This window comes from Shewanella sairae (genome assembly GCF_023283535.1).
GTDB lineage: Bacteria > Pseudomonadota > Gammaproteobacteria > Enterobacterales > Shewanellaceae > Shewanella > Shewanella sairae.
The window spans coordinates 1-57,671 of the sequence record NZ_JAKILT010000023.1 but is presented as its reverse complement, the minus strand read 5'-3'; the positions used below and the strand labels follow the sequence as shown (position 1 = coordinate 57,671).

Genomic DNA, 57,671 nt, shown 5'->3' with positions numbered 1-57,671 from the left:
TAGGCGTTTGTACTTGAGTCATCTTTTGCTTCCAATCTATCCCAGAGTAAACGGGTATCTATAACTTTTGCAGCAAGCTGCGTGAGTAAAATTACTAAAGCGAATGCGGTCGCTGCAGGGGCGGGTTTTGCATCTAATAACTGCCCCATATTGACCACGGCAACGGTGAGAGAAATAACAAACAGATCGAGCATGGACCAACGCCCAATCCATTCAATAATATGAAACCCACTCATTAGCTTCTTTTTCGAAATAGGCAGTTTAAAGCTAATGGCTGATAGGTATATGGTTAATCCTACAATCTTTAGAATTGGCACTAATATACTTGCAGTAAACAAAATGATCGCAATAGGGATCATGTCCGTTTTTACCAAGTGGGCGATGCCAGAAAAAATGGTATCTTGGGTAACGCGCCCTTGATTGGTGAGCGTTGTTATGGGGTAAATATTGGCAGGGATAAGCAGGATCGCGGCCGTTATCAACAGCGCCCAACTTTTTTGAATACTGGCGTAATCTCGAATTTTTAATGGCGAGTCGCAGCGGCTACAATTACTCGATTTACCGCAAGTTACTTTGTGGCAAGTGGGACAAGACGTCAGTCCAATATCCTTACCTAAAGTCGCGTTATCATTGGTGCTCATCAAGAAAGCTCCACATATGTTCTAAGTCGTACTCACGCATTAAAAATAATGTCATGATAAATAGCATGGTGAAACAAAATGTGCCGAACCCAAACGAGACTGTCGCAAAGTCGGCCAAATTAAAGGCTGCCACTAAAAAGCTAATAACGTATATTTCAAGCATCGTAAGCTGAGTTAACAGACCTTGCATTTTCAATAATTGTTTAAGCGTTTTTTTTAGCTTACGCGAGTGCAAACCAAATTTGATTATTAATATTTGAGCCAATACTGAAACCAGCAGCAGCCCAGGTGCGAGTACCGCCGATACCAGCACGGCGACTCCTACCAACCAATAGCCTTGCTGATAAACCGCTAAAGCGCCTTCTAACACCGTGGTAGTACGTATGCTTCCGAGAAACTCAAGTTCAAGAACGGGATATAAATTTGCTGGAGCAAAAAAGAATACAGCCGTTAAACAAAGGGCTAGCATACCATTTATTGAACAATACGGCGTATCATATAAAGGTGTATGGCATCGAGGACAAAGAGCGCGCACACCTGTCGGCAGCGCACGTTTCCTGATGACTAAGTCGCAGGACTGGCACAAAGTAATACTATTATCTGCTGCTTCCATTTTCACCCAGTTTTAATCTACAAACATTTGCCATATCTTGGATAGCTTAGTTGTTATCGCTTTCCGTCACGTATGCAATTGAAAATATTGAGTCATTAACGTGATAAGTTTATCAGATATCTAAGAAAACTTGCATAAGAAGTTAAATCTATGAGATTCTCCACTGTATATAAAAACAGTGTGGGGTTGAATATGGCCGTTGTAACTCAATTTGTAGTGGTTAGAGAAGGGGTTGAAAAGATGACTTTTACATCTAAAAAGGAGGCTGACGCCTACGATAAGATGCTAGATATCGCTGACAACTTGATTCCTTTTTTAAGTAAGAGTGAATTAGATTTAGAAGAGAGTGATATTGAGAAATTAGGATTTTTCCTCGCTCAACATAAAGATGATTTGCAAGTTTTACTTAAAGGCGGTTCTCTAGAGAAGAAACCCGTTGCCAAAAAGGCCGCCAAAAAAACAGAAATTAAAGAAGCAAAATAAAGCGCTTGAACAAATGTCTCCTTTTGTTGTTAGAATGCTGCAATTATATTTTGGGATTCAACAAAACTGTTAGGGAACATAATAGTGGATGCTTTTTACGATACGCTTAACCGTCAAGTGCAAGCACTGTTTGCGGGTGAAGACGACATTATTGCAGCGCTGGCTAACTTTTCTGCATTGCTTAACGATAACTTAACCGATATTAATTGGGTTGGCTTTTATCTATTGAAAAATGATCAATTGGTACTCGGACCATTCCAAGGTAAAGTAGCGTGCACACGTATTCCTGTAGGAAAGGGGGTATGTGGCACAGCTGTCGCCAATGATGCAACGCAACGTATAGCGGATGTTCATCAGTTTGAGGGGCATATAGCCTGTGACAGCGCAAGTAATTCAGAACTCGTTGTGCCTTTAAAGCATAATGGAACTGTTATTGGTGTACTCGATATTGATAGCCCATCGTTATCAAGATTCAGTGAAATTGATCAACAAGGCATAGAAACTTTGGTTAAAAGTCTCGAAATTTGCCTATTTGGTTAATCTACGACCAATTATCGCTAATTGTAGGTCGCAATCATTTGAAGCCTCTCTATAATAAGCGGTTTGAGTAATCTAAAAACTAAACACGGGCGATTCAATAATTGAATCCTTGGAGTTTGGTGTTTTATATTGCTAAGGTAGGTTTGGTTTTTGGGTGTAAAAATAAATGTTAACGATTTTTCATTTGTACTTTACGGCCTGATCAGACAAATATAAACGACACATAGACTAATATAAGCAATGGCGCTTATTGGTGGTGTCCCTTTTTTAAACTGTGGAAGTAAAGATGGAATCAACAGAAAAGTTGACCGATACCAACGCTATTCTTGCGTATTTGTACGAAACATTTCCTTTATGCTTTATAGCTGAAGGTGAAACTAAGCCATTAAAAATTGGTTTGTTTCAAGATTTAGCGGAAAGGTTAGCTGATGATTCTAAAGTCAGTAAAACTCAGCTCAGAATCGCATTAAGAAGATACACAAGCAGCTGGCGTTACCTAAAGTGCGTTAAAGCTGGCGCACAGCGTATCGATTTAGATGGCAACGAATGTGGTGAGCTTGAACAAGAGCATATTGACCACGCAGCGGCTACACTAAAAGAAAGCCAAGATAAAGCAAAGGCTAAAAGGGTTGCGCAGGCAAAGAATGCTAATCCAGCTAAAGTGGCTAAAAAGCCAGTTAAGAAGCCTGTAGCAAAACGTCCAAAACCAGCAGCAAGCAGCAAACCAGCTAAAGAAGCGGTTGTGGCTGAAAACTTAACGCCAGCGGTTTTAGCAGAATTAAAAGCTAACCAACGTGTTAATGTTAAATTAGGTAAAGCACCTGTTGCAGGTACAATTTTGGACATCAAGAAAGAAGATGTTCAAGTTCAACTAGACTCAGGTCTGACTATTAAAGTTAAAGTTGAGCACATCTTGCTGTAATGGCTTAAAAGCACCTTGAAGGAGTAACTTGTTGATGCGAAAACTTTCCCTGGCTGTTTCTATTGCCGGTATATTTGTCGGATTCTCGGCTTGGGCCGTAAGCCCTACTATTCAATTCAGCGAGTTGCCCGCTCTTAAGCAGGAACCGCAACACAAAGTCGCCAGTAAACGTGTTACTGGACTCTTCACTCGTTCGCATTATCATCGTTTTGATATGGATGATGCGTTCTCTGAACAAGTCTTTAATCGCTTCTTGAAGCAACTTGATTTTCGGAAGAATGTATTGCTGCAATCTGATATTGATAGCTTTAAAGGCTATTCGACTCAGTTTGACGATATGTTGAAAAGTGGCGACTTGAATCAAGCTTATGCCATGTATGAGCTTGTTCAAAAACGTCGTTACGAGCGATTTGTTTATGCCTTATCTTTACTTGATGAAGAGATGGCATTTGACGTTGCTGGTGACGAATATGAGTACGATCGTGAAGAGGCTAGTTGGCCTAAAACTGAAGCCGAATTAAATGAGCTTTGGCGCCAGCGAGTAAAATACGACGCCTTAAACCTTTCTCTTACTGGTAAAAACTGGGATGAGATAGTCGAAGTACTCGAGAAACGTTATAACAATGCAATTAAACGTTTAAGCCAGACACACAGTGAAGATGTTTTCCAAGGCGTAATGAATGCGTTTGCCCGCACCGTTGAGCCCCATACCAGTTATTTGTCACCAAGAAATGCAGAACGTTTCCAAATGGAAATGAACCTTAGCCTGGAAGGCATAGGGGCTGTTTTACAGGTTGATGATGACTATACGGTAATTAAGAGCCTTGTTGCTGGCGGCCCTGCTGCTTCAAGTGAAAAATTATCGCCAGAAGATAGAATTATTGGTGTTGGTCAAGAAGGCAAAGAAATTGTCGACGTGATTGGCTGGCGTCTTGATGACGTTGTTGAACTCATTAAAGGCCCTAAAGGCAGTAAAGTTGTATTACAAATTTTGCCTAAAAAGGGCGGTTCAAGTGCTAAGACATTTGAACTGACAATTGTGCGCGACAAAATTCGTCTAGAAGACCGCGCGGCGACATCTAAAGTGATTGAGCCTACTGAAGGCCCATATGCGAACCGTAAAGTCGGCGTGATTCAAATCCCTGGCTTTTACATGGATTTGTCAAAAGACGTCTCTAAAGAATTAGCTGAATTAAAAGAAGCCAAAGTTGAGGGGATTATTATTGATCTTCGAGGCAATGGCGGTGGCGCGTTAACCGAGGCGACACTACTGACAGGTTTGTTCATTGAGCAAGGTCCTGTGGTTCAAATTCGTGATGCAAATGGCCGTGTAAGCCAAAATCGTGATAACGATGGACGGGTGACTTATGATGGTCCATTAACTGTTATGGTTGATCGTTATAGCGCATCTGCATCTGAAATCTTCGCTGCGGCATTACAAGATTATGATCGCGCGTTAATTGTGGGTGAATCGACCTTTGGTAAAGGTACGGTACAGCAGCATAAGAGCTTAGGCCGTATTTACGATATGTATGAAAAGCCTATTGGTCATGTGCAATATACCATTGCTAAGTTCTACCGTATTAACGGTGGCAGTACTCAGCTTAAAGGTGTGACCCCAGATATTCCTTTCCCAAGTGCATTAGAACCGGGTGAGTATGGCGAAGCCGAAGAAGAAAATGCATTGCCGTGGGATAAAGTACCGGTTGCACAATATGGAACCCTGGGTGAAATTTATCCCCAGTTGATTGCTAACTTAGATGGTAAGCATAAAGAGCGTATTAAGTCTGACGTTGAGTTCGGTTATATTTTCCAAGATATCGCTGAATACAAAGAAAACCATGACGATAAGACGGTCTCATTAGTCAAAACTGAACGCTTAGCAGAGCGTGATGAAAACGATAAGAAGCAACTCGACCGCGCAAACGATAGACTTGTTCGCGAGGGCGAAGATAAAGTGAAGTCATTAGATGACATTCCTGATGATGTTGAAGTTGCAGATGCGTTTTTAGATGAAACTGCATTTATTACTCTGGATTTAGCTGATATCGAGAAGTTAGCTAAAAACCAAAAGCAGTAAGATGAACTCAATAAAAAAACGCGCTTAATGCGCGTTTTTTTTAATTAAAAAAATTAATAACAAGAGGTTTATTCATGTCCCAGCCACAAGCCAAATTCCTCAAAGATTACCAAACACCATCCTTTCAAATTAGCCATATTGATCTTAATTTTTCATTAGCAGAAAAACAAACAGAGCTTATCGCAACAAGTAAAGTGATCCGTCAAGGGGAGCATAATCAAGCGCTAGTCTTAGTGGGTGATGAGATAGAGCTTGTTAGCGTAACTGTCGCGGGTGAAGCGGTGAGTTATGAGCAGCGTGATGGTGAACTTGTTATTGAAACCAGCTTGGATGAATTTGAATTACAAATTACCACCAAGTTAGACCCTGAAGCTAATACTAGTCTTGAAGGGCTCTATATGTCAGACGGCGCTTACTGCACTCAGTGTGAAGCGGAAGGGTTTAGACGTATTACCTATTTTCTCGATCGCCCAGACGTATTAGCAATATACACAGTACGTATTGAAGCTGACAAGCAAGCGTTTCCATATCTACTTAGTAATGGCAATCTCGTCGATAGTGGCGATACAGACAATGGACTGCATTTCGCTAAATGGCATGATCCATTCCCTAAGCCTGCTTATTTGTTTGCGTTAGTTGCAGGCGATTTTGATTTACTGGAAGACAGTTTTACCACTTGTAGCCAACGCAATATTAAATTGCAGGTCTTTGTTGATAAAGGTAATTTGAATAAAGCCCACCATGCAATGGCATCATTGAAAAAGTCAATGAAATGGGATGAAAGTCGCTTTAATTTAGAATACGACTTAGATATTTATATGATCGTAGCGGTTGATTTTTTCAACATGGGCGCGATGGAAAATAAGGGCCTCAACGTATTTAACACCAAATTTGTGTTAGCCGACAAGGACTCTGCAACAGATGACGATTATCATGGTATTGAGTCAGTTGTTGGACATGAATACTTTCATAACTGGACAGGTAATCGAGTGACTTGTCGAGATTGGTTCCAGCTAAGTTTGAAAGAAGGGTTAACTGTATTTAGAGATCAAGAGTTTAGCTCTGATTTAGGCTCTCGTGCTGTAAACCGTATTCATGCGATTAAAGTAATAAAAAATCAACAGTTTGCTGAAGATTCTGGACCGATGGCACACCCAATCAGACCTGAGTCAGTTATTGAAATGAATAACTTTTATACCGTTACTGTATATAACAAAGGTGCTGAAGTTATTCGCATGATGCATACGTTATTGGGAGAGATTGGCTTTCAAAAAGGCATGGCCTTGTATTTTGAGCGTCATGACGGTCAAGCGGTAACCTGTGATGATTTTGTCGCGGCAATGCAAGACGCAAGTGGCGTTGATCTAAGCCAGTTTAAACGTTGGTATAGCCAGGCAGGCACACCACAAGTCAATGTAAAAGAAGAATTTGACGAAGAGAATCAACGTTATACATTAACCTTAGAACAGTCAACGCCAGCAACACCGGATGGTTCAGCAAAATTACCGCTGCATATTCCATTTGATATCGAACTGCTCGATGTAGCTGGCTCACAACTTATTAATAAGGTACTTGATTTTACCGAAGCGAAACAAGAGTTTACTTTTGAAGGGCTACTGCAAAAACCCGTTCCATCATTACTGCAGAACTTTTCGGCTCCAGTAAAATTAGACTTTGATTATTCGGTTGAACAGTTAGTCCACATTATGCGTTTTGCAACTAGCGAAGTGGCTAAATGGGAAGCGTCAGTAGCTTTGTTCAGCCAGTCGGTTTGGCAAAATGTGGCTCGTCTGCAGACTCCACAAGCTATGTTTATCGACCCACGAATTGTAGATGCTTTTAAAGGAGTCATCTTAGCTCAGGATCTTGATAAAGCGCTAATGGCGGAGATCTTAACCTTGGCTAGTGCGGGTTCATTGATAGAACAGAAAGCCTGTGTTGATCTCGATTGCTTGGCATTGGCGAGAGAGTTTGTTGTACTTGAAATTGCAGCAAATTGTGAAGATGAGCTTCTAGTTAAGGTGCGTGAACAGGCTAATATTGATGACGCGTCAGCGCGTGCTTTAAAAAATGTTTGCTTGAGCCTATTACTTAAAGTTGATAGTAACTATGCTGCACTGGCTAAACAGCAATTTGAGTCAGCTGAAAATATGACTGATAGCTTAGGGGCATTAAGCGCGCTAAATGGCGAGCCTTCAACGGTTCGTGATCAGCTAATGACCGAGTTTGAGCAAAAATGGCTAACAACACCATTGGTTATGGATAAATGGTTCGGGCTACACGCCACACTAAATAGCGACAATTGCATAGACAAGTTAACCTCACTGTTTGAACATCAAGCATTTAGCTTTAATAACCCAAACCGTGTGCGTTCGTTAATCGGTATTTTCGCCGCAGCGAATACGTTTGAATTTCATCGAATCGATGGGCTAGGCTACCAATTTTTAACGGATGCTATCATTAAATTGAATACGCTGAATCCACAAGTTGCTGCACGCATAATTACACCACTAATACAGTTCAAGAAGTTTGATAAAGTGCGCCAACAATTGATGGCGAATGAACTAAATCGCATTCTTGCGGTTGATAATTTATCAAAAGATTTATACGAAAAAGTGACTAAAGCGTTAGTGTAAAATAGTCAATTATCCCCCAAGTTTCGAGGTTTCACTTTTGCTGAGGAGACCTCGAAACTCGTTTATTTTAACAATATAACAGTGACGAGATAGCAAGTGTCAGCCCAGTATCACCAGTTTACATTTCCGTTAAATATCACCTACCAAGAATTTCTTCCTTACTATCGAGGTGAGGTGAATAAGGTTGAAGTGGTTGATGTTAGTGGCAGAACCTTATGGATTAATGCCAGACATTTTCGACCATTTTTAACAAGTACAGGGATTCGATGTTATTTCTCGATGACTTTAGATGCTCAAGGTAACCTTATTAAGCTTGCTAAGGTTTAGAGTAATTACTTCAAACGGTCGATTGCTTTAAACGTTGTATATAGTGTAACGATTGAACTTATAACTGATTGTTATTTATCTATATATGGGGTCTATGTTGCATTCTCCTTACTTTATCTAAACCTGATTTAAATACATTCCTCAAAAGTCATATTAAATTTCCTGTTAAGTAGCGAAATCTTTTAAATATTTTCTATGTTTCGTCCTTGCTCACTTTGTGTAAATGCTGTAACAATGGTGTTATCTGGAGGCTGACAGATTGTTGGCTATTAATTCCTATAACAATAGAATCCAGCAGGTTACGGAGAGAAGCTAAATGAAAAAGGTTAAAAACGGCTTTAATAAGTCGACGCTCGCTTTGGGGATCGTTGCAGCGCTCAGTTTTGGCACGAGTAATCATGCTAATGCTGTGTCGTTTAATTGGGGAGAAGTAGAAGGTACGTTCGACTCGACTTGGACTGCAGGTGCGAGCTGGCGAACAGAAGGTCGAGACTGGGATAATCAAATTGGTAAGGTGAATCACCCTCGTTTCGATTGGTCTGGTTATTCTGCTTTTGGTAACACTAAATACAGTTCAGCAGAGATCTGGGCACAACCAGGTTCATACTCAAGTAATGGTGATTTGAGTAATTTACTGTACGCGCAAGGCGATACAACATCTGAAATATTCAAAGGTTTACACGAGTTATCATTGAAATACCAAAACTTCGGTTTATTTGCCCGCGGAATGTATTTCTATGATAGAAAAATGAATGATGGTGACTTTGGTTTCAATGACCCATTAACAGGCAAGGAGTTCGATCCTTGTGAAGATAGCCAAGCATCTGAAGTTCAGTGTAAAGATATCCGCTTACTCGATGCGTTTGTTTATGCTGACTTCGATTTTAATGACGGTGCTAATCCACTTTCTATCCGTGTCGGTAATCAAGTTGTCTCTTGGGGAGAAAGCACACTGATTGCCCACGGTATTGGTGTGATTAACCCAGTCGATTTAAATATTCTCAATGCACCTGGCGCAGAGCTGAAAGAAGCCTTTAGACCTCAAGGCATGGTTTGGGCGTCTTTCGGGGTAACGGATAACCTGTCAGTTGAAGGTTTCTATCAGTATGACTGGGAGCCAGTATGGGTGCCTACGCCGGGTTCATTCTTCTCAACCAATGACTTTGCCGGTTATGGCGGTTATGGCCAAAATGCACAGCTAGGCTTTAACGCTAACCCTGACATGAATTTAGATTTCCTAATGGCTGAATACAACGCACTTGTTGGTATGGTGGGGGCAGGCCAAGTCGATGCTGCAACATTAGCCTCACTCGCATTAGCGTATCCAACAAAAGCCACACTAGTAGAAGACCCTGCTGAAGCAAGTGATGACGGTCAATGGGGTGTCAAGCTAGGTTACTATTCGCCTGAGCTGGGTGAAACGGAGTTTGGTCTTTATTACATGAATTACCACAGTCGTCGTCCGCTGATCAGCGGTACAACGGCTAACTTTACCCAAGAGGCGATTGGTCGCGACCTGCAACGTCTTGGTGGTAAAGCACAATCTGGCGAGGCGATGACGCGTGAAGATTTGCTCGCTCTGGAGACCTTCTCTAAAGCACAAATTGTATACCCTGAAGATATTCAATTAATGGGTGTCAGTTTTAACACCTTATTAGGTGATACATCGGTCGCGGGTGAAATTGCTCACCGTCTAGATGAACCTCTGCAGATTGACGATGTTGAATTGCTATTTGCAGCTATGCCACAACAGCTGGCTAATGCCGGCTTACGACCGGATCTTGATGGTGTTTCACAGGTACAAAATTATGGTCCAGGTGAATATGCTGAAGGGTTTATTCGTTTAGATACCACACAAGCCCAGACAACATTCACTCATCTATTCGGACCAACTTTAGGTACCGATAATCTTGTTATGCTGGCAGAGATTGGTGGTGTATGGATCCATGATATGCCAAGTCATGATGAGTTGCGTTTGAATGGTCCAGGTACTGGGCGTTCAGGTGGTAACCCAGATATGCCTGGGATTATCGAAGCGTTACATAACGGCCCTGAAACTAACCCATTCCCAACTGACTTTGCATGGGGTTACCGCCTCGTGGCTAAAGCGGATTACAACAACGTTTGGGGCGGTGTAAATATTGCGCCTAGAGTTATTTTCTCCCATGACGTAGACGGTATTACCCCGGACCCTATGTTCCTATTTACAGAAGGTAAAAAGTCTGTGGCGGTTGGGGTGAACTTTGATTACCAAAGTCGCTGGGGGGCTGACATCTCTTACAACACCTTCTTTGGTGGTGTAGGGACGACAAACACTATGGCTGATCGAGACTATGTATCGTTCAACATTAAGTATTCAATTTAAATCACAAGGACAATAATAATGAATAAACTTGCGATATTACCGATAGCTGTGATGGTTTCGCTGAGTGCACCGTGTGCAATGGCAAAAGTATCAGAGGCTGATGCGGCTAAGTTAGGTACAGAGTTAACACCGCTTGGCGGTGAAAAGGCAGCAAATGCTGATGGCTCTATTCCAGCATGGGATGGTGGTATTACTAAACCTGTAGCGGGTTACAGTAAAGGCATGCATCACCCAGATCCTTTTCCAGGCGACAAGATTGAATTTACTATTACCAATGCTAATAAAGATAAATACAAAGAGTACTTATCTGACGGCCAGATAAAACTATTTGAACTATACCCTGAAACATTCAAGATGAATGTTTATCAGACTCGTCGTACCGCCTCTGTGCCGCAGTTTGTTTACGATGCGACTAAAGAAAATGCCACGCGTGCTGAGCTTATAGACGGTGGTAATGGCATTAAAGGTGCATCGATTGGTATTCCTTTCCCTATGCCAGACAATGGGCTAGAAGCTATTTGGAACCATGTATTACGTTTCAGAGGGGTTGATTTAAAAACCTCTCGTAGTCAGGCCGCACCGACAGCAGGTGGCAGCTATACCTTGGTTGAAACCGCAGAAGAGCTGCGCTTCCAATATTCTCGCCCTGAGATGACATTAGATAAGTTGTCTAATGACAATACCTTGTTTTACTTTAAACAGGTTGTGACTCAGCCTGCACGCTTGGCTGGTACGGCGTTATTAGTTAAAGAAACCATGGATCAAGAAAAGCTGCCTCGTCAAGCATGGACTTATAACACGGGACAGCGACGTGTACGTAAAGCGCCAAATGTCGCTTTCGATACGCCTGGTACAGTATCTGACGGCTTAAGAACCACTGATGATTTTGACATGTTTAATGGTTCGCCAGTTCGCTATAACTGGGAATTGGTTGGTAAACAAGAGCTGTATATTCCTTATAACGACTATAAGTTACATTCAGACAAGCTTGAATATGAGCAGATCATTACTCCTGGCCACATTAACCCAGACTATGTCCGTTATGAAAAGCATCGCGTTTGGGTGGTAAAAGCCACATTGAAAGAGGGGATGCGTCATATTTATAAAGCACGTACCTTCTATATTGATGAAGACTCTTGGCAGGTATCTGTAGCAGATCTTTATGACAATCGTGACGAGCTTTATCGCGTTGCAATGGCTCATGGTTTGAACTACTACGAAGTGCCTACGCAATGGAGTACTTTGGAAGTGTTCCATGATCTGCAATCACGTCGCTATATCGCGATGGGGTTAGATAACGAAGGTCGTATGTACGACTTTGATGCCAAACTCAGTGAAGCAAACTTCACTCCAGCGGCGCTTCGCCGTGCCGGTATTCGTTAATCCTCCCAATGAGGGGCGCAAGCCCCTCTCTATTTAAAGGAAGTTTGTATGTCGTTTCGCATGCTTCGGTTTATCTCAACATTGAGTTTATTAAGCCTTTTTCAATCTTCTTTCTTATTAGCACAAGAGCATAATTTACAAAAACAAATTCAGCCTCTTGCTGCACACTCTCTTGTTTTAGATATTGCACAAAATCAACAAACTATAGTCGCCGTTGGGGATAGAGGTCATGCCTTTATCTATCAAGATGCTTGGCAACAAGTTAACACGCCGACCCAGGTATTACTTACCAAGGTTTTTTTCATCACACCGAATAAAGGCTGGGCGGTCGGCCATGACGCAACCATTTTACATACCCAAGATGCTGGTCAGTCATGGCAGTTACAAATGCAATCGCCCGAGATTGAAAAGCCTTTGTTAGATATTTTGTTTTTTAATGAGCAAGACGGGGTAGCTATTGGTGCTTACGGCTTATTTTATCGTACTAATGATGGCGGTAAAAATTGGCAAAGTGAATATCATCAAGAATTGCTGTTTGAAGAGGATGTTGCTTATCTCGAAGAACTAAAAGCTGAAGATGAAGCCCTGTATTTATCCGAACGTAGTACCTTGTTACCGCACTTTAATCGTATTCTTGCGGTGAATAAAAACACCTTGATCATGGTCGGAGAGCTAGGTTTAGTTGCCACGTCAACGGATCAAGGTCGCAATTGGCTAAAGCAAGACTTTATCTATGAAGGTTCGCTGTTTAATACAGTGGTCGTTGAAGATACAGCGTTTGTCATGGGTCTTAGAGGCAATGTTTTTAAATCTGATTTAACCCTTAATGATTGGCGTAAAGTGAGTTTGCCAGTGGATTCAACGATTAATGCAGGCATACAGCTTGGCGAAGATACACTTCGCGTAGTAGGTAACGCCGGCGTTATCATCGATATTTCAACCTCAGGCGAAAGCCAATTAGTAGAGCAACGACAGGGTGAAAATCTTGTCGCTATTGCCGAGGACTCACAAGGAAACTTATGGGTTGCGGGTAATAAAGGTCTCATCAAATTAGAACAAAAATAATAGGACCTTACTATGTTAGATAAATTAGTTAATGGATTCGAATCTTATCTATTCCGTCATAGAGCCTTTGTTATATTGTTATTTGCAATCGCCACAATATTTTTAGGTTTGCAAGCTAGCAACCTTAAGATGGATGCTGCATTTGTTAAAAACATTCCGCTAAACCATAGCTATATGCAAACTTACCTTAAACACCAAAAACAGTTTGGTGGTGCAAATAGTATTATGGTGGCAGTAGAAGATACCAGCGGCAATATCTTCAATCCGACATTTTTTGATGCACTTAAAAATGTTCACGATCAGTTATTTTTTATTCCTGGAGTGGATAGAGCGCAAGTTAAGTCGTTATTCTCGCCTTCGACCCGCTTTACCGAAGTGGTAGAGGATGGTTTTGCTGGGGGACCTGTGATCCCCGCTGACTTTTCGACAACAGAATACGGCTTAAAGATTGTTCGGGGCAACATCGAAAAGGCCGGTATTGTTGGTCGCTTAATTGCGGAAGACTATTCTGCTGCGATGGTGAGTGCTCAGTTAATGGATTTTGATCCACAAACAGGAGAGCCGCTCGATACATTGGCGTTTGCTGCGCAGCTTGAAAAAGAGTTACGTGAACAATATGAAACCGATGAAATTAAAATTCACATTATTGGTTTTGCAAAAATGGCGGGCGACGTCGCTGACGGGGCTAAAGGCGTTTTACTGTTTTTTTTAATAGCCATTATAGTCACAGCCGTGATGGTGTACTTCTTTTCTAAATCCGTTGCATTAACAATATTGCCTTTGGTCTGTAGTCTGATTGCGGTTATTTGGCAGTTAGGCTTATTAACTGTAGTTGGCTTTGGGCTCGACCCGATGTCGATACTTATTCCATTTCTGGTGTTCGCAATTGGTGTGAGTCATAGCGTACAGATGATCAATGCGGTGAGACGTCGGGTGACCGATGGCCAAACCACTAAAGCCGCTGCAGCATTAGCCTTTAGAAGCTTGTTGATCCCTGGTGGTGTAGCGTTGTTATCAGACACCATTGGTTTTATGACGTTGCTTGCTATTGATATTGGTATTATCCGTGAGCTAGCAATTTCGGCATCGCTAGGTGTAGCGGTAATTATTTTAACTAATTTGATGCTGTTGCCGTTGTTAATATCATTTACGACGGTAGCGCCAAACAAAGACGTTAAACACAAACCTGCTAATAATATTTGGTTGAAGCTGTCTAAATTTGCCACGCCTAAATATGCAATTTGGGTACTGGCTATTACCGCTGTGTTATATGGTGTTGGCTTACAACAAGCAAATAAAATGAAGATTGGCGATTTGCAAGGCGGCGCGCCAGCACTGCATTTAGACTCGCGTTATAACCAAGATACTTTCTTTATTACTGATAAGTTTTCAATTACCACCGATGTAATGACAGTGATTGTGGAAGCGTTTCCTGAAGCTTGTACTTACCATTCGGTATTGACTCAAATTGATGATTTTGAATGGCAAGTAAGTAACACACCAGGTGTGGAGTCTACGGCCAGTTTAGCCTCAGTTGCTAAGCGTGTGAACGCAGGCTTTAACGAAGGTAACCCTAAATGGAGTGTGCTACCAAGAACTACAGCTAGTCTTGTGCAGGCGGTTGGCCGCGTGCCAACGACATCTGGCTTGCTTAATAGTGATTGTTCGGTGATGCCTATTTATTTGTTCTTAAAAGATCATAAAGCAGAAACCATCGAAGTGGTGATTGATAAAGTTAATCAACTGCAACAGCAAATGAATAATGACCAGTTGCAGTTTAAATTAGCTTCTGGTCCAGTTGGTGTTATGGCTGCTACCAATGAAGCAGTAGCTGAAGCGCAGTTACCTATGATGCTATATGTTTATGGCGCGGTATTTATCCTGTGTTTAATTAGTTTCCGTTCTTTAAGAGCAACGATTGCGGTTATTTTGCCTTTGTACGTGGTATCAACTTTAGCTCAAGCGCTAATGACCCAACTCGATATTGGTCTTGCTGTAAGTACTTTACCTGTCATTGCTTTGGGTGTGGGGATCGGTGTTGATTACGGCATCTATATCTTATCTACGATGGCGGTAAGATTGCGTGATGGCATGCCAGTACAACAGGCTTATTATGAGGCATTGGTTGAACGAGGCAGCGCAGTAATATTTACCGGTCTAACATTAGCTATTGGTGTTAGCACTTGGTTCTTCTCAGCCCTTAAGTTCCAAATGGACATGGGAATATTGTTAACCTTCATGTTTTTAGTAAATATGTTGGGGGCAATAATTATATTGCCTGCAATAGCGGCTATGTTCTGGCGGCAGCCCAAGTAGAATCAGCTAAAGAGGAGCATAAGCTCCTCTTTTTTTATGCATAAAAACACGTATTATGCGATTGATATGTCATTCATGTGAACTAAATCGCTGTTAGGTTAAATTGAATGAGGATGTACCACTAAAATAGTTCTCGAAATATGGTGAGTTTAGTAATAAACTTCGCGCTATGACCTAGGTCACAAAAAAAGGCTCAGGTCGGTTTAAGAAGCATCCATAAAAATTAAAAAGCGCTGCCATAGCCCCTAAGGAAATAGCAACATGGCCTTGAAAGATGCAATGCCTTCAGTACTACTCGAAAATGTAGTCACCCTAATTCACGCTAAAGTACCTAATACACAAGCAAAACAAGTAGAACAGTTCGCTACTTGTCTCTATGCGCACATGTCGAAAGACGACCTCAATGCGCGCAACGACAGCGATTTATACGGCGCTGTTTTGAGCCAATGGAATGCGCTGAATAAGACCTCCGTCGGGGAAGGTCACATCAGAGTGTTCAATCCAAGCCAGTCAAAGCACGGTTGGCAGTCAAGCCATTCAATTATTGAAATCATTCAGCCGGATATGCCTTTTTTAGTCGACTCAGTTGGCATGGCAATTAATCGTCTTGGGATCACTGCACATATGATGCTGCACACACCAATGGCGATTGAACGTAAAGACGGCACTGTGACTAAAGTTAGTTATAGCTCTGATGAACAAAGCAATGTAGATAAAGTCGCAGTATTTCTGATTGAGATTGATCGCCAAAGCAGCGACGCTGACATTAAAGCACTTACCAAAGAGATTGAATCGGTTATCGGTGATGTTGCCGCTGCGGTTAATGATTGGGAAGCGATGTCTGAAAAACTGAGTGATACGATTGCTGAGTTAGAGAATCGTCCTTACCCTGGCACTAAAGAAGAGCTAAGCGAAGCAAAAAACTTCCTTTCTTATCTTAATGATCATCATTTAACACTGCTTGGTTACCGTCGTTATGACCTTCATAAAGTCGAAGGGGATTTAGAGCTTGTTGCTGATAAGTCTACTAGCTTAGGTCTAATGACTAAGTCAGCAAAATCGTCTAAAGAATCCGGACTGTTACTGTCTAACTTCTCAGAAAGTGCGCGTAAAGAAGCACTTGATAGCAGCCTTTTAGTGCTCACTAAGAGTAACGATAAGAGCCGCGTTCATCGTCCTGCTTATGTCGATTATATCGGTGTAAAACGCTTTGATGAGCAGGGGCAGGTGATTGGTGAAGACCGCTTTTTAGGTCTTTATGCTTCAAACTTGTATAACCGTAGTCCTCGTGAAATACCACTGCTTGCACAAAAAGTGCAGCGAGTGTTAGATAATTCTGGTCTAACACCACGCTCTCATGACTACAAAGCATTGATGCACATCCTTGAGACTTTACCTCGCGATGAATTAATCCAAGCCAATGTTGAGCAATTGGCGTCAATTGCCCACGGCGTGCTTGAGATGCAAGATCGCGACAAGCTTAAATTGTTTGTGCGTAAGGATGGCTTTGGTCGTTTCTTCTCTTGCTTAGTGTACGTATCAAAAGATAGATATAACACCAAGTTACGCGAAGACACCCAACGTATTTTAGCTCAACATTTTAACAGCAATGAAGACGTTGAGTTTACTACCTATTTCTCTGAATCAACTTTGGCTAGAACTCATTACATCATTAAAGTTGATAATAATAATATGGACGTCGATGTGGCAGCAATTGAGAATAATTTGACCGAAGCGGCTCGCTCATGGGAAGACAAATTAGCAAGTGCGGTATTTAGTGCGCAAGGTGAAGAGTTAGGTAACAGCTTAATTAAGCGTTATGTAGACGCGTTTCCACGTAGCTATAAAGAAGATGTACTTCCAAGTTCGGCCGTTGTTGATATTCAGCATCTTGAAGAGCTAGATGATGATCATAAGCTGGGCATGCTTTTTTATCAGCCACAAGAAACCGCGCTTAACGACAATAAAGTACGCTTAAAGCTATTCCATAAAGATGAACCCATTCATCTTTCAGACGTATTACCAATGCTGGAAAACTTCGGTCTTAGAGTGATTAACGAAAGACCTTATGAAGTTAAAACAGCCGATGGCGCAACCTATTGGATCTTAGATTTCTTGATGACAACCCAAAATGTTGCATCAGATGATCTTGCTGATAGCCAAGAGCGTTTCCAGACTGCACTTTCTCAAGTGTGGAAAAAAGAATTGGAAGACGATGGATTTAACCGTTTGGTTTTATCGACAGGCCTAACAGGACGTGAGGTTTCTGTATTACGTGCTTATGCTAAGTATATGCGTCAAATCGACTCTACATTTAGTCAAGCCTATATAGAAGAAACCTTCTCAAGCTATCCGCAAATCGCGGACTTACTCGTTAAAATGTATATTCGTAAATTCAACCCTAAGTTGAAAACGCGTACATTAAATAAGTTTATCGAACAAATTGACTTGCGTCTTGACGATGTATCAAGCCTCGATGACGACCGTATTATTCGTCGTTACTTGGATTTAATTAACGCGACTAGTCGTACTAACTTCTATCAAGTGGCGGATTCTGGATTACCTAAGTCATATATCTCGTTCAAGTTTGAACCGGCTATGATCCCAGAGATGCCAAAGCCATTACCAAAGTATGAAATCTTTGTGTATTCACCACGCGTTGAAGGTGTTCATCTACGCGGCGGAAAAGTGGCACGTGGCGGTTTACGTTGGTCTGACAGACGAGAAGATTTCCGTACAGAAGTACTCGGTCTAGTGAAAGCACAGCAAGTTAAAAACACCGTAATTGTACCAGTGGGTGCAAAAGGTGGTTTTGTCTGTAAACAACTGCCGACCGATGGTAACCGTGAATCTTTCTTTGCTGAAGGGCAAGAGTGTTACCGTTTGTTTATCCGCGGTTTACTCGATATCAGCGACAACATCATCAACGGTGAAGTGATTGCACCTGATAATGTTGTGCGCCATGACGAAGATGACCCATATCTGGTTGTTGCTGCCGATAAAGGTACTGCGACTTTCTCTGATATCGCTAACGAAATTGCCATTGAGTATAACTTCTGGTTAGGCGATGCGTTTGCTTCTGGTGGTAGTAATGGTTACGACCATAAGAAAATGGGTATTACTGCTCGCGGTGCGTGGGAATCTGTTAAACGTCATTTCCGTGAAATGGGTGTTAATTGCCAAACGACTGATTTTACCTGTTTAGCGATTGGCGATATGGCGGGTGATGTATTTGGTAACGGTATGTTGTTGTCTAAGCATACGCGCCTTGTTGCTGCATTCAACCATATGCATATTTTCATCGACCCAAATCCAGATGCGGCAACCAGTTATGTTGAACGTGAGCGTCTGTTCGCTATGCCTCGTTCGAGTTGGGAAGATTACAACCAAACGCTTATTTCTAAAGGTGGCGGGATCTTCCTGCGCTCAGCGAAGTCAATTCCATTGTCTGCTGAGATGAAGAAGATGCTAGGTACCCAGAAAGCATCTATGGCGCCATTAGAACTACTGAAAGAATTGCTGAAAATGCAAGTCGATCTGATCTGGAATGGCGGTATCGGTACCTATGTTAAAGCGACAAGCGAAACCCATGCTGAAGTAGGCGACCGTGCTAACGATGCAATTCGTGTAAATGGTAACGAGCTACAAGCTAAAATTATTGGTGAGGGCGGCAACTTAGGTTGTACCCAATTAGGTCGAATTGAATACTGTGCTAATGGCGGCCGTATGAATACCGACTTCGTCGATAACGTTGGTGGTGTGGATTGTTCAGATAACGAAGTCAACATTAAAATTCTGCTTAATGCGTTAGTTGCTGATGGTGAAATGACGCTGAAGCAACGTAATCGTTTACTTGAAGAGATGACTGACGAAGTCAGCCGTATTGTGCTGCAGGACTGTAAAGACCAAACGCGCTCAATTTCTATCACTCAAGTCCGCGGTGCAGAGCAGTTAAAAGAACAAATTCGCTTTATTCATTATCTTGAAAAAGACGGTAAGCTTGATCGTGCATTGGAATTCTTACCAAGTGAAGATGAATTAGCCGATCGTCTGGTTAATGGTAAATCGTTAACTCGTCCAGAACTGTCAGTACTTGTTGCTTACGCTAAGATGGTACTGAAAGAGCAGCTGTTAACATCAGAAATTACTGAAGATAGCTTCTTAAGTCAGCTATTAGTTGAGTATTTCCCTAAGCAGTTGCAAGAGAAGTACATCGCTAATATGGCTTCTCATCCATTACGTGGGGAAATTATTGCCACTTCGTTAGCTAATGAATTAGTGAATGATATGGGACTTAATTTCGTGCAACGTATGCAAGATGAGACAGGTGCCTCAGTAGCAGAAGCTGCTATCTGTTACACTATGGCTCGCGAAGTATTTGGTTTAGCTGATTTAACTAAGTCTATTACTGATTTGAACGGTGTGATCCCAGCCGTTGTTCAATGCGAAATGTTGCACCAACTGCGTCGTAATATTCGCCGAGCAAGTCGTTGGTTTATGCGTCACCGCAACCGCAACTTGAATATTGAACAAACGATAGCGTTCTTTAAACCGGTATTTGATGAATTAAAAGCTAGCGTTCATCAATATATGGTTAACGAGGAAGTTGAAGGTATCCGTGCTGAGTCAAATGCATTGATTAAAGAGGGTGTGCCAGATGACGTTGCTATGCTAGTTGCAAACGTCAGTACCTTATTCTCTGCGCTTGATATTGCTCAAATTTGTGATCTTGAAAGTAAGCCTGTGCCATTAGTTGCCGAAACTTACTTTAAGCTTGGCGCAAGTGTGGATTTACACTGGTTCTTAGAGCAAATTAGTGCCCAACCGGTGAGTAATCACTGGCAAGCGCTAGCAAGAGCAGCCTTTAGAGAAGAGCTTGATTGGCAGCAGCGTTCATTAAGTTCGGTAGTGTTAAGAACTTGCACTGAAAGCTGTGATGCGAATAAGATCATTTCAGAATGGATTGAGTCGAATCAAAGCTTATTGGAACGTTGGTTCCATATGCTAGCAGACTTCAAGACTTCGCAAAGCCATGAGTTTGCAAAGTTCTCTGTAGCCTTACGTGAACTTAATCTTTTGATCCTTCATTGTGAAGGTCAAAAGTAATCTGATAAAAATCAGAAGCCCTGGCAAATGCCGGGGCTTTTTTCGGTCTAGGAGAAAACATGTTTTATAAAATCGCACAAAAGTTCATGTTTCAGATGGATCCAGAACTGGCACATAATTTTGCTATGGGCAGTTTAAAGTCTACTGGTAATTCGCCTTTAAATTGCTTTTATGCGCAAAATATTAAGCCAGCCCCAGTGACTATGATGGGCCTGACATTTCCAAACCCTGTAGGTTTAGCTGCTGGCATGGATAAAGATGGTGAATGTATCGATGCATTTCATGCTATGGGCTTTGGTCATATTGAAGTGGGTACGGTAACACCACGTCCACAACCAGGTAATGAACAGCCGCGCTGTTTTAGACTTAAACCAGCCAAAGCGATTATTAATCGTATGGGTTTTAACAATAAAGGTGTCGATAATTTAGTCGAAAATCTTAAAGCTGTTAAAACGAATGCTATGGTTGGTGTCAATATTGGTAAGAACAAAGATACGCCAGTAGAGCAAGGCAAAGAAGATTATTTAATCTGTATGGATAAAGTTTATCCATATGCAGCATATATTGCAGTTAATATCTCATCACCAAATACACCTGGTTTACGATCGCTTCAATACGGTGATCTGCTAGACGATCTTTTAGGGTCATTAAAAGAAAAGCAAAAAGAGCTAGCCGCTAAGCACGGGAAATATGTGCCAATAGCGCTAAAGATTGCACCAGATTTATCGAGTGAAGAGATCGAGAAAATTGCAGAAGCGTTAATTAAAAGCGAGTTTGATGCGGCTATTGCAACGAATACGACACTGACTCGTGATGGCGTAAGTGGTCTGCTTAATGCGAATGAAGCGGGTGGGTTAAGTGGTAAGTCATTGAATTCATTATCTACTGTAGTTATTAAACAATTGGCAGATTGCTTAAAAGGCAAACTACCAATTATTGGCGTAGGTGGTATTAATGCTGCAGAAGATGCACTTGATAAATTAGATGCTGGCGCTGAAATGGTTCAAATTTATACCGGATTTATTTATCAAGGTCCAAAACTAATTAAAGATATTGTGGAAGCATATCGAATTAAATAGTTTGTTTAGATCGATAAAAATATATTAGATCGCAAAACGATCATTTAGATCTATTTAAAGATCTGGGTGATCGTTTTTTATTAATTTGTTAAATCTCATTTCGGAAAATTTATTTTGATATTGATGAAATAATCATCTATTATCCAATTGTATCTAAATAAAGGTAAACGTTATGTTATTAATGCCAAAAAGGGATTGGCAATGGAGATATAATGAAACGCACCAAGTATTAAGTGTTTCATTAGGGGATGACATGGAGTTTTTGTCACCTTATAAATTGAAGTCTCTAATACCAGATGCCAAACAGCCAATGGAGTTTAGCGTAGAACATGCTAAATTCTATATTGATTTGGTCGATCGTTTATCGAAGACACTTTCTTTAACTGATGCTCAATTAGTTCAAATTGCACTGAACGCTACTGCTGCTCATTTTTTATTAAAACCTCAGATGCCAAAATCTTGGTTCTTCAATGTATCCCATCAATGTGTTTATAGTGATGTGGGCAAGTTGTTTCAGTTGACGTCAACTGAACACAGTGTAGTTGCAATGGTAATCGAATCTGGACTTCAGGCTTCACTTGTCATGATCATGTCTGCAGAATGTCGCTTAACCGAGTCAAAATCGCTTAAACAATTTGAAACTATTAAAGTTATGCATGATAGATTAGCGCCGCTTCCCGTAGTTTCACATCGAGTAAATGCTGCTTAATAGAATATCTACTACTTTTAGTTAGATTAGTTTTGCTGACTATAAATCAGCCTAATTTACAAAATTGATAGAGATTTTAACTTGCGAGATAGATAACCAAAATTAAGCATCTACTTATTTAACTTTATGGTGTTTGCTTATCATCTTAACGAAGCCTTTACTGTCATTTGGCTATTGTTTCGTTATTTTGTGAGGTTAAGCGTAATGAGGTGGCTAAAAAAGTAAGCTAAAGCGCACCTCATTGAGTATCTTTATTAATTAGTAGGGCAAGTTATTTCTGCAACGCTATTGATTAAGATTTCAGATACAGGAACTTCATCATTACTGCCTGTATCAGCAATATTGATCTGATCAACGACTTCGATGCCTTCAACGACTTTTCCAAATACCGCGTAACCATAACTAGAACTTGACGCATCTAATTGTGGATTATCTAGAACATTAATAAAAAATTGAGACGTTGCTGAATTTGGATTGCTAGTGCGTGCCATAGCAATTGTCCCCCTTTCATTACTGATGCCGGCGTCAGCTTCATTAATAATTGGGTCATTGCCAGGTTTAGCCACCATACCGCTTGTAAAACCGCCTCCTTGAACCACAAAGTTATAAGCAACTCGATGGAAAAGTGTTCCGTTATAAAACTCGCTATCAACGTAATCTTTAAAGTTTTTCCCGGTAATAGGCATATTTGTTAGGTCAATTGCTAAGGTGATATCGCCCATCGTTGTTGACATTTTATAGCAGACGTCGGCCTGCAGTTTTGGAGGTTCTACTGGCGGTGTTGGTGGGGTACTATCGCTATCGCCGCCACATGCACTTAATCCAAGGCAAAGTAGAAGAGGGTACACTTTGTTCATTTATCTCTCACTTAAACATCCCACGAAGGTCTGTTGTGTTGGTGTTGTGTTTGTTGTTTTTATGTAAACCAATTCTAAGGGATTTCATCTGTAGATCAATCGCATATGGAAAATAGATACAAACTGTCGCACTTTCAGTCGCTTCTTAGGCTAATGATTTTCATAGAAGGTTTGTTGAGAAAGGTAAGGGGTCGTCAAGGAGATTAAAAGGCCCTTAATTGTAATTAATAATAAACCATCGCAATTAATATAAGCGAAAGTAAAACTTTATTCGCTAAAGGCGATTAGCATTTAGGTTAGCTCTCAATCTGTCTACACAAGCACACATCATCAAGTAGAGTGAGAAGCATTAGCTATCGTATTATATGCGGTTATATCGACTAAAAATGTACGTTAGTGAGTCGGTCGCTAATTCTGGTTATTTTGATTAGTTTATTGTTTTGTTGAGCATTTATTAGCCCTCAAGCTCAGGGACGGTCGCTTAATTCAATGCAAGTTAACTGCCTCGCAAGTTTTATCTTGTTGGTTTTATAAGCGGTAATTAGCTTAAATCTAGCTTTACACAATAACTTTTATCATTTACTAGCACTAACAGGTATAATGTCTGACTAATTTTTACTGTGTGTCGACTAATCAATGTTAAATTTTTTTGCTGCAGCCCCAAGAGGCTATGAATACGCGTTATCACTAGAGCTTGCAGAGCTTGGCGCTTCTGAAATTAAAGAAAGTGTTGCGGGAGTTTATTTTTCTGCTTCGCTAGAGCTTGGATATCGTATTACGCTATGGTCGCGCTTAGCGAGCAGAATCATTTTCGTTATTTACAAAGGTCCTTGTGAGTCTCCAGAGCAGCTATATAACGCAGCTTATGGCATTGACTGGCAGATGCAGTTTTCTAATCGCAGCACATTCAGTATTGATTTCCACGGTCTGGGTGGCTTTATTAAGAACACCCAATTTGGTGCGTTGAAAATTAAGGATGCGATTGTCGATCGTTTCCGTGATGATGATTTCAGCCGACCAAACGTAGAAAGAGTTGATGCTGACTTTAGAATCGATGCACACTTTAGACGCGGCGAAATCACTATTGGTTTTAATTTCTCTGGTCCAGCTTTACATAAGCGCGGATATCGCTCTACAACGGGTGAAGCGCCACTTAAAGAAAACTTAGCTGCAAATATGTTGGTTCGTAGTGGCTGGCAAGCTGAACAGGTTGATTTGCTTGATCCTTTTTGTGGTAGTGGCACGATTTTGATTGAAGCCGCTATGATGGCTTGTGATATTGCGCCAGGCATACACCGTGAACGTTTTGGTTTTGACCATTGGTTACCGCACAACAAGAAAGTTTGGCAAGAGCTATTAAATGAAGCGCAAGCACGTGCTTCTATTGGTAAGACCCGCTGCGAACTTAAGTTCTATGGTTCTGATATTGACTCAAGATTAGTGGCATTAGCTAAACGCAATGCTGAAAATGCCGGTGTACTGGATTTAATCGACTTTAATGTTTGCAATGCACTTAACATCGACGTGCCTTCATCTTCCGGTTTCTTAATCTCAAACCCACCTTATGGTGAACGTTTAGGTAATGTCACCTCTTTGCTGCAGTTGTATTATCAGTTAGGCGACAAGTTTAAAGCTGAGTTTGGTGGTTGGAGTATTGCTATTTTAAATAGCGATATTGAACTTTTATCTGCGTTAAAGCTAAAAGCAGATAAACAGATGAAGATGAATAACGGCGCGTTAGAGTGTGCGTTTAATCTTTACACTGTACATGCAGAAAACACCCGTCGTGTCGACCCTGCTAATATCAAGATCGAAGGCGATGTCAGTGATATTGCGGTGCCATTTGCTAACCGCATTAAAAAGAACTTTAAACAGCTAGAAAAGTGGGCGAAGAAAGAGGGCATCGATAGCTATCGTTTATATGATGCTGATCTTCCTGAATACAATGTTGCTGTCGATAAGTATCTTGATTACGTCGTTATCCAAGAATACTCAGCACCATCTCAAATACCAGAGGCTGTGACTAAGCGTCGTCTTACTGACGTGTTGATCTCTTTACCTAGTGCAATTGGTATCGATCCAAATCATATTATTTTAAAAACCCGTGAGCGTAAAAAGGGGACTAATCAATATGAAAAGTTGGCAGCAAGTAAGCTTGAGTTAATCACAACTGAATACGGCGCGAAATTTAAATTAAACCTTAAAGAGTATTTAGATACAGGTTTATTCTTAGATCATCGTTTAACGCGTAAGCTTGTTGGTGAAAAATCAAAAGGCCGTAGTGTATGTAACCTATTCTCTTATACTGGTTCTGCGTCAGTGCATGCGGCACTGGGTGGCGCGACATCTGTGACTACGGTCGATATGTCAAATACTTATATCGATTGGGCCAAAGAGAACTTTGCATTAAATGGTCTAAATAACGATAAATATCAGTTTGTTCAAGCAAACTGTTTACAGTGGATGAAACGTACTCACGACAGATTTGACCTTATCTTTATCGATCCGCCAACCTTCTCAAACTCTAAGCGTATGGAAGACTCGTTTGATGTATTGCGCGATCATGTTGCCATGTTGAGTGATGTGTTCAAGCTACTTAATCCAGGTGGGGAAATCATTTTCTCTAATAACAAACGTAAGTTTAAGATGGAAATTGAACAACTTGAAGCCCAAGGGATGCAAGTGAAGAACATTGACAGCCAAACCTTACCGCTAGATTACAAGCGCAACCCGCACATTCATAACACTTGGCTAATTACACATGCCAAGTAACTTGACAGTTATTTTGTATCACACAGATGCTTGCCATCTGTGTGAGTTGGCAGCTGACTTGCTCAATCAAGCAAACGTGCCATATAGCATGATAGATATTTGTGATGATCAAACTCTTGCAGAGCAATACGGTATTCGTATTCCTGTTGTCAAATTAGTCGAAACCCAAACTGAACTAAATTGGCCGTTTGATCTCGAAGCATTAAAAGAATTTTTAGGAGCGTAAGTTGAGTCTCGTACGTATTAATAACGGCTCTTTAGCCTATGGCTATACACCTTTGTTGAAAAATGCTGATTTCACCATCGAACCTGGTGAGCGCGTTTGTATTGTTGGTCGCAATGGTGCAGGTAAGTCGAGTTTAATGAAGATTTTAAGTGGCGATGTGCTGCTTGATGAAGGCGAGTTCAATATCGCTACTGACGTTAAAGTAAGTCGCTTACAACAGGATCCGCCTAAAGCGGAAAAAGGCACTGTTTATGCTTATATCGCCGCGGGATTAAAAGAAGTAGGTGAAAAGCTCGAGCGTTACCATCAACTGTCTCATGATGTCGGCACTGCAAATCCAGATGAAATGGAGCGCATGCTAAAGCAGATGGAGCGTTTGCAAGAAGATATTGACCATTTGAATGGATGGCAATTGGATAATCGCATTAACCAAAACTGTGAGTTACTTGGTCTTGATGCCGATGCACCTCTTTCTGAATTATCAGGTGGTTGGCAACGTAAAGTTGCTTTAGCACGCTCATTGGTAAGCGAACCTGATTTACTGTTGTTAGATGAACCAACGAACCACTTAGACATCGATACCATTGAGTGGCTAGAGCAATTCCTACTCAGCTACCGCGGCGCGATTGTGTTTGTCAGTCACGACCGTGGCTTTATTCAACGTATGGCTACGCGTATTGTCGATTTAGATCGCGGCGTTGTGACCTCTTGGCCTGGTAATTACCAAACATACTTAGATGGAAAAGCTGAATGGTTGCGCGTAGAAGCGGAACAAAATGCACATTTTGACAAAAAGTTAGCCGAAGAAGAAGCTTGGATCCGTCAAGGTGTTAAGGCTCGACGTACCCGTAATGAAGGCCGTGTACGTGCCCTTAAAGATTTGCGTGTCGAGCGTATGGCACGTCTTAATCGCCAAGGCGGCGCTAAAATGGCGGTTGCTGATACAGATCGCTCAGGTAAACTGGTTTTTGATATTGAAAACTTAGAATACAACTTACCTGAGAAAAACTTAGTTAAAAACTTCAGTTCTACAGTTATGCGCGGTGACCGAATAGCGTTAATTGGGCCAAACGGCTGTGGTAAATCAACTTTAGTGAAACTGCTTATTGGCCAGCTTGAAGCGCAATCAGGTTCAGTCAAAGTGGGTACCAAGCTCGAAATCGCATACTTTGACCAATATCGTGAAGCCTTAGATCCTGAAAAAACGGTTGAAGATAACGTTGGCGATGGTAAAAAGACCGTCACTATTAATGGTCAAGATAGACATATTTTAAGTTATCTACAAGATTTCTTATTCTCGCCAATGCGTGCCAGAACGCCAGTTAAAGCACTATCTGGAGGCGAGAAAAACAGATTGTTACTTGCGCGTTTATTACTGAGGCCTGCAAATTTAATTATTCTCGATGAACCAACAAACGATCTTGATATTGAGACCTTAGAGTTGTTAGAGTCTTTGCTTGCTGACTATAAAGGTACGTTATTGCTTGTTAGTCACGATAGAGCATTTATCGATAATACGGTAACAAGCAGCTGGTGGTTTACAGGTAATGGTGGTTGGAGCGAGTATGTTGGTGGCTACGAAGATGCAGTCTCACAAGGTGCTAGATTTTATTCTGAGGAACCTCAGTCAATAAACGCTGTCCAAGCTCCAGTGGTAGAGGCCAAGCCTGCTCCACAGCCAAAGGTTGAGAAAAAAGTAGAGAAAAAGCTTTCTTACAAATTACAGCGTGAGTTAGAGTCTTTACCAGCGTTAATGGAACAATTAGAACAAGAACTTGAAGCTCTTCAAGCGATTGTCAGTTCGCCAGAGTTTTACTCTCAAGAACAAAAAATAGTGAATGAAAACTTACAAGCTTTGTCTGACAAGGAAAGCCAGCTTGAAAGTTGCTTTGAGCGATGGGAAGAGCTCGAGTCATTGAAGTAAGCTAAAAATAAGAAATAGGAAGCGAGTTAATGAAGTTTAAGTTGGATAAAACCCTATCGTTAGTTGCTGTTGGCGTTATAAGCGTACTTCAAGGTGTGCAGGCTGCACCTGTTTATGAAATTATTAACATCGATGATAGTTACGATCTGAATGGTACAATTGAAAATACTCGTAACGGTTATGGTATGGCCGTCAATATTCATGATCAAAGTGTTGCTGTCGCAAAGGGTAAGAAGAAGCTGACGGTTTCTGAAGACGATGATGGCGTCATTGATATTGAAGACGGTGTAGCTGATTCAGAGATTATTTCATATTCGGTTAATTTGCCGATTATCGCTAACAACTTTACCTTTAACTCGATTGGTAATGCATGGGAACCGACTTTCGAGAGTGTGAATAACACCACGCCACCATCTCTGCCTACAGATGACGCTACAGTTAATTCTGTGGATGCTTTTTTCTATGGCATTAACGATGATGGCGTTAGAGTCGGTGCTATGTCAGCTCCTGAACAAACTATTGATTATAGCGGTAGCAGTGATACCCAAACTGATTGGTATTATCGTGAGTATGAGCAACGTGGTTTTGTTAAAAAGGGCCAAAGTGAAGCTGAAATCCCACTTCTCCCTCCTTATAGCGTTTACCCATATAAAAATGGTGATGACGAGCAGCAAATAACGGTTGGCGGGATCTCAAGTGCTACCGCTGTAAACAATTCAGGCTTAGTTGCAGGTTATGCGAGTACGGCAATCAGTGAAAACAGTGCCAATATTATTAATTCCTGTGTGACCAATGATAGCGAGACTGCTCCACAAGATATCTGCATCCAGTCAGCTCAGTTTCCAAATCAATATGGCTATAGTGACATTCAATATCAGATCCGTGGTTATGTTTGGCAGTACGATAGCGCTACCAATGCCGTTATTGGTGAAGGTACAGAGCTGCCGCTAGGTCTAGAAGTCACAAATGAGGCTGTATACACTGCGCAGGCGCTGGGCTTAAACGATCAAGGTGTTATTGCCGGTCGCTCTTATGTTTATCGAAATAATGATAAAGATAGACTGTATTATGACGCTGCTTATTGGGTTAAGGATGAGTCTACAGGCGAGTACAAATATAATTGGGTTAATGTGGATGAGGCGAGAGATGTCTATTCATCAATAGCTTACGGCATCAATGACGATGGCATTTTAGTTGGTAGTTATAATAAATACATCGACGGCTATCGTCGTGATAAGTTCTTTTACTTTGATACTAAGAACCCTGAAACACCACTTGTTACGCCAAATGATTTTTATAACGCGACGTCAGATTTAAGTAGTCGTGGACGTGCGATTAATAACAAAGGCCAAGTAGTTGGTTATATTGAAACCACTCACGATAAAGAGAAGCCACGCCCCAAGGCTGGCTTCCTTTATGATATCGCCGCAGATGAGTTTAATAACTTAAACAACTTACTGACCTGTGAGTCAAAAGGCTACAAGAAAGATGCGGAGGGTAACTGGCAGCGCAATAAAGTTACCGTACCAAATCCAGAGGGTGGTTCACCGCTTGAGTATGAAACAGAAATTGTTGTAGTCGAAGCCAATAGCATTAATGAAGACGGTACGATTGTCGGAACGGCATTTATTCGTAAGCCATCTTATCAGATAGATGCGAATGGTAATTTAGTCATTGGAGATAATGGCTTACCACTATTTGTATTAGATGGGAATGGTAACCCTGTAACGGCTTTCTTACCAAGAATGGTGGTTTTAAAGCCTTCTAGCTCTGCAGGCGCAGAAGCTTGTACAGTAGTTGATGACGACGATAGTAATGCTAATTATGAGCGTAAAGGTGCAGCGAGTTTTGCTTGGTTGTTTGCTTTACCGTTACTCTGGTTTAGACGGAAATTTAAGTAACTGCTTATCTCAATAGAAATCGAGGCAAATGCCTCGATTTTTTTTGCAATAATTTTGTAATGATTCTCAATAGCTTAAAAAATAACCATGTGAATGAGCGCTTTTGGGGATTGATCTCTACTTCAAAAAGCTTTATCAATGAAGGTGAAGCGATAGCTTCTTTCGTTATTGAATAGAGGATGCTTGCATGAAAAGACAAAAAAGAGATCGACTAGATAGAGCTTTTTCAAAAGGTTTTCAAGCTGGGATTGGTGGCCGTTCGAAGGAGATCTGTCCGTATTCGACACTTGATTCAAAATCACAATGGCTTGGCGGATGGCGTGAAGGCATTGACGGGCGTGTGAGTGGATTATTTAATAAATAACACTCAGCCATTCTAAGAAAAGTTAGATTTTAGCACTAGATTTTTGCAGCATTTTTGCCCTCTAATTTATTATCTATAGTTAGAGGGCATTTTATTAAGCGCGATACCTTAAAAACTCGTAGTGTCTGTAAAGATGCCTACTTTAAGATCTTTAGCGCTATAGATTTCACGGCCGTCAACTTCCATTGTTGCATCGGCGATGCCCATTACCAATTTACGATATACCTTGCGCTTTATCGTTAATTTATAAGTCACTTTTTTGGCTTCAGGCAATACTTGCCCGGTAAATTTAACTTCGCCGACACCTAATGCTCGTCCTTTGCCTAATGCGCCTTCCCAACCTAAAAAGAAGCCTACTAGTTGCCACATAGCATCTAAGCCTAAGCAGCCAGGCATAACAGGATCACCTGCAAAATGGCAGTCAAAGAACCATAGATCTGGATTGATATCGAGTTCTGCAACAATTTCACCTTTTCCGAATTCACCACCGTCTGCATTTATTTTTAATACTCGGTCGATCATCAACATATTGTCTTTTGGTAGTCTCGGCGAATTCGGTTCGAATAATTTGCCAAGTCCACAGGCAACAAGATCTTCTTTAGTAAAACTGTTTGCGTAACTCATTATTTTTTATACTCCAGCAATTTGAGCTGCCAAGGTTAGCGAACACGTGTACGCTAAACAACTCCGATCAGCTAGAAAATCGCAATTTGTCGATAAGTCTCCCAAAAAAACTACGTTCTTCTTCATCTTGATAACCGGCAAGGCTTTCTAGGCGTGATTGAACCAATCCGTAGAGTGAATCATCTGGGAATTGGTTATTCTCATCAGCGTCACCCGCAGGTGTTTGCATTAAGATCTCTACTGCTTCGTCTATATGCTTTACTTGATAAAGCGTAAATAGACCGTCATTGACCGCGTTAATGACGTCTTGATGAAGATTGAGCTGTTGCATATTAGAACAAGGAATTATGACACCCTGATTACCAGTTAAGCCACGACGCTTACAAAGTTTAAAGAAGCCTTCAATTTTTTCGTTTACACCGCCAATCGCTTGGACATTACCAAATTGGTCAATAGCACCTGTTGCCGCAAGGCTTTGATTAATTGGCTTTTCTGATATAGCTGAAATTAGACAGCAATACTCAGCAAGCGAGGCACTGTCACCATCAATTTCTTGATAGGACTGCTCAAAAACAATATTGGCATTTAAGTGAAGTGGGGCATCTTTACCAAAAATGCGATAAAGGCAGGCTGAAAGAATCATCATACCCTTAGCGTGAATGTTACCGCCTAATTCAGACTTTCGCTCAATATCTGCAACTTCACCATCGCCATAATGAACTGACGCAGTAATGCGAGCAGGCTCGCCATAGCTGAACTCGGCATTTTCAATAACTGTCAATCCATTAATCTGACCAACGACTTCATCTTGTGTAGGTAAGTTGATAAACAAATCATCAAAATTTTGCTCAGATAATCGCTCTGAAGCATTATGACGTTGATTGCTCATATCAATGCTTTGCGCTAATGCTTGTTCAGTAATTTGTTCGCTTTTAGCATAAGCTTTTGCTTGCGCTAACAAATGTTCAATATTAGTACTCATTAAGCTTAAACGTTGTTGGTGATCTGCCAACTTAGCGCTAAATTGCAATAATAACGTTAGGGCATCGCTATCTAGTTTGACATTCAGGTCAGTAAAAATACCTGCTAGCCATTGGCAATAATCAATAATCGAATGTTCGGTTAAATCCATTTCATTGATAAGTTCACCAAGTAATGGAAAATGTCTTGAAAAACTTGGCTCACCCAACCAGCAACTGCCATATTGATGGCTTGAACCGATTAAAATGATTTTGCACTGTAACGGTAAAGTAGGCAGCTTCGAATGTGCTAGGTATGATTGCTTATCAAGCGTTTCCAGTAAAAGATCCCATAATGGCTCTCTTTTCCATAAAGAGTCAGCACAGATAAATAAGCAATGGCAACTGGCGAATAACCCTGGCTCATAGTGGTCACTTATCGGATCATAACGGCCAATTAAGTCTGTTTTACGTATAGTGCCAGACAGGTACTGATAGTTATGCTGCTTAACGGCGAGTACTGGACCTTCGCTGGTTTCTGCTTGCCATTTAGCCTGCTTATCACTATTAAGTATCAGACTTACTTTAGGAAACTCGCCATGTTGTTCAACTAATGACTCTATTGTACGCTTGCGGTTGCAGCCAAAATACTCAGCCAAATATAAATGCTGATTTTCGGTAGCGCACAACATGTTAAACGCATCTATAGTGCGTTCTTGGCTAAGCAAATTGGCTGTTGCGCTTGGTGAAAATACCTGTTTAGTTGGCAGAGTAAAACTAGGAATAAGTGCTGACGCAGGAATAACGTTTGAGTTCATATAAGTGCATGGCTATTTTTAGTGGGATGATATTAGCACAATTTTCACTTTGCTTTGCTAGATAACGGTATAACTTCTTTAATGACGAAAATAGGCAAATTATGCAGACAGACCTAATACCTCGAGGTTATTAGGTTGAATATTACGCGAACGAGAAGCCTGCACCTATTTTTTGAAGCAAAGAGGTTTACAACAATAATGGAAACGCATAATATCTACAGCGTTCGGAGAGATGGCAGAGTGGTCGAATGCACCGGTCTTGAAAACCGGCATGGGTTTATAGCCCATCTAGGGTTCAAATCCCTATCTCTCCGCCATATTTAGAAAAGGCAGCCTATAGGGCTGCCTTTTTGCTTTCCAAACCTTAACTAATTGTTTTTATTGGTTAAAATAGTTTGGGTCTTTGGTTGTTTGGGGATATTTTCCTTTCTATATGTCCATATATGCGATAAATTAACCTTTATAACATTTTTAATTCTCATTTCTTATAAACTTAAGAAAAGCAGAATTGGGCATATAAAGGTATAGCAACTTTGATCTCTGTATATTTAGTTGATGACCATGAGTTAGTTAGAACTGGTATTAGACGGATCCTCGAAGACGAGCGTGGCATCAAAGTGGTCGGTGAAGCTGGAGATGGCGAGACTGCCGTGCAGTGGTGTCGTAAGAACGAAGCCGATGTCATTTTAATGGACATGAATATGCCCGGGATCGGTGGTTTAGAAGCCACACGTAAAATTTTACGTTTTCAAGCTCACGCTAAAATCATTGTACTAACCATACATACTGAAGATCCTTTCCCAACTAAAGTTATGCAAGCGGGCGCTTCGGGATACCTGACCAAAGGTGCCACCTCGCCAGAAGTATTGCAGGCCATTCGCCAAGTCGCGCATGGACAACGTTATCTCTCTCCCGAAATTGCACAGCAGATGGCTTTAAGCCAATTTAATCAGTCAGAAGAAAATCCGTTTAAGTCACTATCTGAGCGTGAATTGCAAATCATGTTGATGATCACTAATGGTGAGAAAGTAAGCGAAATCTCCGAGCAGCTAAACTTAAGTCCAAAAACAGTAAATAGTTATCGCTATCGACTATTCGCTAAATTAGGTATTGGCGGCGACGTCGAGCTGACGCGTTTAGCGATTAGATATAAAATGCTCGATACCGGACAATTTTAACTTTATATCGAACGGTTTATGCCTGAACAATTTAATGCGGATCATTTCTTAAAAACAGTGACTTCATCACCTGGTGTATATCGTATGTACGATGCCAAGGATGCGGTCATTTATGTGGGCAAAGCAAAAGATCTAAAAAAGCGTTTATCGTCCTATTTTCGTAAAAACCTCGCTAATGTTAAAACTCGGGCGCTGGTTTCTCATATTGCCAACATCGACGTCACTGTCACCCATAGTGAAACCGACGCACTTATTTTAGAAAATGATTACATCAAGCAATACATGCCTAAGTACAATGTATTGCTTCGAGATGACAAGTCTTACCCTTATATTTTACTGAGTAATCATAAGCATCCACGTCTAGCTTATCATCGAGGTCCAAAGCGTGACAAAGGCCAGTATTTTGGCCCTTATCCAAATGGTGGTGCGGTACGTGAAAGCTTGCATTTGATGCAAAAAATCTTTCCTATCAGGCAGTGTGACGACCTTTATTACAAATCACGTTCTCGTCCTTGTTTACAATACCAAATAGGCCGTTGCTCAGCTCCCTGTGTAGATATGGTGACGATTGAGGATTATCAAGAGCAAGTGAGGCTCGCGACATTATTCTTAAAAGGTAAGAACAATCAGGTCATGTCAGTACTAGTGGCAAAGATGGAACAAGCCGCTGCTGATATGGCCTATGAACAAGCGGCGCTTTACCGGGATCAAATTACGGCCTTACGAAGGGTTTCTGAGCAACAAGAAGTCTCTAATGCGTCTGGTGATATGGATGTGATAGGTGCTTACTACGCTTCGGGCGTGGCTTGCTTTCACCTACTTTTTATTCGTGAAGGTAAAATATTCGGTAGCCGCAGTTATTACCCTAAAGTCCCTGTAGATACTGAAGTTACGGAAGTATTGCGTGCGTTTATGTTGCAGTTTTACTTAAATGCAGATAGCCAGCGTCTAACGCCTAAAGAGATTTTAATTAGCGAAGCGTTTGAAGAACAAGATCAATTAGCGGTTGCGATTCAAGCTGCACAAAATAAAAAAGTCGAGATAAAAACTCAGGTCCGTGGCGAGAGAGCTAGCTTTTTACGCCTAGCGTTAACCAACGCAACCAATGCAGTAAACACCCGTTTATCACACAAAAATACTGTTGAGCAACGCTTCTTATTATTGGAAGAGGCTATCGAAGCCAGTAATAAAATTCAAAGAATGGAATGTTTTGACATTAGTCATACTATGGGCGAAAGCACGGTTGCATCTTGTGTGGTATTTAATAGAGAAGGGCCCAGCAAAGCAGATTATCGTCGATATAACATCACTGGGATCACTGGTGGTGATGACTATGCTGCAATGAAACAAGCTATCAGTCGACGTTTTGATAAGATAACCGATAAGGGCAAGATCCCTGATATCCTGTTTATCGATGGTGGCATAGGCCAACTGCGGATCGCGCAAAAGGTAGTTGATGAAAAATTTGTTGCTATCGATAATGCCCCAACCTTAATAGGCGTTGCAAAAGGCGAGGGGCGTAAGCCTGGCTTAGAAACCTTGATTTACGGTGAGAACGAAGAGTCGTTTACTTTACCTGCAGATTCCGGTGCTTTGCACCTCATTCAACATATTCGTGATGAATCGCATCGATTTGCGATTACTGGTCACAGAAACAAACGTCAGAAAACCCGCAATACTTCAACCTTGGAATCCATTGCTGGTGTCGGCCCTAAAAGACGCAAAGCTTTACTGCAATATTTAGGCGGAATACAAGAAGTCAAAGGGGCAAGTGTGTCTGAATTGGTAAAAGTGCCCGGTATTAGCTTAGAAATGGCACAAACGATACATGATGCATTGCGAGGGTAGCAAAATTAAGGCAAGATTGGCGCTGCTTTTGACTAATAGGTCCTATAATGCCGTTTAACATTCCTATTGCGTTAACACTTTTCAGGTTATTACTGTTACCTGTTTTTGTTGTGCTTTTTTATATACCAGAACCCTGGTCTCCTTTTGCTTCGGCATTTGTCTTTTGGTTAGCCGCGGTTACTGATGCGCTAGACGGTTATGCTGCTCGTAAATTAAAGCAGTCGACTCGATTTGGTGCGTTTCTTGACCCGGTTGCAGATAAGATTATGGTGACGACTGCTTTAGTCTTATTGATCTCCGAATATGGCGATATATGGTTAACATTGCCAGCCTTGATTATGATCGGCCGTGAAATTGTTATTTCGGCATTGCGTGAGTGGATGGCTGAAATAGGTAAAAGAGGTGCGGTAGCCGTATCTTGGATTGGCAAATATAAAACTGCGGCACAGATGGTGGCGATTACAGGATTAATTTGGCAACCGAACGAGTTTTCAACTTATGTTGCTTTTGCACTGTTTTATGTCGCAGCTGTTCTCACACTATGGTCAATGATGAGTTATATTTTGGCCGCTTGGAAAGATTTAACTGCAGAATAGTTTGTAAAAACAGCGAAGAGGGCAATAAGCAAGCAAACAGTCATTTATCGATAATTATAGCGTTGACTCTTGGTAATTAATCGGTAGAATGCCATCTCGTAGTCAAGGGGAAGCGCACTAAGCATCAACTTGAAAACAGATTAAATTGAAAGGCGACATTAGCTCAGTTGGTAGAGCGATACCTTGCCAAGGTATAGGTCATCGGTTCGAACCCGATATGTCGCTCCAATTTACTCAATATGGCGCGATGGCAGAATGGCTATGCTGCGGATTGCAAATCCGTCGATCTCGGTTCGACTCCGGGTCGCGCCTCCATAACTTCTTAAAGTTATGATGGTTATAAAGAATAAGAGTTTGATGAGTTTAACCATATTAAGGTTAGGCAATATTGATACCGACAATATGTATCGTCAGAGTCAAAGAGTTTGCCCGTGTGGTGGAATCGGTAGACACAAGGGATTTAAAATCCCTCGCTGAATAAGCGTGCCAGTTCAAGTCTGGCCACGGGTACCATCTTCTTATGAAGAGTGACTAAACCAGCCTAGAGCTGGTTTTTTTACGTCTGAAATTTGAGGTGATTAAAAAATCCCTCGCGCTCTCCACAAAGTAAGGCGTGCATGCTCATGCCTGGCCACGGGTACCATCATTAAGGCCTCTGCATTAACGTGCGGAGGCTTTTTTGTATGTGTAGCTTATTAAAACAAGGGATTTGTTTTTTATAACAGACGCCTCGCTGATAAAGAGTGCCAGTTCAAGTCTGGCCACGGGTACCATCATTAAAGCCTAAGCATCAAGCGGGGGCTTTTTTGTATCTGGGGTGAAGTGGATTTTAAAAAAACTCGCACTCTTCATTGAAATCAGGCGTCCATGCTCATTCTGGCCACGGATACCATCATTAAGGCCTCTGCATTAACGTGCGGAGGCTTTTTTGTATGTGTAGCTTATTAAAACAAGGGATTTGTTTTTTATAACAGACGCCTCGCTGATAAAGAGTGCCAGTTCAAGTCTGGCCACGGGTACCATCATTAAAGCCTCCGTATCAAGCGGGGGCTTTTTTGTATCTGGGATAAAGTGATTTTAACAATCCCTCGCATTCTTGATTGAAATCAGGCGTGCCAGTTCAAGTCTGGCCACGGGTACCATCTTCTCTAGAACATGTAATTAAACCAGCCATTGAGCTGGTTTTTTTACATCCCAATTTTGCTAGAAAGCAATAAGCTCTAATAATCCCTCGCAGTCTTTATAAAGCTTCAACTTGTTGAAGCTGCTCCTACATTTTTATCCTTCAAAGTTTGTAAAACAAACTTTGCTTTGCAGTTAGTCTTAGCTGCTTTATTTAATACTCGATATGTTCATCTTGCGTAGAGATTTAAGCTGAAATCATGTGCTATTGGCAATCAATTCAATTGAGTTGTTCTCTCTAAGTAGCGTACATAATTAATAATTTGGTGTGTGACTGAAATGTGTCATTTGTAAGAAAAAGTAAAACGTATTGAAGCAAAGTTATGTCTAGGTAAACTAACGACAATTAAAGTAGTTGGTGAAGGCATCCATGAAAAAAATAATAATAATTGTCGCGATACTCCTCCTTGCTGGTGGGTACTACTATTCTCAGCAATCCCCCGTTAAACAAGCAAAAAAGTCACGCCCGACACCTAATGTGGTGGTCACTAAGGCCTCAATGGAACCTATTCGTGATGAAGTCGAAGCGCTTGGGACTAGCAAAGCGAACGAATCGATTACTGTTACGCCGAAAGTCACCGAAGTTGTTACTCAAGTTAACTTCAATGACGGCGACTTAGTTAACAAAGACCGATTGTTAGTGCAATTACAAGACAGTGAGCAACGTGCTCGCGTCACTGTCGCTAAGGTGAAAGTTAAAGATCATCAACGTGAACTTGAGCGAATTAGAACACTCGTTACCAGCCAAACCATTGCTGAACTTGAACGCGACCGTTTACAAACATTGATTGATACCGCCAAAGCCGAACTTGCACAGGCAGAATCGGCATTAAGTGACAGGCGCATTACGGCGCCATTCTCTGGTGCGTTAGGGTTACGACAAGTCAGTGTCGGCGCTTTGGTCTCTCCTGGTAACGCTATTACTACATTAGATGATATCTCGGTTATTAAATTAGATTTCTCTGTACCAGAACGTTTTTTACAATCCTTAGCCTTAGGTAAAAAAGTTGAAGCAACAGCTGTTGCGTTTGACGGTGAAGTATTTGAAGGCAAAGTGGTGTCAATCGATAGTCGTATTAACCCAAAAACTCGCGCAGTTATTGTAAGAGCAGAGATCCCCAATCCTAAACAACGTTTATTGCCAGGGATGTTGATGAAGGTCAAGCTGATTAAAACCAGCCGAGACGCGTTGATTTTACCAGAATCTGCCATCATCCCAATTCAAGATAGGCATTATGTTTATTGGGTTAATGACGAAAGCGTTGTTGAACAGAAGCAAGTGACATTGGGCTTACGAAAACGTGGATGGGTTGAGATAACTGATGGCGTTGATCTTAACGAACAAATTATTATTCGTGGAATTCTTAAAGTACGACCAGGTGACAAGGTTAAAGTGACTTTTAGTGAGCGCTTTAGTTTTCTTAAGCAGGCAAGTGTGGAGCCTGTTGTATGATTTTAACTGATCTTTCGGTAAAGCGACCGGTATTCGCTTCAGTTATCAGTATTTTATTGATTGTTTTTGGTTTAGTGGCATTCGAGAAATTGCCATTAAGGGAATATCCCAATATCGATCCGCCAGTGGTATCGATTCAAACTAATTACCGCGGCGCGAGTGCTGCTGTGGTTGAAAGCCGAATTACGCAATTAGTTGAAGATAGAATTAGTGGTGTAGAAGGTATTAAACACATCAGCTCATCGAGCAGTGATGGCCGCTCGAATGTCACCTTAGAATTTGATGTTGGCCGCGATATTGAAGCGGCAGCTAATGATGTACGTGACCGAGTGTCTGGTTTACTCAATAATTTACCAGAAGAGGCCGATCCACCAGAAGTACAAAAAGCCAATGGTGGCGACGAAGTGATCATGTGGCTCAATCTGGTATCCGATCAAATGACCACACTGCAACTAACCGATTATGCTCGTCGTTATTTGATTGATCGTTTTTCGGTTATCGATGGTGTTGCCAATATGCGCTTAGGTGGAGGTAAGGTTTATGCCATGCGGGTTTGGATTGATAGACAAGCTTTAGCTGCTCGAAACTTAACCGTAGCTGATATTGAGTCTGCACTTCGCTCTGAAAACGTTGAACTGCCCGCTGGTAGTGTTGAATCAAAAGAGCGTCACTTTACCGTGCGTTTAGAGCGTAGCTTTAAGACCTCAGATGACTTTGCCAACTTAGTTTTAGCTGAAGGTGACGACGGTTACCTGATTAAGCTAGGTGATGTCGCCAAAGTAGAAATTGGATCAGAAGAGGAGCGAATTACCTTTAGAGGTAACCGTGAATCTATGATTGGCTTGGGGGTATCTAAGCAGTCAACCGCTAATACACTGGATGTTGCGCGTGCTGCAAATAAGCTCGTTGATCAAATCAATCCAACATTGCCAGCGGGCATGGAGATTAAACGCTCTTACGACAGCTCGGTATTTATTGAAGCGTCAGTTAAAGAAGTGTATCAGACATTGTTTATCGCAATGTTCCTCGTCATCGTGGTGATTTACCTGTTCCTTGGCAGTGTGCGTGCGATGTTGATCCCCGCTCTGACTGTGCCGGTCTCGTTAATGGCAACCTTTATTGTATTATTTGCTTTAGGTTACACCATTAACTTACTTACGCTTTTGGCGATGATCTTAGCCATTGGTATGGTGGTAGATGATGCGATCGTTGTGCTTGAAAACATTCATAGACGCATAGAAGAGGGCGACTCTCCATTAAAGGCTGCGTATTTGGGCTCTCGTGAAGTGGCTTTTGCGGTTGTAGCCACAACGTTAGTGTTGGTGGCTGTGTTTATGCCTATCACTTTCTTAGAGGGCGATTTAGGTAAGCTATTTAAAGAGTTCGCGGTTGCCATGAGCGCCGCGGTTATTTTTTCAAGTATTGTGGCATTAACACTTAGCCCTATGATGTGCTCGAAAGTGTTAAAACCCTCGTCACAAGATCCTTGGTTAGTGAGACAAATCGATGCGGGGATGGACAAGCTTTCCCATGCTTATCGTCAAGTTTTACGCCGGGCGATGGCACACCCTTATCTAGTCTCTTCACTTATCTTGATAGCCCTTGTTAGCAGTGCATTTTTGGCTAAAGAAGTACCACAAGAATTTGCACCACGCGAAGATCGCGGCTCTATGTTCTTAATCGTTAATGGCCCTCAAGGGGCAAGCTTTGAGTATATCGAGTCTTATATGGACGAGATTGAAAACCGCTTAATGCCACTTGTAGAAGCGGGAGAAATTAAACGTTTACTTATTCGCGCGCCAAGAGGCTTTGGTCGCAGCGCTAATTTCTCTAATGGTATGGCGATTATTGTATTAGAGGATTGGGCGGTAAGGCGCAGCGCTTTTGAAATCATTGGCGATATAAGAGGGCGCTTGTCAGATCTTGCTGGGGTTCGGGCTTTTCCTGTCATGCGCCAAGCCTTTGGCCGTGGCGTGGGTAAACCAGTACAGTTTGTACTAGGGGGACCAAGTTATGAAGAACTTGCCAGATGGCGCGATATTATTATAGAAAAAGCCAAAGAAAATCCAAATCTTGTTGGTTTAGATCATGATTATAACGAGACCAAACCACAGCTTAGAGTCGTGATTGATAAAGATAGGGCATCGGATCTCGGGGTATCAATATCGCATATTGGTCGTACGCTAGAGTCTATGTTAGGTTCCCGTTTAGTCACCACCTTTATGCGAGACGGTGAAGAATACGATGTGATTATTGAGGGTAATCGCGAGAATCAAAATACGGCAACGGATTTAGAAAATATCTATGTGCGCTCAGACAGAAGTAAGGAGTTAATTCCGTTATCAAACTTGGTGCATGTGGAAGAATTTGCCGATGCTAGCCAGTTAAATCGTTACAATCGTATGCGTGCAATTACCATTGAGGCAAACCTAGCCAATGGTTATAGCTTAGGTGAGGCACTGGATTACCTAAATGATTTGACCCATGAGTATCTGCCTGCTGAAGCGATAGTCAGCTATAAAGGTCAATCCTTGGATTATCAAGACTCAGGTAACTCAATGTACTTTGTGTTTATCTTAGCCTTGGGGATTGTATTTTTAGTACTTGCGGCGCAGTTTGAAAGCTATATTCATCCTATGGTGATAATGCTCACTGTACCACTAGCTACTTTAGGTGCGCTAATCGGGCTTTGGGCAACAGGGCAGACCCTTAACATTTATAGCCAAATTGGTATTATTATGTTGGTGGGGCTTGCGGCAAAGAACGGTATTTTGATTGTTGAGTTTGCCAATCAACTACGCGATAAAGGCATTGAGTTTCAGCAAGCGATTATTCAAGCCTCGAGCCAGCGATTAAGACCCATTCTGATGACGGGGATCACCACTGCTGCGGGTGCTATTCCATTAGTCCTAGCTGAAGGCGCAGGTGCTGAAACCCGCTTTGTGATCGGTGTTGTTGTCTTATCTGGTATTACGCTTGCGACATTCTTCACCTTGTTTGTTATCCCTGTCGCGTATTCGCTATTGGCTAAAAACTCAGGTTCTCCAGAGATGATAGCTAAACAACTTGAGAAAGAGTTAGCTGAATAACAAAGGCTTTATTGGAGGGCTCAGGGCATAGAAAAAGGCGCATTTAGCGCCTTTTTTATGTGTGACTTAAAATCACAGATTTATGATAATTAGCGTTTTAAAAGGGACAATTACGATTGGTCATCAGCTTTAGAAGATTTTTGTTCATCACTCTTGGCTGCATCCTTTTTAGGTTGCAGCTCTTTAGGATCTTTTTTACCAAACTGGGTCATTTTAAATTTCGCGCTGTATTTTAATACCGCGAGATTGCTAGCGATAATGCCTACAACTAATAAAATAAGTATACCAACTTCAAGATTTGACATCGTTTAGCCCGCCTTATTGCTTATTCAATACCGAGTCGTGCTTCACAGATGCGAATATCTTCAGGGGTATCAACTTCTGGAAAATCGAATGCGCTGATGGCAACTTTGATTTTGTATCCATATTCAAGTGCTCGCAGTTGTTCTAGCTTTTCAAGCTCTTCTAAACGGCCTAATGGTAATTTGGCAAATGTTTGGATGAACTTTCGGCTATAAGCGTAGATCCCAATATGCTTATACACTGGGTACTCGCTGGTATCTCGACCAAACGGGATTCGTGCACGGGAAAAATACAACGCGTTATGATTATTATCAAACACCACTTTTACATGATTCGGATCATTAAGTTGAACTTCATCTTTGATCTCAACCGCAAGTGTCGCCATATCGAATTCATCTGCATGACGCTCACATAACCCCACCAGTTGCTCGATAACGATAGGATCGATTAGTGGCTGATCACCTTGCAGATTAATAACCAAATCATCGTCTGCTAAACCTAAAATTGAAATCGCTTCATCGATACGGTCAGTGCCTGATGCAGCATCGGCGCTTGTCATAACCACTTTGCCACCAAAACCTTCTACAGCGTTTTTAATACGCTGGTCATCGGTCGCGACATAGATATCTTTAAGCCCTTTTGCTAATGCTGCACGCTCGTAGACATGCTGGATCATCGGCTTACCATTAATTGGCGCTAATGGCTTACCTGGAAAACGGCTCGATCCGTAACGAGCAGGGATTAATAAGGTTACATTCATTCAATTTACCTATTTAAAAATATGCTGTGCTTCGTGATTGAAGCACAGTGTGATGCTAATCTAAAATTCATTACGTATAGAGATTGAAAACAGCTACATTGCCAAGAATGCATTTGCAGCTTGATGATAACCCAGTCGAATCAAGTATAAAACCAAAGACAGCATAGATCCTTGATATGCAATTTATCAACTCTACTAAATTTGCCGAATAAGAGCATTATCTGAGTGTAAGCTAACTAGGTTGAACTCGGATTTTTAGGTAAAAAAAAGACTAGCCAAGTTGATACTTGTCTAGTCCCTTTATGCGCTTTTAGAAGCGGTTATTCAGTTTCTTCATTAAAGGTTTCGCTGTTGACGGTAACGTCCAGATCAGACAATAAACCGTTTTCTACACTGTAGATCCAACCGTGAACTGCAACTTCTTGACCACGTGCCCAAGCATCTTGAACTATGGTAGTGCTGGTTACGTTGGCAACTTGTTCCATAACATTAAGTTCGCATAAACGATCAAAGCGTTCATCTTCATCCATGTTATCAAGATCAGACTTGTGTAAACGGTAGATGTCACGAATATGGCCAAGCCAATTGTCGATTAACCCAAGTCTATCAGTACCCATTGATGCTTTAATGCCACCACAGCCATAGTGACCAACTACCATAATATGCTTAACTTTCAAAACCTCGACAGCATATTGCAGCACAGATAAACAGTTAAGATCGGTATGAATAACCATATTGGCAATGTTACGGTGAACAAAAACTTCACCAGGCATCAAATCAATAATTTGATTTGATGGAACACGGCTATCTGAGCAGCCAATCCATAAGTATTCAGGGTTTTGCTGTTTAGCAAGTTGTTCGAAAAATTTAGGATCTTCTTCTAGAATCCTACCTGCCCAGCGGCGATTATTATCAAAAAGCGGTTTTAGTAGTTTCATTCTGCTCTTATTTATTCGTCAGTTAAGATTCACTCGTAGCTAAGCAAGTTTAACACTGTTAACTGGCCTTGCTGGTCTATTCAGTAGTATAGAAAAGTAATCTTAAGTATTTGTTAAATGTGTTGCAGCTTGGGTTCCTATGTTACTTGCCAGTGTGTTTTTGGCTGCAATCCAAGATGTATAATCTGTTTATTTGTAGAAGGGCTTAAATCAGCTAAGAATCGACATAAAGAAGACTCTTAGCTTGCGAGAAAGGTTTACACCTGCGATAAAAATTGCGATAAGCGTGTGTTTATAAACTCAGGCTGCTCTAGAGTTGAGATATGGCCGCACTGTGGAATATGCACATATTGGCTACCATCTATTGCGTCATGCATTAAATAACCTTCTAGTACGCTACGTGCTTTATCTTCAACCCCTGTCATGATCAAGCAAGGTAGCGTTAGCATCTCAACATCGTCCATGGTATCTCGTCGACCAAAAATCATCTTGCCAACTTGGTATAATGACTCGATATTATTTGAGTCAAAACCTCCAAGCTTTTGGGTAAAAGTTGCAACAAGTTCAGCTTGTGGCTTGTCTGCAAAAAACAGTGGCGTAATTGCTTGAGCGATTTTATCAGAGACGGTTTGTTCGGCCTTAATCACATCTAGCATGGCATAGTATTTATCGCGTGTGATTTCCGGTTCATATCCAATAAAACTACCTAACATGACAAGCGCATTAACACGTGAAGGGGCACTTAGCGCAAGTTCTGCACCCCACATCGCGCCGACAGATAGGCCGACAACTGAAAACGACTCTACTTTTAAGCTATCCATTAGGCTTAGCATATGAGCTGCGATATGTTGTAAGTTACGGCAGTTTTTAGGTACCTCGCCAGAAAAGCCATGTCCCCACAGATCAGGCACAATACAGCGATAATGTTGGCTAAGATGAGTGATTTGTGGTGCCCACATTTCACTGTCCCATAAATAACTGTGACCCATTAATAAAACGGGACCTTGACCGATATCAAGATAACTTAAGCGACTGCCTTCAATATCGATATGGTGTCTGTTTTCGGCAAACAATGGGCTAATGTCAGTCATGTTGTATGTATCTCAAATTCGTTTGTTAATTGTGACGTATAAAATCCACGATTAAGTGAAGAAGTATAGGGTTCAATTTTTGCTAAAAAGCACGTTAGCACTTAGGCACAGGGGCTACGCGATAAACGTATTCGGCAACTAGCGTGTCAATTTGTGCCACAATTGCTGACTTTAAGCATACGGAAGATGCGTTAAGTATGTCGCAGACATGACTAACGTCATAGGCATTCATCAAGTGTTCTGCAACTGGAAAGTAGCTTAAATGCCAGGCTTCTGGGCTAACACCGCTTAATCCTTGTTGGAAAGGTCGGTAAAACCCGTGTTTTTCGGCGTTGCAGTTTAACCACTGGCTGAGTTCGAAACAAGGACCATCTTGTTCATATTCTTGGGAAATTAACTGAAGATCTTGTTTATTTATCTTGTTGCCATCAAAAACATCGATATCTGTTCCCCAGTGATGACGAGACATACCGGGAATAGCAGACCATATAAGAATAGTTTCGATCAATTCATCTGATGAAAGGTTATCTATCGTTATCGCTTTAGACTGGCGGTTTAGCACGGCGCGTTCGCCGCTAGCCTTAGCATTCCAAATTCGCATTTGTCTTTCAAAATGACGAAATCCGGAGCAAATTTGTAGATCAATTCCATCAAGTAAAGCGGCTTGTTGCATCGTAAGAAAAGCGGCTGCCGTGTGCTCTTCTAATTGATGGCCTAGACAGTCAACCAAATGTTGATCATCTAGGCCATAAAGTTGCTTCTGGATTACTGACAAAGTAAGTTTTCCAAAATTGCTTCATAACAGTCTGTAAGTAGCTCTAGATCAGATACTTTTACGCACTCATTAACTTTATGAATGGTGGCATTTACCGGCCCAAGCTCAATTACTTGTGCACCAGTTGGTGCGATAAAGCGTCCATCAGATGTGCCACCAGAAGTTTGAGGATCGGTATCAGTCCCGGTTACTCGCTTAATCGCTGCTTTAGTCGCTTCCAATAAAGGACCATCACCGGTTAAGAAGGGTAAGCCGTTAAAGACCCAATCAATATCATAATCTAATCCATGGGCATCGAGAATATTGAGTACACGCTCGATTAATACCTCGGCGGTAACTTCTGTAGAGTAACGGAAGTTGAACATGACCTCGAGTGCACCAGGAATAACATTTGACGCGCCGGTGCCGCCATTAATATTGGCAATTTGGAAGCTGGTGGGCGGAAAAAACTCGTTACCGTTATCCCATTTCATTCTCGCCAATTCATCTAATGCTGGAGCTGCTTTATGAATTGGATTATCAGCTAGGTGAGGGTAGGCAACATGTCCTTGAATACCTTTGACTGTTAAATTGCCAGTAAGGCTGCCTCTACGACCATTTTTAACAATATCGCCCAGTTTATGAGTAGAAGATGGCTCACCAACTAACGACCAAGTAATTTTTTCATTGCGCGCTTCTAGGGTATCAATAACTCGAGTCGTGCCATTAATAAAAGGCCCTTCTTCATCGCTAGTGATAAGAAATGCAATAGAGCCTTGGTGGTTAGGATTTTTTGCCACAAAGCGTTCAGTCGCTACCAGCATTGCTGCTAATGAGCCTTTCATATCCGCCGCGCCTCTACCGTGCAGGTAACCATCGATAACAACTGGGTCAAATGGCGGAGTATGCCAGCGATTTAAATCACCCACCGGTACCACATCAGTGTGACCAGCAAAGCAAAATAGTGGCGATTGAGTGCCTTTTCGAGCCCACATATTGGTGGTGTCTTCAAACACCATAGATTCAATTTCAAAACCCGCGGCAGCAAGACGTGATGCCATTAGTTGTTGGCAGCCTTCATCTAGAGGCGTGACTGATGGGCGTGAAATGAGATCTTGGGCTAGGGTAAGCACGGCTGAATCATTTAAGCCGCTCATAGATTAAACCACTTTTGGTAATCTGCCTCTTTAAAGCCGACCTGAACTTGAGTATCTAATACCAATACAGGGCGTTTAATCAATGTTGGATAAAGGGCCATTAATGCGATGGCTTTTTGTTGGTTAATGTCGCTCTTTTCGGTATCCGTTAGGTTTCTAAAACTGGTACTGCGTTTATTGAATAATGCTTCCCAGCCAACGACACTTACCCATTGCTCGATTTGTTCAGTGGTTAGTCCATCTTCGCGAAAATCATGGAACTTAACATCAAGCTGGTTAGCTTCTAGCCACTTACGTGCTTTACGTACGGTATCGCAATTCTTTATTCCGAAAAGTGTCAAAGGGTACTCCTAGTTATATTTTTTAGCTGCAAGCATTGTGGCATTGCTTTTGTTTGTGCTCAAGAACCAATTGCTGAGATAGTTGCAATCATGAGACTAATTCATTTGTACTATTAGCAAATAATAAAAAGCCTAATAGATATTAGGCTTTTGAAGAAGGTAACGCGTTTAAAGCTTAACTGAGAATATGACGTCTTTTCCGGCTTCGAGGTGACCTTGTTTTTTCTCTAAAGCTTGAATATCTTCCATGTTAGCTATGAGTACGGGGGTAAGAAGGCTATCAGCATGTTCCTTTAAATACGCTAAGTCGAATTCAACGATGGGATCGCCCATTTTGACTTCTTGGCCTTCTTCAGCGATTCGAGTAAAACCATTACCACGCAATTCAACTGTCCCAATACCAAAATGAACAAATATCTCTAAACCTTGGTTAGACTCAATACTAAATGCATGGTTGGTTTCGAAAATTTTACCTATAGTGCCGTCTATCGGCGCTAATATTTGATGCCCTTTAGGTTCAATGGCCAAGCCATCACCCACAATTTTTTCTGAAAAAACGGCATCGGGCACTTTTTCTATAGCAACGATTTTTCCAGAAACGGGGGCGTAAACATTGATGACGCCTGCTATATCTGTTTGTCCGGAAATGAGTCGTCTAATGCGGCTTAAAAATCCCATTTAATTGCCCCTTTTGGCATCTCATGAAAAGTAATAAATACGGCTTGTTTATTATGAATACTGGCCGTTTAAATAATCATCTAATTCGTTTATTCTGGTTAACGTCAGCGCGTGTTTAGATAGTGCTAGACACTTTTGATAACTTATATCACGTAATGCTGATTTCACTTCTAGAATTGACGACAAGTTCACACTCAGTTCATCAATTCCCATACCCACTAATAGTGGTGCAACTTTAGGGCTACTTGCAAGCTCGCCGCAAAGGGAAACCGTTATTTTGTGACTTTTAGCCAATTCAATTGTATTTTTAACGAGTTGCAGCACAGCTGGACTTAACGAAGGGTATTGCATCGTTAATGACGGATTACTGCGGTCTGCTGCCATTGTATACTGCGACAAATCGTTTGTGCCTATGCTGATAAAATCCAAATAGGGTAGCATTGACGCCAAATTCAATACGGCAGCAGGGGTTTCAACCACAATGCCGTAACTGAGCTCACCAAATCCTTTTTCCTCTTCTATAAGCTTGGCTTTACATTGCTCAATATAACTAAAGAGTTGCTCAAGCTCCTCGACTTGGTTGATCATCGGGAACATCAGCCTCACAGGTCCGTGATTGGCGGCGCGAAGAATCGCCTTAACCTGGGTCATAAATAGCTCGGGATTAGCTAAGCTATAGCGAACTCCCCGCAGCCCAAGTGCTGGGTTGTCTTCAATAATGGAGGGCAGACAAGGCAGCTCTTTATCTGCGCCAACATCTAAGGTTCTAATGGTAAACACTTTACCTGACATTAAATGCAATGAGTCACTATAAAACTGGTATTGAGTTTTCTCATCTGGCAAGGTCTGGGTGTTCATCAGCATAAATTCGGTTCTGAATAAACCAATGCCTTCAGCCCCGACGTCAGCTAAATGGCTGATTTCATTTAAACTGCCCACATTTGCTAACAAGGCTACTTTGTGACCATCTTTGGTTTGAACGGGGAGATCCCTTAGGGTCAGCAATTGTTTTTTTCGTTGCTCGTCTTGCTGTTTTAATTCTTCGAGCTGGGAATTGACCTCTTGTGTTGGCGCAATGATCACCTCTCCCTGCAATGCATTTAGCACCACAGGTGTGCCATTGGCTATTTGCTTGGCATCATATTTACAGCTTAATACTGCGGGGATCCCTGCGCTGCGGGCTAAAATAGCGGTATGACTGGTTATGCCGCCGGTTTCAAGTACCAAACCAGAAATATGCTCAAGTGGTAGCATCGCAAATTCAGCAGGCGTTAGATCATGGGCAAAAATAACGGTATCGACTTTAAGTTGGCTTAAATCAAGATGCTGCGCGCCATTTAACCGTGCAATCAGTCGGCTCGCTAAACACAATATATCTTGCGCACGGTTAGCTAAGTAGGGGTCATCGAGCTGGGCAAGCTCCGAACTTTGATGAGAGAATATGCGCTCTATTGCCACTGCAGCGCTAATTTGCAATTGACGAATAGCTTGAGCAATCTCTTCAATCAAATCATCATCTTCCAATATCATCAGATCGGCTTCAATCAGCTCGAAGTGTTCAGAGCCTGTTTCTAAAAGCTGTAAACATTGATGTAGATATTGGGTTTGTTGCTTAAACGCCTTATTAAGCGTACTGATTTCAGCCGCAACCTTAGTTTGAGGTATGAGTCGATAATCGATTTTTTGATGATGTAAATTAAGGTGCAGCGCTTGTCCAAATGCGATGCCAGATGACACAACAATCCCGGTAACTGACATAATGCTCCCCTAACTTAACGTAATGAGTAATTCTGACACTTCTTCAACAGCTTGCTCGGCTTGTGCACCTTGGGCAATGACTTTTACAGTAACCCCTTGATATAGACCAAGTGTTTGCAGCTTAAATAAACTCTTAGCACTGGCTTGCTTACCATCACATTCCACGACAATATCACAGTCAAAAGACTTGGCTTTTTTTACCAAGAGGGCAGCAGGGCGAGTATGTATGCCGTGTTTCGCTGTGATGGTGACAATTTTTTCATGCATAATGATGTGGCTCTTTATCGATAGTCACGATTGTTGACATGCGTTAGGCTAATCTAAGAGCAATTATGCTAATAATCAATAATTTGATAGTTTTTCTTTTTTAATGCTTTGGTTGCGGCAACTAAAGTGTCTTTCTTGACAAGAATATAATCTGTATCGAATGTTGAGATGGCAAAGATACTGATTTTTTCATCTGCGAGCGTGCCAGATACGCTAGATAAGATCCCCGTCATCGAAAACCCAAGAGGCCCAAGGACTTCTAAACAGCGCCAGCCCTCTTCATGTTCCAAGCTATTTAAGGTTAAATCTGCTGGAACGACCACCGATAGCTCGTCGTGGGTTTTGCCGATAAAAAACATTGATTGGCTAAAAACAGCAGGATCAATCGCGCTATCTGGCGCGAAACTGTGTATGGAATAAAGGTCGGGGTGAACTGCTAAAGTCATTCTTGCCATAACGTCTTTTACTCTCATCAAAATCCTTTGAGTAAAATTAGCTTACCACAGATTTTGTTAAGCGCGAGAAGCAACAACTTATCGCGCTTTACTAGCAATTAGCAGAAAAGAGATAAAGTGGCTTAATCAACCTTAAATTGACTTAAAGTATGTGCACAGTCTTGACTGATTTTTTGTAAGGATACTGCAGCGTTATGGTTACTTTCATTTGCCTTAACTGAAACTTCAGTTAACTCTGTAATTGAACATACGTTACGGTTTATTTCTTCAGTAACCAGAGATTGCTCTTCTGTTGCACTTGCTAATTGGGTATTCATATCACTGATATGGGCAATGAGTTCAAGGATATCAGTTAACGAGTCGTTGACCTCAGCGGCTTGAGTTTGAACCTCCTGAGATTGCTGCTGGTTTTGCTCATTACTTGTCACAACTTGACTGACACCAGACTGAATATCTTTAATGATATTTTGGATCTCATTTGTTGATTCTTGAGTTCGCGTGGCAAGTGCACGGACTTCATCAGCAACCACGGCAAAACCGCGCCCATGGGCACCGGCTCGCGCAGCTTCAATAGCCGCATTCAGCGCCAGAAGGTTAGTCTGCTCTGCAATACCACGAATAACATCTAAAATGCCGCCAATTTGCGATGATGACTGACCTAACGCATGGGTGACTTGTTGTGAGTTTTTTAACTCATCAGCAAGGTGCTGAGTATTGTCTAGGGTGGCATTCATCATTGTCATGCTTTGTTCGGCTTGGCTTCTTACACTGTTTGCAGCTTCAGCCGCTTGATTCGTGTTATTGGCCATTTCATGGGTTGTTGATAGCATTTGATTTATTGCGGTAGCAACACTGGCTGTTTCACGGTGTAAATGTTCTACACTGTTATTTGATTCTTCAGCGGCATTGAGAAGTCGGGCGGCGTCATGATCTAAGCTGGTACCTATTGGCTGAAGCTTAGCCACCATATCTCTAATTTTTATCACGAATAAGTTAAATGCTTTGGCAAGATCTGCGACTTCGTCTTTACCTGTAGTAGGCAACTTTTGCGTTAGGTCGCCTTCACCCTGAGCGATATCTTCCATCGCGGCAATGGCTTCTTTTAGTGGCGCAGTAATAGAGATATTTAACACCACAAAAAATAAGAAAATAGGGATTGAAATCATCAGCATAATAATTAAGTAGTCAACCGCCATCGAGTACATAACACTACTTACATCGCTCATGTAGCTGCCGGTAATGATAGTCCAGCCCCATGGTTGATACTGATGAACTTCTACAAGTTTAGCTTCCATTTTTCCAGTGGTTGGATTAGGAAAGTTTATTTTCCCCTTAGCAACTTGTTTATTCTGAGACTCGGCGATTAAGGTACCTAAATTAACGGCTTCGTTTGAACGAATCAGTGTACTGACATTTTTTGACAGGCTACTTTGGTGAGCGCCATGGGCGATAATGGTTTGATTTTTATCTAAAATGATAAAGTATCCATCGTTTCCATAATGGATTTGGTTAAATAAATAACTCGTAGCATCTTGTGCGTTTGACAATGTCATTTGCTGATTTTCTACACGTTTTTTATGTGCATCAATCAGACTAAGAGAAGTATTTATTTGCGCATCATTTTGTATCCATTTTTGAGCGACAAGATTATTGTACTGTTCATTAATAGAAAAGCTGGCAAAACACACGGTTCCTATTGCGGCTAGCATAAGCATCAGTATTAACCGTTGTAAGATCGTAAATTTTCTTAGTAGTGCTATCATGTCGTTATCATTTTGTTTACGAGTACATGGGCTAAAACTACCGTTTTTACAGGGCGATATAAACAGTAACCTCATGTTTATTTTTAAAATGTTAACTAGCACCATCTACCATTAAACTGCGTTTTTAATGAATGTTAGTTGATTGCTCTGTATCGATTTGATTTATAGGTTTTTCAAACTAACTGTTGAGTCTTGGTAACTACTCGTAGAGTATAAAGTACCAAATTGTCCGAATAATTTAGCTGATCACAGCTTTTGCTATGTTTTATTAACATACTGGTGCAATATAGCGATGATTTTTTTGAAAAGGTTTTATTTATGCAAAGCATAGTGTCTGTTACCACTGATGATATCTTATTGAAGTTATGCCATTCGGTTTCTCATGTTCTTTCAAGCACGACTCATAGCCAAGTTTCTCATGCCGGCATGGTGCAATCGATAAGCAAAACCTGTTTAAAGCCGGATTTAGGCTGCTTTTCTATTTTTGATGGTGGGTTCTCAGGGTTGGTGGTGATCAACTTTTCAGCTGAATCTGCGTTAGAGATATATCGTGAGTATATGCTCAATATGGGAATGCCTGCAGAAGAACTGGCTATCTCACACACATCAGATGAAGTCGGTAATGTGATGGGTGAATTGATGAACCAAATATTGGGTGACTTCATCAATAAAATCAGTAAAGAGCTGCAGACGAGTATCAGCCAAAGTCAGCCTAAAATGCTCACCATTAATAAAGAGCTCACCATCTCTATTGATACCAATTTAGATGATGGCGTTGCCAGAAGGGTGTCGTTTAAAACTCAAAGCAATCACGTTTTTTATCTTGAGTTTGCTATGGATAAAACCGAGTTTATTAAATTGAGTGAGTTTGATGCAGACGACGAGTTTGATCTAGATGAACTACTTGCGGAGCACGGGCAGCTGCTAGCGACTAATAGTACTGCGAGAAAACAAGATAAATTGGCGACTAAGCAACAAGACAGTTTAGACTCCGATGATTTACTAAACGAACTTGGTCTCTAAGCTGGTTTTAATTACGCAGGTTTTAATTACGCAGGTTTGATTAAGTCTGGTTTGATTAAATCAGGCTTGATTAATAGAGCTGAAGTCGGCTAACGCAAGCCGACTCATTTCCCGCAGTTTGAAACTGCTTATCTCTGTTTCTGCAAATATTGGTTTATGTTAGCTTTGCTTTGTTTCGCAATGGCTTGCAATAAACTAAAGTCAGGATTAACCAATTGAAAATCTTGCTGCAGATCTTCAAGCATAGCCAACCAAAGGTCAGCGGTCATTTCACTATCGGCTAAAGCGCGGTGAAACACACCATCATGCTGGATATTTTTATACTCAATTAAGCTGCCAAGCTTATGGTTTGGTGCATCTTGATACAGCCGACGTGCAATCAACATAGAACAGGCAAATTGACCTGAATAATGACGGTTAATTTGGCGTAATTCGGCATCCAAAAAACGTTGGTCAAATGATGCGTTATGGGCAACCAGATTGTAATCACCGATAAAGTCTGCAAACTCACTCATTACTGTTTCGCATGACTGAGCATCTAGCAACATCTCATTACTTATCCCTGTGTAGTTTTCAATAAAGCTACTAACCCGGAATCCCGGATTCATAAGCTGTTGAAACCTATCAATCACTTTGCCATCCTTTAGCATGACGGCACCAATTTCAATGGCTCTATCACCTTGGGTTGGTGATAAACCTGTGGTTTCAAAGTCGAGTACAATTACCGTGTCGGCAGGGCGTGATTGTGTTGAGTGAGTAGTTTGAGTCAATTTTTTGGGTCAATAGTTTATTTGTCCGATATTGTATTGATCCACCTATAACAGTCAATCAAATTACCTTACCTATAGGGTTTCCTCTTAATTGCTGCACACAATAAGCATGTTTCATGATCCCACCGAGATTTTTTTTGTCATTTATTTGCTAGGATCGCGCCAAATTTTAGTGAGTTAATAACATGCAATTAGATATCAATGGCTTAACGCCTGAGCAGTTTCTTAATGAATACTGGCAAAAAAACCATTAGTGATCCGTCAAGGATTTAAAAACTTTCAAGACTTGCTAACACCCGATGAAATGGCTGGTCTTGCTTGTGAGGAGATGGTTGAGTCACGCCGAGTGTACCGTGATAAAGGTGACTGGCAGGCAGAATTTGGTCCATTTGAATCTTACGATCACCTTGGTGAAAACGACTGGACCTTAATTGTTCAAGCGTTAAACAATTGGGTTCCAGAAGCGGAAGAGCTACTTAAGTGTTTTGACTTTATTCCACGCTGGCGTTTAGATGACGTAATGGTGAGCTACGCGGTACCAGGTGGTGGAGTAGGGCCGCACATTGACCTTTATGATGTGTTTATTTGCCAAGGTTCTGGTCGTCGTCGCTGGCGCGTTGGGGATTTAGGTCCGCATAAAGAGTTTGCCGCGCACCCAGCGCTATTGCATACCGAAGCTTTCGAGCCGATTATTGATGTTGAATTACTGCCAGGTGATATTTTATATCTACCGCCAGGGTTCCCACATGATGGTGTCACGCTTGAGCCGTCAATGAGTTTTTCAGTGGGCTATCGTACTGCATCGACTAAAGATATGGTCAGTGAACTTGCCGATCACCTGATTGATAAAGACTTAGGTGCAAGTCAAATCAACGATCCTGATCGCCCACTTAGCCACAATTCTGGTTTAGTCAGCGAACAAGATTTAGCTCGATTAAAGCAGCAGTTAGTTGATACGCTTGATGACGAACTTGTTAGCGAATTTAGTGGTCGCTATCTAACCCAATCTAAATGCGAATTGGATTTGCCTGAGGTTGCTCTAGACTTCTAAGCTGAAGATATTGCAGACATTATTAGCGAGCAGCCTTTAGTGCGTTTAGGCGGCCTGCGTTGTTTATACTTTGCGAATAGCCTTGATTCTGGCGTGATGTATATCAATGGTGAACAAGCCAAATTTAGCCAAGGTAAAACGACCTTGATCCAAGCCTTATGTGATCAGCAAACATTATCGCAAGCTGATTTAGCCGATTGGTTTAACGACCAAGAGGTTATGGATACTATCACTGCGTGGGTTAATGCGGGTTATTGGTATTTTGAAGAGGTAGAATAATACGGTTTTATCGAATAGATAAAGCGAGTGTGGCTAAAGCTCAGCTACTTACGTAGGCTGAGCTTTTTTATTGTCTAAAATCGATATTGCCAGAGTGCACCAAAGGTACTGAAATCGTTTCCGAACTCGGTTATCACGCCGGTACTGGCATTTAGCTTAATGCTATTTTTTTGATTTATGGGAAAAGAGTAGGTTAAGCCAAGCCGAGAGTTTTGCTGTTCATCAAGAGAGTTAATGGTATTTTTACTGGTTCCACCGCCAAAAAATAAATTGGCATTCAATGAAAGCCAATGTCCTCGATTAAGGTTATAAATAAGGTGACCTTGCACTGTATATAGCGGGTCTTGTTGTAAGTGGGTATCAACCAGATATTGCTTATTGTCGGTGTAAAACCTAACCGAAGCCATTACGTCGTAATACCAATTACCTAACCGATGAGATAAGCCAATACCCGGCCTAAACACCCATCTGTTACTGCCTGAATTTAACAGCTTGTGTTTATCGTAGCTGCCTAAAGGTAGGGTTATCTGTAAACTGGTGCCTACCACTAGCCCTTGCTTCCAGCTAGCAAAATCTTTTGCTTGTAAGGCGGGCGCACCAAAAAAATTCCAAGTCAGCCGCATTGTCGGGTCACCATAGCCGCAGCGATCGGCACTGACTTTTTCGCCGTTAAGCTGGGCATCTCCTTGATAACAGACTCGACTTGCAGCGATATCAAATTTAGATGAGTCGCCCATTAAATCAAAAGTATGGGCATAGCCTATAACGCCCGCATCAATATTGAGGTTCGCATTACTGATCGGCGCGCTTGGAGCAGGTGATAAATCCCCTTCAGAATGAACTATTCCGGCAGCAAGAAAGTGCATACCAATAGGAATGTTAGTGTAGCTGCGCGGTTCTAGTTCTTGTGCCATACAATAATGGCTGAGTAATAAACTGGCAGTGGTTGCGATGATTCTATTTAGGTGTTTTATCGTTGTCGACGGCGCTTTGTGGCCGTTGTTGAATCGTGATTTTTTAGCGCAGCAATGAATGTTAGCTTTATGGTAGGGAGGAGCACTATTTAAAATGTGTAACGCCATCTAAAACCCTCCAATAATGACTATCAAGATTTTTACGCTTATGTGTTTACTTAAAGTTAACAATATTTTGTTTAAACTCAAGAATTAAGTATCTATTTAAGTAGAATAACCTAAGGCTTAGAGAGTTTATTTTGTTAAGCTGTCAGCTATAGGTAACAGCAGGCTTAGGTTTAGTGGTAGCAATAACAGAAATTAGATTGTTAATTATGCAAGCGTTGAACAATACGCATCAAAATGCGATTGCAGCAGCTAAAAGAGCGCATGAAACAGCAACGAGTAAAGAGAGTGTCGCCAGAAGTAAGTACGAAACATTTGGTTTAGAAGCGTCATATCTAGCACACGGGCAGTCTGTGAGAGTCGCTCAATGTAAAGCTGACATTGATGCTTTTGAGGCGATGTTTACAACAATGGCTTCGTTACCCACAAAAGCAGACAAAGTGGCTTTAGGGCGTTTGATCGAGTTGATAGATAACAATGATAAAAGTCACTTTTATTTTATTGGTCCTAGCGCTGGTGGACTGAAAGTTGAATGCAATCAATATTGTTTTATGGTTGTCACTCCAGCATCTCCGCTTGGAAAAGCAATGATGAACAGGCGATTAGGTGAAGAGTTCGTGCTTAATGTCATGCAGCAACAAACAGAATTTGAAATCGTGGCAATAAGTTAGTGTGGCTATAAATTAGCGCTGGTATGTGGGTATATCAGCAATATCACTAATATCAGTAACTATGACTTTCAAGAGGCAAGTATGACAAAAACTGCCGCAGTGGCTAAAGCTAGCATGTTGATAATCGGTACGGCTTTATTGGCAGGGTGTAATATCGCCAATCATGGTTCTTTTGTTAGCCAAACCTACCAAGATAAAAGTGTCACTGACGAATTGGTAAGGTTAGGCCCCGTATTAGGCCAAAGCTGTCAGGTGCAGTTTTTATATGTCTTACCCGTTGGCGACAGTGTGTCTTCTCCTAAAGCCATTGCCGCAGCAAAAAGCGTCATTGCAGGCACTAAGATTTTGACTGATGTGACCATAGATGACGGATTGTCATTTGGTATCTGTAGTGGTCAAGTAAAACTGGACACGGACTTGTACGTATTCCAAAATCTTCGTTCAGATTCATTTGGGGTCAAGCCGCCATTATAACTA

At 41.5% G+C, this 57,671-nt stretch carries 46 protein-coding genes, 4 tRNA genes and 1 pseudogene (2 of these 51 only partly in view); 31 read left to right on the top strand and 20 right to left on the bottom strand.

Translation table 11 applies throughout. The annotated features are described in order from the left end of the window. Positions 1-22, bottom strand: the 5' portion of a protein-coding gene (locus tag L2748_RS11410) for an MlaD family protein (RefSeq protein WP_220781797.1). The gene continues 2,606 nt to the left of window position 1, outside the view; the window shows 22 of its 2,628 coding nt (coding positions 1-22); the start codon lies at positions 20-22; its stop codon lies off the left edge, out of view. After that, positions 1-641, bottom strand: partial view of a paraquat-inducible protein A gene (locus L2748_RS11405; protein ID WP_220781798.1) — the 5' portion only. Its footprint begins 1 nt before the window's first position; 641 of the gene's 642 nt are visible here — the first part of the coding sequence; the start codon lies at positions 639-641; the stop codon is cut by the window's left edge — 2 of its three bases fall inside, at positions 1-2. The genes L2748_RS11410 and L2748_RS11405 overlap by 23 nt, the downstream gene beginning before the upstream one ends. Beyond that, the gene (locus L2748_RS11400; RefSeq protein ID WP_220781799.1) at positions 628-1,260 is read right to left on the bottom strand and encodes a paraquat-inducible protein A; all 633 of its coding nucleotides are present in this window, start codon (positions 1,258-1,260) and stop codon (positions 628-630) included. Before L2748_RS11400 ends, L2748_RS11405 begins: the two co-directional genes overlap by 14 nt. A 186-nt stretch (positions 1,261-1,446) precedes the next feature. Here L2748_RS11400 and L2748_RS11395 point away from each other — a divergent pair, with 186 nt between their 5' ends. From L2748_RS11395 to L2748_RS11335, 13 genes are all read left to right on the top strand, one after another. Beyond that, positions 1,447-1,737: a YebG family protein gene (locus L2748_RS11395; protein WP_220781800.1), complete on the top strand. Its 291-nt coding sequence runs from the start codon at positions 1,447-1,449 to the stop codon at positions 1,735-1,737. Between the two features lie 81 nt (positions 1,738-1,818). Next, on the top strand, positions 1,819-2,277 hold the full coding sequence (locus L2748_RS11390; RefSeq protein ID WP_220781811.1) for a GAF domain-containing protein: 459 nt from the start codon (positions 1,819-1,821) through the stop codon (positions 2,275-2,277). A 286-nt stretch (positions 2,278-2,563) separates the two neighbouring features. After that, entirely contained in the window at positions 2,564-3,199 is a 636-nt protein-coding gene (gene proQ, locus L2748_RS11385) for an RNA chaperone ProQ (protein WP_220781801.1), read from the top strand. Between the two features lie 34 nt (positions 3,200-3,233). Next, positions 3,234-5,279 carry a carboxy terminal-processing peptidase gene (prc, locus tag L2748_RS11380; protein ID WP_220781802.1) on the top strand — a complete coding sequence of 682 codons (2,046 nt, stop codon included), beginning with the start codon at positions 3,234-3,236 and terminating at the stop codon, positions 5,277-5,279. Positions 5,280-5,353: 74 nt separating this feature from the next. Then, on the top strand, positions 5,354-7,915 hold the full coding sequence (gene pepN / locus L2748_RS11375) for an aminopeptidase N (RefSeq protein WP_220781803.1): 2,562 nt from the start codon (positions 5,354-5,356) through the stop codon (positions 7,913-7,915). Between the two features lie 96 nt (positions 7,916-8,011). Further along, entirely contained in the window at positions 8,012-8,242 is a 231-nt protein-coding gene (locus tag L2748_RS11370; protein WP_220781804.1) for a DUF2835 domain-containing protein, read from the top strand. A 316-nt stretch (positions 8,243-8,558) separates the two neighbouring features. Next, on the top strand, positions 8,559-10,607 hold the full coding sequence (locus L2748_RS11365) for a DUF1302 domain-containing protein (RefSeq protein ID WP_220781805.1): 2,049 nt from the start codon (positions 8,559-8,561) through the stop codon (positions 10,605-10,607). Between the two features lie 18 nt (positions 10,608-10,625). After that, the gene (locus tag L2748_RS11360) at positions 10,626-11,990 is read left to right on the top strand and encodes a DUF1329 domain-containing protein (protein WP_220781806.1); all 1,365 of its coding nucleotides are present in this window, start codon (positions 10,626-10,628) and stop codon (positions 11,988-11,990) included. 48 nt (positions 11,991-12,038) lie between these two features. Continuing rightward, entirely contained in the window at positions 12,039-13,055 is a 1,017-nt protein-coding gene (locus L2748_RS11355; RefSeq protein ID WP_220781807.1) for a WD40/YVTN/BNR-like repeat-containing protein, read from the top strand. A 12-nt stretch (positions 13,056-13,067) separates the two neighbouring features. Beyond that, positions 13,068-15,371, top strand: a complete 2,304-nt coding sequence (locus tag L2748_RS11350; RefSeq protein WP_220781808.1) for an efflux RND transporter permease subunit — start codon at positions 13,068-13,070, stop codon at positions 15,369-15,371. 261 nt (positions 15,372-15,632) lie between these two features. Further along, positions 15,633-20,477: an NAD-glutamate dehydrogenase gene (locus L2748_RS11345; protein ID WP_220781809.1), complete on the top strand. Its 4,845-nt coding sequence runs from the start codon at positions 15,633-15,635 to the stop codon at positions 20,475-20,477. Positions 20,478-20,536: 59 nt separating this feature from the next. Further along, positions 20,537-21,556, top strand: coding sequence for a quinone-dependent dihydroorotate dehydrogenase (gene pyrD / locus L2748_RS11340; RefSeq protein WP_220781810.1), 1,020 nt, complete (start codon positions 20,537-20,539; stop codon positions 21,554-21,556). Between the two features lie 172 nt (positions 21,557-21,728). Then, positions 21,729-22,265 carry a cell division protein ZapC gene (locus tag L2748_RS11335; RefSeq protein ID WP_220781844.1) on the top strand — a complete coding sequence of 179 codons (537 nt, stop codon included), beginning with the start codon at positions 21,729-21,731 and terminating at the stop codon, positions 22,263-22,265. A gap of 254 nt (positions 22,266-22,519) precedes the next feature. Here the strand turns inward: L2748_RS11335 and L2748_RS11330 are convergent, their stop codons facing one another. After that, positions 22,520-23,122 carry a peptidylprolyl isomerase gene (locus L2748_RS11330; RefSeq protein ID WP_220781845.1) on the bottom strand — a complete coding sequence of 201 codons (603 nt, stop codon included), beginning with the start codon at positions 23,120-23,122 and terminating at the stop codon, positions 22,520-22,522. Positions 23,123-23,758: 636 nt separating this feature from the next. On the opposite strand from L2748_RS11330, the gene rlmKL reads away from it, so the two are divergent. The 5 genes from rlmKL (at position 23,759) to rmf (ending at position 30,309) form a co-directional block, all read left to right on the top strand. Then, positions 23,759-25,894 (top strand): bifunctional 23S rRNA (guanine(2069)-N(7))-methyltransferase RlmK/23S rRNA (guanine(2445)-N(2))-methyltransferase RlmL, encoded by a 2,136-nt coding sequence (gene rlmKL / locus L2748_RS11325; RefSeq protein WP_220781846.1) that lies wholly within the window; start codon positions 23,759-23,761, stop codon positions 25,892-25,894. After that, complete coding sequence (locus tag L2748_RS11320; RefSeq protein WP_220781847.1) at positions 25,884-26,120, top strand: glutaredoxin family protein; 237 nt, start codon at positions 25,884-25,886, stop codon at positions 26,118-26,120. The genes rlmKL and L2748_RS11320 overlap by 11 nt, the downstream gene beginning before the upstream one ends. Position 26,121: 1 nt before the next feature. Continuing rightward, entirely contained in the window at positions 26,122-28,044 is a 1,923-nt protein-coding gene (locus tag L2748_RS11315; RefSeq protein WP_220781848.1) for an ABC transporter ATP-binding protein, read from the top strand. A gap of 29 nt (positions 28,045-28,073) precedes the next feature. After that, positions 28,074-29,945, top strand: coding sequence for a DUF3466 family protein (locus tag L2748_RS11310; RefSeq protein WP_220781849.1), 1,872 nt, complete (start codon positions 28,074-28,076; stop codon positions 29,943-29,945). A 187-nt stretch (positions 29,946-30,132) separates the two neighbouring features. Continuing rightward, complete coding sequence (gene rmf / locus L2748_RS11305) at positions 30,133-30,309, top strand: ribosome modulation factor (RefSeq protein WP_220781850.1); 177 nt, start codon at positions 30,133-30,135, stop codon at positions 30,307-30,309. 108 nt (positions 30,310-30,417) lie between these two features. Here rmf and fabA read toward each other — a convergent pair whose 3' ends face one another. Beyond that, a complete protein-coding gene (gene fabA / locus L2748_RS11300; protein ID WP_220781851.1) occupies positions 30,418-30,933 on the bottom strand; it encodes a bifunctional 3-hydroxydecanoyl-ACP dehydratase/trans-2-decenoyl-ACP isomerase in 516 nt (171 codons plus the stop codon). A 67-nt stretch (positions 30,934-31,000) separates the two neighbouring features. Next, positions 31,001-32,710 (bottom strand): S16 family serine protease, encoded by a 1,710-nt coding sequence (locus tag L2748_RS11295; protein ID WP_220781852.1) that lies wholly within the window; start codon positions 32,708-32,710, stop codon positions 31,001-31,003. A 226-nt stretch (positions 32,711-32,936) separates the two neighbouring features. Here L2748_RS11295 and L2748_RS11290 point away from each other — a divergent pair. The 9 genes from L2748_RS11290 to L2748_RS11250 all read left to right on the top strand — a co-directional run bounded on the left by L2748_RS11290 (position 32,937) and on the right by L2748_RS11250 (position 42,056). Then, positions 32,937-33,027, top strand: a tRNA-Ser gene (locus L2748_RS11290). A gap of 216 nt (positions 33,028-33,243) precedes the next feature. After that, positions 33,244-33,888, top strand: coding sequence for a UvrY/SirA/GacA family response regulator transcription factor (gene uvrY, locus L2748_RS11285; protein ID WP_012277434.1), 645 nt, complete (start codon positions 33,244-33,246; stop codon positions 33,886-33,888). Positions 33,889-33,906: 18 nt separating this feature from the next. After that, the gene (uvrC, locus tag L2748_RS11280) at positions 33,907-35,736 is read left to right on the top strand and encodes an excinuclease ABC subunit UvrC (protein ID WP_220781853.1); all 1,830 of its coding nucleotides are present in this window, start codon (positions 33,907-33,909) and stop codon (positions 35,734-35,736) included. 47 nt (positions 35,737-35,783) lie between these two features. Beyond that, positions 35,784-36,332 (top strand): CDP-diacylglycerol--glycerol-3-phosphate 3-phosphatidyltransferase, encoded by a 549-nt coding sequence (gene pgsA / locus L2748_RS11275; protein ID WP_220781854.1) that lies wholly within the window; start codon positions 35,784-35,786, stop codon positions 36,330-36,332. Positions 36,333-36,484: 152 nt separating this feature from the next. After that, a tRNA-Gly gene (locus tag L2748_RS11270) sits at positions 36,485-36,560 on the top strand. Between the two features lie 13 nt (positions 36,561-36,573). Next, positions 36,574-36,647: transfer RNA gene (locus L2748_RS11265), tRNA-Cys, on the top strand. Positions 36,648-36,759: 112 nt separating this feature from the next. Next, positions 36,760-36,845 (top strand) — tRNA-Leu (locus L2748_RS11260). A 1,039-nt stretch (positions 36,846-37,884) separates the two neighbouring features. After that, on the top strand, positions 37,885-38,967 hold the full coding sequence (locus L2748_RS11255) for an efflux RND transporter periplasmic adaptor subunit (protein ID WP_220781855.1): 1,083 nt from the start codon (positions 37,885-37,887) through the stop codon (positions 38,965-38,967). After that, a complete protein-coding gene (locus L2748_RS11250) occupies positions 38,964-42,056 on the top strand; it encodes an efflux RND transporter permease subunit (RefSeq protein WP_220781856.1) in 3,093 nt (1,030 codons plus the stop codon). The genes L2748_RS11255 and L2748_RS11250 overlap by 4 nt, the downstream gene beginning before the upstream one ends. 110 nt (positions 42,057-42,166) lie before the next feature. On the opposite strand, the gene L2748_RS11245 is transcribed toward L2748_RS11250, so the two are convergent. The 12 genes from L2748_RS11245 to L2748_RS11190 form a co-directional block, all read right to left on the bottom strand. Then, complete coding sequence (locus L2748_RS11245) at positions 42,167-42,361, bottom strand: DUF2897 family protein (RefSeq protein WP_220781857.1); 195 nt, start codon at positions 42,359-42,361, stop codon at positions 42,167-42,169. Between the two features lie 20 nt (positions 42,362-42,381). Next, positions 42,382-43,119, bottom strand: coding sequence for a 3-deoxy-manno-octulosonate cytidylyltransferase (kdsB, locus tag L2748_RS11240; RefSeq protein ID WP_220781858.1), 738 nt, complete (start codon positions 43,117-43,119; stop codon positions 42,382-42,384). A 320-nt stretch (positions 43,120-43,439) separates the two neighbouring features. Then, positions 43,440-44,057 (bottom strand): carbonate dehydratase, encoded by a 618-nt coding sequence (can, locus tag L2748_RS11235; protein ID WP_220781859.1) that lies wholly within the window; start codon positions 44,055-44,057, stop codon positions 43,440-43,442. Positions 44,058-44,314: 257 nt separating this feature from the next. After that, a complete protein-coding gene (locus L2748_RS11230) occupies positions 44,315-45,148 on the bottom strand; it encodes an alpha/beta fold hydrolase (RefSeq protein WP_220781860.1) in 834 nt (277 codons plus the stop codon). Between the two features lie 94 nt (positions 45,149-45,242). After that, positions 45,243-45,923, bottom strand: coding sequence for a M15 family metallopeptidase (locus L2748_RS11225; RefSeq protein WP_246616184.1), 681 nt, complete (start codon positions 45,921-45,923; stop codon positions 45,243-45,245). Beyond that, positions 45,914-47,059, bottom strand: coding sequence for a succinyl-diaminopimelate desuccinylase (dapE, locus tag L2748_RS11220; RefSeq protein ID WP_220781861.1), 1,146 nt, complete (start codon positions 47,057-47,059; stop codon positions 45,914-45,916). Before dapE ends, L2748_RS11225 begins: the two co-directional genes overlap by 10 nt. Next, on the bottom strand, positions 47,056-47,400 hold the full coding sequence (locus L2748_RS11215; protein ID WP_220781862.1) for an ArsC family reductase: 345 nt from the start codon (positions 47,398-47,400) through the stop codon (positions 47,056-47,058). Before L2748_RS11215 ends, dapE begins: the two co-directional genes overlap by 4 nt. A 168-nt stretch (positions 47,401-47,568) precedes the next feature. Next, complete coding sequence (gene crr, locus L2748_RS11210; protein WP_220781863.1) at positions 47,569-48,078, bottom strand: PTS glucose transporter subunit IIA; 510 nt, start codon at positions 48,076-48,078, stop codon at positions 47,569-47,571. A gap of 51 nt (positions 48,079-48,129) precedes the next feature. After that, complete coding sequence (gene ptsP, locus L2748_RS11205; RefSeq protein ID WP_220781864.1) at positions 48,130-49,836, bottom strand: phosphoenolpyruvate--protein phosphotransferase; 1,707 nt, start codon at positions 49,834-49,836, stop codon at positions 48,130-48,132. 9 nt (positions 49,837-49,845) lie between these two features. After that, positions 49,846-50,103, bottom strand: coding sequence for an HPr family phosphocarrier protein (locus tag L2748_RS11200; protein ID WP_220781865.1), 258 nt, complete (start codon positions 50,101-50,103; stop codon positions 49,846-49,848). A gap of 68 nt (positions 50,104-50,171) precedes the next feature. Next, a complete protein-coding gene (locus L2748_RS11195; protein WP_220781870.1) occupies positions 50,172-50,558 on the bottom strand; it encodes an ACT domain-containing protein in 387 nt (128 codons plus the stop codon). Between the two features lie 122 nt (positions 50,559-50,680). Beyond that, positions 50,681-52,321 (bottom strand): methyl-accepting chemotaxis protein, encoded by a 1,641-nt coding sequence (locus L2748_RS11190; protein ID WP_220781866.1) that lies wholly within the window; start codon positions 52,319-52,321, stop codon positions 50,681-50,683. A gap of 318 nt (positions 52,322-52,639) precedes the next feature. Between L2748_RS11190 and L2748_RS11185 the strand changes: the two genes are divergently transcribed. Then, a complete protein-coding gene (locus L2748_RS11185; RefSeq protein ID WP_220781867.1) occupies positions 52,640-53,344 on the top strand; it encodes a DUF3334 family protein in 705 nt (234 codons plus the stop codon). Between the two features lie 128 nt (positions 53,345-53,472). Here the strand turns inward: L2748_RS11185 and L2748_RS11180 are convergent, their stop codons facing one another. Further along, complete coding sequence (locus L2748_RS11180; protein ID WP_220781868.1) at positions 53,473-54,114, bottom strand: 3'-5' exonuclease; 642 nt, start codon at positions 54,112-54,114, stop codon at positions 53,473-53,475. 185 nt (positions 54,115-54,299) lie between these two features. Between L2748_RS11180 and L2748_RS11175 the strand changes: the two are divergent. Then, positions 54,300-55,444: pseudogene (locus L2748_RS11175) on the top strand (ribosomal protein uL16 3-hydroxylase). Between the two features lie 74 nt (positions 55,445-55,518). Here L2748_RS11175 and L2748_RS11170 read toward each other — a convergent pair. Further along, positions 55,519-56,526 (bottom strand): transporter, encoded by a 1,008-nt coding sequence (locus tag L2748_RS11170; protein WP_246616185.1) that lies wholly within the window; start codon positions 56,524-56,526, stop codon positions 55,519-55,521. A gap of 206 nt (positions 56,527-56,732) precedes the next feature. Between L2748_RS11170 and L2748_RS11165 the strand changes: the two genes are divergently transcribed. Continuing rightward, a complete protein-coding gene (locus tag L2748_RS11165) occupies positions 56,733-57,194 on the top strand; it encodes a GreA/GreB family elongation factor (protein ID WP_220781872.1) in 462 nt (153 codons plus the stop codon). Between the two features lie 81 nt (positions 57,195-57,275). Next, positions 57,276-57,668 carry a hypothetical protein gene (locus L2748_RS11160; RefSeq protein WP_248957703.1) on the top strand — a complete coding sequence of 131 codons (393 nt, stop codon included), beginning with the start codon at positions 57,276-57,278 and terminating at the stop codon, positions 57,666-57,668. Positions 57,669-57,671 lie beyond the last annotated feature (3 nt).

Bases quoted from the DNA above. Each gene is read 5' to 3' on its own strand.
- L2748_RS11365 (WP_220781805.1), top strand. From the start codon at position 8,559: ATGAAAAAGGTTAAAAACGGCTTTAATAAGTCGACGCTCGCTTTGGGG.
- dapE (WP_220781861.1), bottom strand. From the start codon at position 47,059: ATGAGCGGCTTAAATGATTCAGCCGTGCTTACCCTAGCCCAAGATCTC.
- crr (WP_220781863.1), bottom strand. From the start codon at position 48,078: ATGGGATTTTTAAGCCGCATTAGACGACTCATTTCCGGACAAACAGAT.
- pyrD (WP_220781810.1), top strand. From the start codon at position 20,537: ATGTTTTATAAAATCGCACAAAAGTTCATGTTTCAGATGGATCCAGAA.
- L2748_RS11190 (WP_220781866.1), bottom strand. From the start codon at position 52,321: ATGATAGCACTACTAAGAAAATTTACGATCTTACAACGGTTAATACTG.
- L2748_RS11165 (WP_220781872.1), top strand. From the start codon at position 56,733: ATGCAAGCGTTGAACAATACGCATCAAAATGCGATTGCAGCAGCTAAA.
- L2748_RS11185 (WP_220781867.1), top strand. From the start codon at position 52,640: ATGCAAAGCATAGTGTCTGTTACCACTGATGATATCTTATTGAAGTTA.
- rmf (WP_220781850.1), top strand. From the start codon at position 30,133: ATGAAAAGACAAAAAAGAGATCGACTAGATAGAGCTTTTTCAAAAGGT.
- L2748_RS11160 (WP_248957703.1), top strand. From the start codon at position 57,276: ATGACAAAAACTGCCGCAGTGGCTAAAGCTAGCATGTTGATAATCGGT.
- L2748_RS11310 (WP_220781849.1), top strand. From the start codon at position 28,074: ATGAAGTTTAAGTTGGATAAAACCCTATCGTTAGTTGCTGTTGGCGTT.
- pepN (WP_220781803.1), top strand. From the start codon at position 5,354: ATGTCCCAGCCACAAGCCAAATTCCTCAAAGATTACCAAACACCATCC.
- L2748_RS11230 (WP_220781860.1), bottom strand. From the start codon at position 45,148: ATGACTGACATTAGCCCATTGTTTGCCGAAAACAGACACCATATCGAT.
- L2748_RS11245 (WP_220781857.1), bottom strand. From the start codon at position 42,361: ATGTCAAATCTTGAAGTTGGTATACTTATTTTATTAGTTGTAGGCATT.
- proQ (WP_220781801.1), top strand. From the start codon at position 2,564: ATGGAATCAACAGAAAAGTTGACCGATACCAACGCTATTCTTGCGTAT.
- rlmKL (WP_220781846.1), top strand. From the start codon at position 23,759: ATGTTAAATTTTTTTGCTGCAGCCCCAAGAGGCTATGAATACGCGTTA.
- L2748_RS11195 (WP_220781870.1), bottom strand. From the start codon at position 50,558: ATGGCAAGAATGACTTTAGCAGTTCACCCCGACCTTTATTCCATACAC.
- L2748_RS11200 (WP_220781865.1), bottom strand. From the start codon at position 50,103: ATGCATGAAAAAATTGTCACCATCACAGCGAAACACGGCATACATACT.
- L2748_RS11335 (WP_220781844.1), top strand. From the start codon at position 21,729: ATGTTATTAATGCCAAAAAGGGATTGGCAATGGAGATATAATGAAACG.
- ptsP (WP_220781864.1), bottom strand. From the start codon at position 49,836: ATGTCAGTTACCGGGATTGTTGTGTCATCTGGCATCGCATTTGGACAA.
- L2748_RS11395 (WP_220781800.1), top strand. From the start codon at position 1,447: ATGGCCGTTGTAACTCAATTTGTAGTGGTTAGAGAAGGGGTTGAAAAG.
- L2748_RS11170 (WP_246616185.1), bottom strand. From the start codon at position 56,526: ATGGCGTTACACATTTTAAATAGTGCTCCTCCCTACCATAAAGCTAAC.
- L2748_RS11255 (WP_220781855.1), top strand. From the start codon at position 37,885: ATGAAAAAAATAATAATAATTGTCGCGATACTCCTCCTTGCTGGTGGG.
- pgsA (WP_220781854.1), top strand. From the start codon at position 35,784: ATGCCGTTTAACATTCCTATTGCGTTAACACTTTTCAGGTTATTACTG.
- L2748_RS11330 (WP_220781845.1), bottom strand. From the start codon at position 23,122: ATGAACAAAGTGTACCCTCTTCTACTTTGCCTTGGATTAAGTGCATGT.
- L2748_RS11250 (WP_220781856.1), top strand. From the start codon at position 38,964: ATGATTTTAACTGATCTTTCGGTAAAGCGACCGGTATTCGCTTCAGTT.
- can (WP_220781859.1), bottom strand. From the start codon at position 44,057: ATGAAACTACTAAAACCGCTTTTTGATAATAATCGCCGCTGGGCAGGT.
- L2748_RS11350 (WP_220781808.1), top strand. From the start codon at position 13,068: ATGTTAGATAAATTAGTTAATGGATTCGAATCTTATCTATTCCGTCAT.
- uvrC (WP_220781853.1), top strand. From the start codon at position 33,907: ATGCCTGAACAATTTAATGCGGATCATTTCTTAAAAACAGTGACTTCA.
- L2748_RS11345 (WP_220781809.1), top strand. From the start codon at position 15,633: ATGGCCTTGAAAGATGCAATGCCTTCAGTACTACTCGAAAATGTAGTC.
- L2748_RS11295 (WP_220781852.1), bottom strand. From the start codon at position 32,710: ATGAACTCAAACGTTATTCCTGCGTCAGCACTTATTCCTAGTTTTACT.
- kdsB (WP_220781858.1), bottom strand. From the start codon at position 43,119: ATGAATGTAACCTTATTAATCCCTGCTCGTTACGGATCGAGCCGTTTT.
- prc (WP_220781802.1), top strand. From the start codon at position 3,234: ATGCGAAAACTTTCCCTGGCTGTTTCTATTGCCGGTATATTTGTCGGA.
- L2748_RS11360 (WP_220781806.1), top strand. From the start codon at position 10,626: ATGAATAAACTTGCGATATTACCGATAGCTGTGATGGTTTCGCTGAGT.
- fabA (WP_220781851.1), bottom strand. From the start codon at position 30,933: ATGAGTTACGCAAACAGTTTTACTAAAGAAGATCTTGTTGCCTGTGGA.
- L2748_RS11355 (WP_220781807.1), top strand. From the start codon at position 12,039: ATGTCGTTTCGCATGCTTCGGTTTATCTCAACATTGAGTTTATTAAGC.
- L2748_RS11320 (WP_220781847.1), top strand. From the start codon at position 25,884: ATGCCAAGTAACTTGACAGTTATTTTGTATCACACAGATGCTTGCCAT.